51 protein-coding genes and 2 pseudogenes (2 of these 53 cut by a window edge) are annotated in these 57,671 nt (G+C 67.8%); 33 read left to right on the top strand and 20 right to left on the bottom strand.

Annotation, left to right across the window (positions count from 1 at the left end):
* Positions 1-753, bottom strand: the 5' portion of a protein-coding gene (locus tag AC5L35_RS08720) for an N-acyl homoserine lactonase family protein (protein ID WP_495059043.1). 57 nt of this gene lie to the left of the window's left edge; 753 of the gene's 810 nt are visible here — the first part of the coding sequence; the start codon lies at positions 751-753; the stop codon falls past the left edge of the window.
* Between the two features lie 92 nt (positions 754-845).
* On the opposite strand from AC5L35_RS08720, the gene AC5L35_RS08715 reads away from it, so the two are divergent.
* Together AC5L35_RS08715 and AC5L35_RS08710 are read left to right on the top strand one after the other, a co-directional pair.
* Positions 846-1,544, top strand: coding sequence for a hypothetical protein (locus AC5L35_RS08715; protein ID WP_495059042.1), 699 nt, complete (start codon positions 846-848; stop codon positions 1,542-1,544).
* Positions 1,545-1,594: 50 nt separating this feature from the next.
* Positions 1,595-2,188, top strand: coding sequence for an NUDIX hydrolase (locus AC5L35_RS08710; RefSeq protein ID WP_495059041.1), 594 nt, complete (start codon positions 1,595-1,597; stop codon positions 2,186-2,188).
* A gap of 16 nt (positions 2,189-2,204) precedes the next feature.
* On the opposite strand, the gene AC5L35_RS08705 is transcribed toward AC5L35_RS08710, so the two are convergent.
* Together AC5L35_RS08705 and AC5L35_RS08700 are read right to left on the bottom strand one after the other, a co-directional pair.
* On the bottom strand, positions 2,205-3,590 hold the full coding sequence (locus tag AC5L35_RS08705) for a glycosyltransferase family 87 protein (RefSeq protein WP_495059040.1): 1,386 nt from the start codon (positions 3,588-3,590) through the stop codon (positions 2,205-2,207).
* 40 nt (positions 3,591-3,630) lie between these two features.
* Positions 3,631-4,401, bottom strand: a complete 771-nt coding sequence (locus AC5L35_RS08700) for a deoxyribonuclease IV (protein WP_495059039.1) — start codon at positions 4,399-4,401, stop codon at positions 3,631-3,633.
* 306 nt (positions 4,402-4,707) lie between these two features.
* Between AC5L35_RS08700 and rpsF the strand changes: the two genes are divergently transcribed.
* From rpsF to AC5L35_RS08590, 22 genes and pseudogenes are all read left to right on the top strand, one after another.
* The gene (gene rpsF, locus AC5L35_RS08695; protein WP_495059038.1) at positions 4,708-5,028 is read left to right on the top strand and encodes a 30S ribosomal protein S6; all 321 of its coding nucleotides are present in this window, start codon (positions 4,708-4,710) and stop codon (positions 5,026-5,028) included.
* Positions 5,029-5,038: 10 nt separating this feature from the next.
* The gene (locus AC5L35_RS08690; RefSeq protein WP_495059037.1) at positions 5,039-5,539 is read left to right on the top strand and encodes a single-stranded DNA-binding protein; all 501 of its coding nucleotides are present in this window, start codon (positions 5,039-5,041) and stop codon (positions 5,537-5,539) included.
* A 57-nt stretch (positions 5,540-5,596) separates the two neighbouring features.
* Positions 5,597-5,833: a 30S ribosomal protein S18 gene (gene rpsR / locus AC5L35_RS08685; protein WP_094923024.1), complete on the top strand. Its 237-nt coding sequence runs from the start codon at positions 5,597-5,599 to the stop codon at positions 5,831-5,833.
* A gap of 43 nt (positions 5,834-5,876) precedes the next feature.
* The gene (gene rplI / locus AC5L35_RS08680; protein ID WP_495059036.1) at positions 5,877-6,326 is read left to right on the top strand and encodes a 50S ribosomal protein L9; all 450 of its coding nucleotides are present in this window, start codon (positions 5,877-5,879) and stop codon (positions 6,324-6,326) included.
* Positions 6,327-6,861: 535 nt separating this feature from the next.
* Positions 6,862-8,265 carry a replicative DNA helicase gene (gene dnaB, locus AC5L35_RS08675; RefSeq protein WP_495059035.1) on the top strand — a complete coding sequence of 468 codons (1,404 nt, stop codon included), beginning with the start codon at positions 6,862-6,864 and terminating at the stop codon, positions 8,263-8,265.
* 309 nt (positions 8,266-8,574) lie between these two features.
* Positions 8,575-8,961: a hypothetical protein gene (locus tag AC5L35_RS08670; protein WP_495059034.1), complete on the top strand. Its 387-nt coding sequence runs from the start codon at positions 8,575-8,577 to the stop codon at positions 8,959-8,961.
* 7 nt (positions 8,962-8,968) lie between these two features.
* Positions 8,969-9,094, top strand: coding sequence for a helix-turn-helix domain-containing protein (locus AC5L35_RS08665; RefSeq protein WP_495059033.1), 126 nt, complete (start codon positions 8,969-8,971; stop codon positions 9,092-9,094).
* 997 nt (positions 9,095-10,091) lie between these two features.
* Entirely contained in the window at positions 10,092-10,361 is a 270-nt protein-coding gene (locus AC5L35_RS08660; protein ID WP_495059032.1) for a hypothetical protein, read from the top strand.
* 549 nt (positions 10,362-10,910) lie between these two features.
* Entirely contained in the window at positions 10,911-11,225 is a 315-nt protein-coding gene (locus tag AC5L35_RS08655) for a YaaC family protein (protein WP_495059262.1), read from the top strand.
* A 364-nt stretch (positions 11,226-11,589) separates the two neighbouring features.
* Complete coding sequence (locus tag AC5L35_RS08650; protein WP_495059031.1) at positions 11,590-11,916, top strand: trypco2 family protein; 327 nt, start codon at positions 11,590-11,592, stop codon at positions 11,914-11,916.
* A 30-nt stretch (positions 11,917-11,946) separates the two neighbouring features.
* Entirely contained in the window at positions 11,947-15,186 is a 3,240-nt protein-coding gene (locus AC5L35_RS08645) for a tetratricopeptide repeat protein (protein ID WP_495059030.1), read from the top strand.
* 888 nt (positions 15,187-16,074) lie between these two features.
* On the top strand, positions 16,075-18,261 hold the full coding sequence (locus tag AC5L35_RS08640; RefSeq protein WP_495059029.1) for a hypothetical protein: 2,187 nt from the start codon (positions 16,075-16,077) through the stop codon (positions 18,259-18,261).
* Between the two features lie 693 nt (positions 18,262-18,954).
* Positions 18,955-19,623 carry a TnsA-like heteromeric transposase endonuclease subunit gene (locus AC5L35_RS08635; RefSeq protein WP_495059028.1) on the top strand — a complete coding sequence of 223 codons (669 nt, stop codon included), beginning with the start codon at positions 18,955-18,957 and terminating at the stop codon, positions 19,621-19,623.
* Between the two features lie 59 nt (positions 19,624-19,682).
* A complete protein-coding gene (locus tag AC5L35_RS08630) occupies positions 19,683-21,836 on the top strand; it encodes a TnsB C-terminal domain-containing protein (RefSeq protein WP_495059027.1) in 2,154 nt (717 codons plus the stop codon).
* On the top strand, positions 21,833-22,993 hold the full coding sequence (locus AC5L35_RS08625; RefSeq protein ID WP_495059026.1) for an AAA family ATPase: 1,161 nt from the start codon (positions 21,833-21,835) through the stop codon (positions 22,991-22,993). The genes AC5L35_RS08630 and AC5L35_RS08625 overlap by 4 nt, the downstream gene beginning before the upstream one ends.
* Positions 22,896-26,114 (top strand): TniQ family protein, encoded by a 3,219-nt coding sequence (locus tag AC5L35_RS08620; RefSeq protein WP_495059025.1) that lies wholly within the window; start codon positions 22,896-22,898, stop codon positions 26,112-26,114. Before AC5L35_RS08625 ends, AC5L35_RS08620 begins: the two co-directional genes overlap by 98 nt.
* Before the next feature lie 261 nt (positions 26,115-26,375).
* Positions 26,376-26,852: a hypothetical protein gene (locus AC5L35_RS08615; protein WP_495059024.1), complete on the top strand. Its 477-nt coding sequence runs from the start codon at positions 26,376-26,378 to the stop codon at positions 26,850-26,852.
* Between the two features lie 635 nt (positions 26,853-27,487).
* A pseudogene (locus AC5L35_RS08610) lies at positions 27,488-27,988 on the top strand (TniQ family protein); the annotation flags it as partial.
* A 144-nt stretch (positions 27,989-28,132) separates the two neighbouring features.
* Entirely contained in the window at positions 28,133-30,199 is a 2,067-nt protein-coding gene (locus AC5L35_RS08605) for a LysR family transcriptional regulator (protein ID WP_495059261.1), read from the top strand.
* Positions 30,200-30,703: 504 nt separating this feature from the next.
* Positions 30,704-31,186: a DUF3293 domain-containing protein gene (locus AC5L35_RS08600; RefSeq protein WP_495059023.1), complete on the top strand. Its 483-nt coding sequence runs from the start codon at positions 30,704-30,706 to the stop codon at positions 31,184-31,186.
* 382 nt (positions 31,187-31,568) lie between these two features.
* Positions 31,569-31,916, top strand: coding sequence for a DoxX family protein (locus AC5L35_RS08595; protein WP_495059022.1), 348 nt, complete (start codon positions 31,569-31,571; stop codon positions 31,914-31,916).
* 231 nt (positions 31,917-32,147) lie between these two features.
* The gene (locus tag AC5L35_RS08590) at positions 32,148-33,212 is read left to right on the top strand and encodes a hypothetical protein (protein ID WP_495059021.1); all 1,065 of its coding nucleotides are present in this window, start codon (positions 32,148-32,150) and stop codon (positions 33,210-33,212) included.
* Positions 33,213-33,369: 157 nt separating this feature from the next.
* On the opposite strand, the gene AC5L35_RS08585 is transcribed toward AC5L35_RS08590, so the two are convergent.
* From AC5L35_RS08585 to AC5L35_RS08565, 5 genes are all read right to left on the bottom strand, one after another.
* Entirely contained in the window at positions 33,370-35,097 is a 1,728-nt protein-coding gene (locus AC5L35_RS08585) for an ABC-three component system protein (RefSeq protein WP_495059020.1), read from the bottom strand.
* On the bottom strand, positions 35,081-35,329 hold the full coding sequence (locus AC5L35_RS08580; RefSeq protein ID WP_495059019.1) for a hypothetical protein: 249 nt from the start codon (positions 35,327-35,329) through the stop codon (positions 35,081-35,083). Before AC5L35_RS08580 ends, AC5L35_RS08585 begins: the two co-directional genes overlap by 17 nt.
* Positions 35,310-35,903, bottom strand: a complete 594-nt coding sequence (locus tag AC5L35_RS08575; protein WP_495059018.1) for an ABC-three component system protein — start codon at positions 35,901-35,903, stop codon at positions 35,310-35,312. The genes AC5L35_RS08580 and AC5L35_RS08575 overlap by 20 nt, the downstream gene beginning before the upstream one ends.
* Before the next feature lie 598 nt (positions 35,904-36,501).
* Entirely contained in the window at positions 36,502-37,125 is a 624-nt protein-coding gene (locus AC5L35_RS08570) for an NADPH-dependent F420 reductase (RefSeq protein WP_495059017.1), read from the bottom strand.
* Between the two features lie 33 nt (positions 37,126-37,158).
* Positions 37,159-37,893 (bottom strand): SDR family NAD(P)-dependent oxidoreductase, encoded by a 735-nt coding sequence (locus AC5L35_RS08565; RefSeq protein WP_495059016.1) that lies wholly within the window; start codon positions 37,891-37,893, stop codon positions 37,159-37,161.
* Positions 37,894-38,036: 143 nt separating this feature from the next.
* Here AC5L35_RS08565 and AC5L35_RS08560 point away from each other — a divergent pair, with 143 nt between their 5' ends.
* Positions 38,037-38,648, top strand: a complete 612-nt coding sequence (locus AC5L35_RS08560) for a TetR/AcrR family transcriptional regulator (protein WP_495059015.1) — start codon at positions 38,037-38,039, stop codon at positions 38,646-38,648.
* Positions 38,649-39,090: 442 nt separating this feature from the next.
* On the opposite strand, the gene AC5L35_RS08555 is transcribed toward AC5L35_RS08560, so the two are convergent.
* Complete coding sequence (locus tag AC5L35_RS08555) at positions 39,091-40,002, bottom strand: LysR family transcriptional regulator (RefSeq protein ID WP_495059014.1); 912 nt, start codon at positions 40,000-40,002, stop codon at positions 39,091-39,093.
* A gap of 273 nt (positions 40,003-40,275) precedes the next feature.
* Between AC5L35_RS08555 and AC5L35_RS08550 the strand changes: the two genes are divergently transcribed.
* Complete coding sequence (locus AC5L35_RS08550; RefSeq protein ID WP_495059013.1) at positions 40,276-40,908, top strand: NADPH-dependent F420 reductase; 633 nt, start codon at positions 40,276-40,278, stop codon at positions 40,906-40,908.
* An 89-nt stretch (positions 40,909-40,997) separates the two neighbouring features.
* Positions 40,998-41,936, top strand: a complete 939-nt coding sequence (locus AC5L35_RS08545) for an SDR family oxidoreductase (RefSeq protein WP_495059012.1) — start codon at positions 40,998-41,000, stop codon at positions 41,934-41,936.
* A 212-nt stretch (positions 41,937-42,148) separates the two neighbouring features.
* Here AC5L35_RS08545 and AC5L35_RS08540 read toward each other — a convergent pair whose 3' ends face one another.
* Positions 42,149-43,000, bottom strand: coding sequence for an enoyl-CoA hydratase/isomerase family protein (locus AC5L35_RS08540; protein WP_495059011.1), 852 nt, complete (start codon positions 42,998-43,000; stop codon positions 42,149-42,151).
* A gap of 176 nt (positions 43,001-43,176) precedes the next feature.
* Positions 43,177-43,680 carry a serine hydrolase gene (locus tag AC5L35_RS08535; protein WP_495059010.1) on the bottom strand — a complete coding sequence of 168 codons (504 nt, stop codon included), beginning with the start codon at positions 43,678-43,680 and terminating at the stop codon, positions 43,177-43,179.
* Between the two features lie 217 nt (positions 43,681-43,897).
* Here AC5L35_RS08535 and AC5L35_RS08530 point away from each other — a divergent pair, with 217 nt between their 5' ends.
* The gene (locus AC5L35_RS08530) at positions 43,898-44,173 is read left to right on the top strand and encodes a hypothetical protein (RefSeq protein ID WP_495059009.1); all 276 of its coding nucleotides are present in this window, start codon (positions 43,898-43,900) and stop codon (positions 44,171-44,173) included.
* Positions 44,174-44,263: 90 nt separating this feature from the next.
* Here the strand turns inward: AC5L35_RS08530 and AC5L35_RS08525 are convergent, their stop codons facing one another.
* Entirely contained in the window at positions 44,264-44,830 is a 567-nt protein-coding gene (locus AC5L35_RS08525) for a TetR/AcrR family transcriptional regulator (protein ID WP_495059008.1), read from the bottom strand.
* A gap of 149 nt (positions 44,831-44,979) precedes the next feature.
* Between AC5L35_RS08525 and AC5L35_RS08520 the strand changes: the two genes are divergently transcribed.
* On the top strand, positions 44,980-46,449 hold the full coding sequence (locus AC5L35_RS08520; RefSeq protein ID WP_495059007.1) for an MFS transporter: 1,470 nt from the start codon (positions 44,980-44,982) through the stop codon (positions 46,447-46,449).
* A gap of 70 nt (positions 46,450-46,519) precedes the next feature.
* On the opposite strand, the gene AC5L35_RS08515 is transcribed toward AC5L35_RS08520, so the two are convergent.
* The 4 genes and pseudogenes from AC5L35_RS08515 to kdgD form a co-directional block, all read right to left on the bottom strand.
* Positions 46,520-47,848: an enolase C-terminal domain-like protein gene (locus AC5L35_RS08515; protein ID WP_495059006.1), complete on the bottom strand. Its 1,329-nt coding sequence runs from the start codon at positions 47,846-47,848 to the stop codon at positions 46,520-46,522.
* A 107-nt stretch (positions 47,849-47,955) separates the two neighbouring features.
* On the bottom strand, positions 47,956-48,318 hold the full coding sequence (locus AC5L35_RS08510; RefSeq protein ID WP_495059005.1) for an enolase C-terminal domain-like protein: 363 nt from the start codon (positions 48,316-48,318) through the stop codon (positions 47,956-47,958).
* An 85-nt stretch (positions 48,319-48,403) separates the two neighbouring features.
* Positions 48,404-48,817: pseudogene (locus AC5L35_RS08505) on the bottom strand (enolase C-terminal domain-like protein); the annotation flags it as partial.
* A 147-nt stretch (positions 48,818-48,964) separates the two neighbouring features.
* The gene (gene kdgD / locus AC5L35_RS08500; RefSeq protein ID WP_495059260.1) at positions 48,965-49,879 is read right to left on the bottom strand and encodes a 5-dehydro-4-deoxyglucarate dehydratase; all 915 of its coding nucleotides are present in this window, start codon (positions 49,877-49,879) and stop codon (positions 48,965-48,967) included.
* Between the two features lie 279 nt (positions 49,880-50,158).
* Between kdgD and AC5L35_RS08495 the strand changes: the two genes are divergently transcribed.
* The 3 genes from AC5L35_RS08495 to AC5L35_RS08485 all read left to right on the top strand — a co-directional run bounded on the left by AC5L35_RS08495 (position 50,159) and on the right by AC5L35_RS08485 (position 52,859).
* Positions 50,159-50,680 carry a YlcI/YnfO family protein gene (locus AC5L35_RS08495; RefSeq protein WP_495059004.1) on the top strand — a complete coding sequence of 174 codons (522 nt, stop codon included), beginning with the start codon at positions 50,159-50,161 and terminating at the stop codon, positions 50,678-50,680.
* Positions 50,681-50,752: 72 nt separating this feature from the next.
* Positions 50,753-51,598: a DUF4097 family beta strand repeat-containing protein gene (locus AC5L35_RS08490; RefSeq protein ID WP_495059003.1), complete on the top strand. Its 846-nt coding sequence runs from the start codon at positions 50,753-50,755 to the stop codon at positions 51,596-51,598.
* Between the two features lie 34 nt (positions 51,599-51,632).
* Complete coding sequence (locus tag AC5L35_RS08485; protein ID WP_495059002.1) at positions 51,633-52,859, top strand: cytochrome P450; 1,227 nt, start codon at positions 51,633-51,635, stop codon at positions 52,857-52,859.
* Positions 52,860-52,897: 38 nt separating this feature from the next.
* Here the strand turns inward: AC5L35_RS08485 and AC5L35_RS08480 are convergent, their stop codons facing one another.
* Complete coding sequence (locus tag AC5L35_RS08480) at positions 52,898-53,566, bottom strand: FadR/GntR family transcriptional regulator (RefSeq protein ID WP_495059001.1); 669 nt, start codon at positions 53,564-53,566, stop codon at positions 52,898-52,900.
* A 165-nt stretch (positions 53,567-53,731) separates the two neighbouring features.
* On the opposite strand from AC5L35_RS08480, the gene AC5L35_RS08475 reads away from it, so the two are divergent.
* A complete protein-coding gene (locus AC5L35_RS08475; protein ID WP_495059000.1) occupies positions 53,732-55,555 on the top strand; it encodes a 2-isopropylmalate synthase in 1,824 nt (607 codons plus the stop codon).
* A 7-nt stretch (positions 55,556-55,562) separates the two neighbouring features.
* Here the strand turns inward: AC5L35_RS08475 and pcaD are convergent, their stop codons facing one another.
* The 3 genes in view from pcaD to AC5L35_RS08460 are tightly spaced (each overlapping or abutting the next) and all read right to left on the bottom strand, a layout consistent with a single transcriptional unit that may run on beyond the window.
* Positions 55,563-56,339 carry a 3-oxoadipate enol-lactonase gene (gene pcaD / locus AC5L35_RS08470; RefSeq protein ID WP_495058999.1) on the bottom strand — a complete coding sequence of 259 codons (777 nt, stop codon included), beginning with the start codon at positions 56,337-56,339 and terminating at the stop codon, positions 55,563-55,565.
* On the bottom strand, positions 56,336-57,136 hold the full coding sequence (locus tag AC5L35_RS08465; RefSeq protein ID WP_495058998.1) for a CoA-transferase subunit beta: 801 nt from the start codon (positions 57,134-57,136) through the stop codon (positions 56,336-56,338). The genes pcaD and AC5L35_RS08465 overlap by 4 nt, the downstream gene beginning before the upstream one ends.
* Positions 57,133-57,671, bottom strand: partial view of a CoA transferase subunit A gene (locus AC5L35_RS08460; protein WP_495058997.1) — the 3' portion only. 268 nt of this gene lie beyond the right edge of the window; the window shows 539 of its 807 coding nt (coding positions 269-807); its start codon lies beyond the right edge, outside the window; the stop codon is at positions 57,133-57,135. The genes AC5L35_RS08465 and AC5L35_RS08460 overlap by 4 nt, the downstream gene beginning before the upstream one ends.

Below are 57,671 nucleotides of genomic sequence, written 5' to 3'. Positions count from 1 at the left end.
GCGCGTGCGGGCGTCATGGCCCGGAACGACCGTGGCCCCGAACTCGTCGGCCATCCGGTTGATCGTGTCCAGGCCTTCCCGCATCTCGTCGAGGTCGGTGAAGGCGAAGAACGGCCATCCGTGCTGGATCTGCTCGTAGAAATGGGCCGCGTCGGAGGCGAGCACCAGTGGCCCGCGTGCCGTCTGCACGGTGACGACCAACTCACCAGGGCAGTGGCCGCCCACCGGGTGCACCGCCACCGAGGGACCCACCCTGGCGGGTTCCCGCACCAGCCGGAGGCGACCGGCGTCATCGGCCCGTTCCACGACGGCGAGGTCGGCCTCGGTGGTGAACTCGCCGCCGAGTGCGCCGCTGTCCCGCTTGGCGAACCAGTAGTCGTACTCGGCCCCGCCGGAGACCACCTCCGCCGCCGTGAACAGGCCCAGGTGACCGATGTGGTCGTAGTGGAAGTGGCTGGTGATCACCCGGGCGACGGAGGCGGGGTCGATCTCCAGCAGTTCGAGACATTCCGGCGTGGTGGTCACCGGGATCTCGCCGAGCCAGTCGCGGGCGGCCACGTCGTATCCGGTGTCGACGAGGGTGATGCCGTCGTCGTCCCGGATGACCCAGAAGTTGTAGTCCATGTCGAGCCAGCCGTCGGGGTCGCCGTAGGACCCGTAGTCGTGGAAGACGTCGCTGCGGCGGACGCGGCGCTCGGCGTACCTCACCGAGAGCACCTCGCCGGCCGGCGCCAGCACAGCCGGATCGATCATTCAGACCTCCATGTCCGATCATCAGACTGTCGTACAGTCGGTTCAGCCTAACCGACCGCACGCTAGCCTCGGCGTCATGTTTGATGCGCGGCGTGCGGAGGTTCTCCGCGTTCCAGGGGTTCTTCGAGGGCGCGGGCAGCGGTGGGGAGCAGGCCGTTCGGCTGTTCCACGACGTGGTCGGCTCGGTGCCTGCCTACCGTGAGTTCCTCCGCGAGCACGAGGTCGACCCGGCGTCGATCCGGACGCTCGCGGACTTCCGTGGGCTCCCGTTGATGACCAAGGACACCTACCACCGGCGCTACCCGCTGCCTGATCTCTGCCGCGGCGGCCGGATCGAGGACAGCGACATGATCGCGGTGTCCTCCGGCTCGACCGGCCGTCCCAGCATCTGGCCGTGCTCGCTCGTCGACGAACTGCACATCGTCCGCCGCTTCGAGGAGATCTTCCGGGACGGCTTCCAGGCGGACGGCCGCAGCACCCTCGCCGTGATCTGCTTCCCGTTGGGCACCTGGGTCGGCGGGTTGTTCACCGCATCCTGCGTCCGCCACCTGGCGGCCAAGGGATACCCGATCACGGTGGTCGCGCCGGGCAGTACCGTCGACACGGCATCCTCCACGGCCGATGTGGCCGAGTCGATCCGGAAGCAACTGCCGCGGACCAACAGCGAGTACGCGCACTACGTCCCCGTGGACCGGCAGCTGCCCCAGGTCGACCTGCGCGAGCTGGGCGACCCCGAGTACTTCCCGGTGGGCGTGAAGCACCGGTACACCCGCCCCGGCCCGGGCACCTGACGGCGGCTCGGCACAGGACGGCGAGGTGGCCGGTGGGGCACGATCAGGAGATGGACAGCCTGCGATCCCGTGTCGCCGATGCCCTGCGCCGGTTCGAACGGCGCCCGGCCGACCGGCCGGACCTCAAACCGGCCTCGGTCGCGATCGCGCTGATCGAGCCGGGCCCGGCGTTCCTGCTCACGCGCCGCGCCTCGACGTTGCGGGGGCACGCCGGCCAGTGGGCACTGCCGGGCGGGCGCACCGAGCCCGGTGAGACGTACGGCGATGCGGCGCGGCGCGAGCTCGCCGAGGAGCTCGGGCTGGAGCTCGGCGAGGAGGCCGAGCTCGGTCTGCTGGACGACTACCCCACCCGGTCCGGCTACGTCATCACGCCCGTTGTCCTGTGGGCGGGCACCGACCCTGCGCTGCACCCGAGCCCGGCCGAGGTGAGTGAGCTGCACCGGGTGCCACTCGAGCTGATCGACGTCGAACCGCGGTTCCTCACCATTCCCGAGTCGGACGCCCCGGTGATCCAGCTGCCGCTGTTCGGCCGGTTCGTGCACGCGCCCACCGGCGCGGTGCTGCACCAGTTCCGGGAGGTGGTGCTGCACGGGCGGCCCACCCGGGTGGCGCACCTGGAACAGCCGGTCTTCGCCTGGCGGTAGGTGCGCCGAGGCCTCGCTACACCGACTCCGCGAGCGGGGTGCGCCGGTTCGCTCCTCCGTCGGCGAGCCGGTCGGGGAGGCCGAGGAACACCACGAACAGCACGAGGAGGAGCACTGCGCGTCCCCAGACGCCGATCGTCACGGCCTGGGCGGCGAAGCCCTCGTAGATGCCTATCCCGACACCGGTCTTGAGCGCGTAGAACCAGCGGAAGATGCCGATGCCCATCACGAGGTCGACCATCAGGTAGCCCACGACCCACCGCCACGGCACCTGCAGCAGCACGAAGAACGGGACCAGCCACAGCGTGTACTGCGGCGAGTGCACCTTGTGCAGCAGCAGGAAGCCGCACAGCATCGCCCCGCTCACCGCCACCCACGGGTAGACGCCGTCGCGCCGCCACCGCCACCAGCCGACGGCCGCGGCCACCGCGAAGGACAGGAGCACGAGGCCGGGTGAGAGCCAGTCCATCGTGGACTGGAAGGCGACGTTGTCGGGATCGGACTCGGGGCGGAAACCCCAGTACCAGATCGAGTTGGTGGTGAGGTCGACCTTCCGCAGCTCCTGGAACGTGAACGACGCGCGCCAGCCCTGGTAGCCGGCCAGCGCGAACGGCAGGTTCACGAGGACGACGGTGCCCGCCGCTGCCAGCGCGACGCGGATCGCCGCGCCCCAGTGCAGCGTCCCCGGGCGCGAGGCCGTGAGCACGTAGAGAGCGAGGGGCAGCACGAAGGCGCCGGGGTAGAGCTTGAACGCGAAACCGAGCCCCAGCAGGACGGCGGCCACGACCCCGCGCTGGGCCAACGACCGGTCGGTGCGCCACCCGTGCACGGCGAACACGGCGCCCACCGCACAGGCCACCACGGGCAGGTCCCAGTTGTGGAACGCGTAGAGCACCAGCGGCGGGCCGAGCGCCCACACCAGCGCCCGCCAGCGGCCCAACCTGCCCAACATCCAGCCCGTGAGCAGGCCGAACGGAGACATCAGCAGGGCGGAGGCGAGCAGGAACTGGGCGTCGTTGTGGGCGAACAGCGCTCCGGCCCACATGAGCAGGCCGGTGAGCACGGGGTACTCCACCGTGCCACCGACGAGCCGCCCGTCCGGGGTGATCGAGCCGGTGAGGTACGGGAAGATGTGGTGGTCGATGTCGCGGCCCAGCCACAGGTGCTGGATGTCGGAGTAGCAGACGTCCCGGTCGATGCGCACGTCGTAGTCGGGCTGGCTCCGCCCCGCGGCATCGAACTCCGGGCCGGTGCACCGGGCCTTGTTGACGTAGCCCAGCACGAGAACCAGGCCGGTGAGCAGCACGAGCACGACCAGCATGGCCCGCCCGGCCCGGGGACCGGCCGGGAGCGCGGCTCGGAACCGGTCGGTCCGGACGGAGCCGACGGCAGTGCGTGTCACCGGCCGGCCTCCATGCCGCGCGGCACCGCCTGGGCGGGTGTCACGAACCCAGCCGCTCACGGAGGAACGCGATGTCGGCCGCCTGGCCGTCGGCCGGCGTCTCGACGACGACCGGCGCGCCTGCGGCGGAGCAGACGGCGGCCAACTGGTCGGGGTCGATCGTGCCGTCGGCGACGTTGGCGTGCCTGTCGCGCGCGGAGCCGAACTCGTCGCGGGAGTTGTTGAGGTGTACCAGGTCGATACGCCCCGTGATGGCCTTCGCCCTGTCGACGACGTCGACGAGATCCTCACCGGCGGCGAAGGCGTGGCAGGTGTCGAGGCAGAACCCGACGCCGAACTCCCCGACGCTCTCCCAGAGCCGGGCGAGGGCGTCGAACCGGCGGGCCATGGCGTTGTCGCCCCCTGCGGTGTTCTCGATGAACACCGGCACGGCGAAGCCGCCGTCGCCCATCTGCCGCTCGACGAACTTGCGCCAGTTGTCGAAGCCCGTGGCCGCGTCCTCGGCCTGCGTGACGTGGCCGCCGTGCACCACCAGCCCGATGGCGCCGACCTCGGCGGCCGCCTCCGCGTGCTGCACGACGAGCTTGCGCGACGGGATGCGGATGCGGTTGTTCAGGGACGCGAGATTGATGACGTACGGTGCGTGCACCACCACGGTGAGGTCGCCGTCGCGTAGCTGCTCGGCCTGGGGGTGTGCAGGCGGCTTCTTCCAGCCCTGTGGATCGGCCAGGAACATCTGCACGATGTCGGCCCCACGGTCGGCCGCCGTGACCAGCGGGTCGTCCTCGCGCACGTGGGCCCCGATGAGCATGCGGCCAGCGTAGTGACCGCCCCCGACACCCGTTCCCTGGCGTGGTCCGCCGGGTGCGGTCCGCAGTGTCCGCTTCCCGTCGGTGGCCCGGTCCGCGGTGCCGGAACACCGGCTCCGCCGCCGGTGGGGCGGGCACGGTCGGCAGAGTTCTCCCTGGTAGCCTCGGCACGTCGACCTGACCGGCATCCCCCTGGGTGTCGCACGCGCCGCCCGCCCGCGGGTGTCCGTTTCTGTCGGGGCTTCCTGAGAACCTCCTGTCGCGGATGGACCGCGACCGTTCCAGTCCATAGGAGGTGAGTGGTTCTCATGCGTCATTACGAGCTGATGGTCATCCTCGACCCCAGTCTGGACGAGCGCACTGTGACGCCGTCCCTGGAGACATTCCTCAACGTCGTGAAGAACGACAAGGGGACCGTCGAGAAGATCGAGGTCTGGGGCAAGCGTCGCCTCGCCTACGAGATCGCCAAGAACGCAGAGGGCATCTACGCCGTCCTCGAGGTCACCTGCGAGCCGGCCACGGTCTCCGAGCTCGACCGCCAGCTGGGGCTCAACGAGTCCGTGCTGCGCACCAAGGTGCTGCGTCGCGAGCCGAAGCGGGCACCCGCGCCCGCTGCTGCAGCGAGCTGAGGCGATCGCGATGGCCGGCGAGACCGTCATCACCGTGGTCGGCAACCTCACCGCCGACCCGGAGCTGCGCTTCACCCCGTCCGGCGCCGCAGTCGCCAACTTCACCGTTGCGGCCACGCCGCGCACCTTCGACCGCCAGTCCGGCGAGTGGAAGGACGGCGACGCCCTGTTCATGCGCTGCAACGTGTGGCGGCAGGCGGCGGAGAACGTCGCCGAGACGCTCACCCGTGGCATGCGCGTGATGGTGCAGGGCAGGCTGCGGCAGCGGAGCTTCGAGACCCGCGAGGGCGAGAAGCGCACCGTTGTCGAGCTCGAGGTCGACGAGGTCGGCCCGTCCCTCCGCTACGCCACGGCCAAGGTCAACAAGGTCAGCCGGGGTAGCGGCGGCGGTGGCTTCGGCGGCGGTTCCGGTGGTTCCGGCGGCGGCGGTGGCGCCCCCATGGACGACCCGTGGGGTTCGGCCCCGCCCGCCGGGAGCGGCCCGGCCGCCGACGACGAGCCCCCTTTCTGACAGAGACACCACTTCCCGCCCTCGTAGGCGGGTCACGAGCACAAGCAGGAGCACCCCATGGCCAAGCCCGTCCTGCGCAAGCCGAAGAAGAAGGTCTGCGCGTTCTGCAAGGACAAGGCCCAGGACATCGACTACAAGGACACCGGCCTGCTGCGGAAGTTCATCTCCGACCGCGGCAAGATCCGGGCGCGCCGGGTCACCGGCAACTGCCGTCAGCACCAGCGTGACGTCGCGGTCGCGGTCAAGAACTCCCGCGAGGTCGCGCTGCTGCCCTACACCTCGACCGCCCGCTGAGCGAGCTCGCGAGCGAACCTCAGTACAGCGGAGGACTCCCACAATGAAGCTCATCCTCACCGCCGACGTGCCCAACCTGGGCGCACCCGGCGACATCGTCGAGGTCAAGGACGGCTACGGCCGCAACTACCTGCTGCCCCGCTCGCTGGCCGTCGTGGCCACCCGCGGCGCGGAGAAGCAGGTCGCCTCGATCAGGCGGTCCCAGCAGGCCCGTCAGATCCGCGACCTCGGCCACGCCAAGGAGGTCGCCGGTCAGCTCGGCGACCTGTCCGTCACCGTCAAGGCCAAGGCGGCAGGCGACTCCGGCCGCCTGTTCGGCTCGGTCACTGCTGCTGACGTCGTCGAGGCCGTCCGGGCCGCCGGCGGTCCGCCGCTCGACCGGCGCTCCGTCGATGTGTCCGGGCAGATCAAGTCCGTCGGCACCCACGCGGTCACGGTGCGCCTGCACCCTGAGGTCACCGCCGAGCTGGACATCGCCGTCGTCGCAAGCTGACTGGTGCACATCCGTCACGATCAGTAGTCGGGGCGGGGCGCGGGCCATGAGCCCGCGTCCCGCCCCGTTCTTCTTCTGGTCGCCTTCCTGCCACCACGCCGGTTGCCCTCGGCGGCCGGTTCGGGAGAAAGTGACGAGGGCATCGCCGAGTGACCGTCCGGACGCGCCAGGTGCGTGCTGACAGGCCCTCCCCGACACGCCGAAACGGCGCCGTCGGCGTGTCGTGACAAGAAAGTTGTCCACACTTTCGAATCGGGCTCTGAACTGGTCAGACCCATCAAGATGGCCAGTTGTCCACATCTCGTCCACAGGCTGCGACCTGCGCCTTCCTGGGCGGCGTCGGATCCGTCCCCACGCCGTCCCCAGGTCCGTGCACAGGGCGGTTTTGACCAGGCGGTCCTGCCCCATAACCTGCCGTGCGGGGGTGCGAGGACTCTGTGCGACGTCAGCTGTGATTCACCCGGGTGTTACTCGGGTTCCGAGAGGCGCGTCGAACGAATGTTCGATATAGTGGTGACTGGGGGTGACGCTGCGTATGGCATTGGCTGACGATCGTCCGGCTGGCAGACCGCGCCCGGTGCGCGCGGCGGGCGAGCCTTCGGAACCGGGTGGCACCTTCGACCGGCAGCCGCCGCAGGACCTCACGGCCGAGCAGTCGGTCCTCGGCGGCATGTTGCTGAGCAAGGACGCCATCGCCGACGTCGTCGAGGTGCTGCAGCCCGACGACTTCTACCGTCCGGCCCACCAGACCGTCTACGACTGCATCCTCGATCTCTACGGCCGGGGCGAACCGGCCGACGCCGTCACGGTCTCGTCGGAGCTGCAGCGTCGCGGCGAGCTGATCCGCCTCGGCGGCGCGCCCTACCTCCACACGCTGATCGCCACTGTGCCCACCGCGGCCAACGCCGCCTACTACGCCGAGATCGTCGCCGAGAAGGCCATCCTGCGGCGCCTGGTCGAGGCGGGCACCCGCATCGTCCAGCTCGGCTACCACGGCGCTGACGGGGCCGAGGTCAACGAGGTCGTCGACCGCGCCCAGGCCGCCATCTACGACGTCACCGAGCGCAGCACCAGCGAGGACTACGTGGCGCTGGAGGAGCTCCTCCAGCCCACGATGGACGAGATCGACGCCATCGCCTCCCGTGGCGGGGTCGCGCTCGGTGTGCCCACGGGCTTCGCCGACCTCGACGCCGCCACCAACGGCCTCCACCCCGGGCAGATGATCGTGGTGGCCGCACGGCCCGGTCTCGGGAAGTCGACGCTCGGCCTCGACTTCGCCCGCTCCTGCTCGGTCGCCCACGGCCTCACCAGCGCGGTGTTCTCGCTGGAGATGAGCAAGTCCGAGATCGTCATGCGCCTGCTGTCGGCCGAGGCGCGTATCCGCCTCGCTGACATGCGCGCCGGCCGGATGAGCGACGACGACTGGACTCGCATGGCCCGGCGGATGAGCGAGATCAGCGAGGCCCCGATCTTCATCGACGACTCGCCCAACCTCACGCTCATGGAGATCCGGGCCAAGGCCCGCCGGCTGAAGCAGCGCAACGACCTCAAGCTCGTGATCCTCGACTACCTGCAGCTCATGACGTCCGGCCGCAAGGTCGAGTCCCGCCAGCAGGAGGTGTCGGAGTTCTCCCGCCAGATCAAGCTGCTGGCCAAGGAGCTCGAGGTGCCGGTGGTGGCGATCAGCCAGCTGAACCGTGGTCCGGAGCAGCGCACCGACAAGCGGCCCATGCTGTCCGACCTGCGTGAGTCGGGGTCGATCGAGCAGGACGCCGACATGGTGATCCTGCTCCACCGGCCCGACGCCTTCGAGCGCGACGACCCCCGGGCGGGCGAGGCCGACCTGATCCTGGCCAAGCACCGTAACGGCCCCACCAGCACCATCACCGTGGCCCACCAGCTGCACTACAGCCGCTTCGCCGACCTGGCCCACGGCTGACCGGCCGCTGTAGGGTCTCAAATCTGATGTCGTAATCTCGGAGCCGATGTCGTACCGATGTCGTATACGACATCGGGTTGAGATTCCGTCAGCCAGACCCGGCGGTCGTCGTCGGCGGCCAGCCGCGCCCAGGTCGGGGCCTATGCCCACCGGCGAGCACCTATCCACCGCGGATGCCCCGGCAGCGCTGTGACGACGGTGTGCGTGCGATTGCCGCCGCAGGTGAACAGCGAGTTGCCGGTCTCAGGCATACGGGGCACGCCCTCGCGGTCCACCTGCTCGCGCAGCAAGCGCACGGCCCCCGGGCCAGTGCTTGGCTACAACCTGCTGCTCGACGATCTTGACTACGCCGAGTCGCTGGCCCGCGGCTCGTCGCTGTGCGCCACCGAGTGGCCGGGTGGCCCGCTGGCCGGGTGGGCGGCGGCACGCGGCGCGCTGAACCTCGTGACCGGCGAGATCACCCCGCAGCCCGCCAACAACGTCATGGTGCTGCTCGATCGGCTGAACCTCGCGGGGAACAACGGCTGGTTCGACAGGCCCGGCAAGCGCGACGCTGAACGTCTGCTCCGGGAGCTGCGTGACGTCGCGCCGGACCTCGACGCCGAGTACGTCGTGAGCTATCAGTTCGGCCTGGGCGCCTCCCCCGACTCGGCCAAGCACCTGCTCGGGCTCGCGAGCAAGGTCGCCGCGCGGTAACTGGGCCGTGCTCTACGACCGTCCCCACGCCCAGCGGGGTGTCCCGTCCCCGCGCCTCATCGCCGAGCTGGTCGGGTGCAGCCGCGCCACCCTTTACCGAGTGCTCGACGACGCCGCCGAGGTGACGGTGTAAGCCGCTGGCCTGCTAACCGCACAGCGGCACGCGCCGCCCTCTGGGACCGGCTCGACGAACCGCACGTGGCGCCACTCGTCGCCCTCGCCGACGACCTCGCCGCCAGCCGCGGGCTCGACAAGGGTGCCGTGCCCTCAACGAGTTTTCGACGCGCTACTCGAACGGCACTGGCTGTAGTACCCACAGCGTCGCACCTTGGCGAGGCAGCCACCCAGCAGACTCTGGCGTGAGTCCCAGGAAACCCACGACCGACCTACCTAGAGGCGGTTCTCGACGGCTGGGACGACGATGTGTGTTCCCCGCCGTTCTGCTGCGCATCGACTCGGCGCACGTCCGTCCTGTTCTGACGGCTGACGGGCAAGGTCAGGGCCCGAGCCGCGGCAACCTCGGTCGGACGTCGAATAAGGCGCGCAGGGCGTAGTCGACCTGGTCCATCTCAGCTGTGTGGCGTCGCCGAGCTTCTCGGTGAGGCGCTTGCGGATGGGTCGGTCGATCTCGGTGGCGAGAGCCCAACCCAGGTCACCGATTCGCACGGCGAGCAGCGACTGTGGGTCGCTGCCCACCACGTGCATGACGTACACGATCGGCAGACCCTCGTTGAGGTTGACCTAGTCCGCCGAGACGATCAACCGGACTGTGGACTGCCCATCGCGGGCTATGACGGGTTCGTAGCGCCAGACCTCGCCACGCCTCACGCGATTTCGCCCAGCTCATCAGTCGCGGCGACGCGCTTAGCTTCGACGTAGCTGGAGTGCTGCGCATATCAGCGGACCATCGCATCGACGCCCCTCGCGCAGCTCATCCTGGCGCCCCAAGGGCTCGAGGAAGCCGGAGACACCACTGCGATTGTTGGCGCCGCACTGGCGCACGCGGGCGGCGACCTCGGTGTCCAAGCTGGTCGTCATGCTCTCCTTCTGCATACGCCGCAGCTGGCGCGATGCGGCGCAGCCGTATCGTCGTATGCACTTGCTGGGTGGCATGCGGAATGATCAGGATCATGAGCGAACTGGCCATGGTGTACCTGGTCGAAGACCACACCGACTCCGAACCCGCGCCGTACACCAAGTACTTCGCACACGTCTATCTCAGCCAGGAGAAGGCGAAGGCCGGTGTTGAACACTGGGCTGAGCGCGGCGGCCATGGCAGGGTGAGCTGGCAGGAACACGGCCCCGTGTCTTACGCCTACCCCGCCGCCGGCCCCCGTACAACAGAGTTGTACAAGGTCGTGCCTCTGCGGGTGCACCCCGACCATCAGCTGGAACCATGACTGGCCTGAGGCGTCTTCTAGTTGGAGACCGCACGTCTGAGATTCTCCGGATCGCCTCGACCTGCGGATACGCATCGCGGTCTCCCGGGTCGACATCGCCGCCTTTGAGGAGCTGTGTTGCTTTCGCGAGCGCCGCGCCCGCCAGCTCAGGTGATGAAGGAGATGACGGTCCAGCCGGCTGCCACGGCGGCGGTTCCGACGCTCGTGGTCTGAGTTCAGTCGCTGCGACGTGGGCGGTTCGGCCAACTGAGGTTGTCCGTCGACCACGGCTGAACGTCGGCGCCAGCAGCGTCGACGAGGTACTCCCGTTCATCCTTCAGGCACGCGTCGAGCGGCAAGTGATCGAACGCTACCCAGTGCTCCGAAACTTCCACGTCATCGCAACCAGCAACAGTGCCCCGACGTGGCCCACTGATACTCCTGCTCGACCCCCCGGGGCTCTGCGCGTCGCTGTCGTTCGACCGCGGCGCCAGGCCCGCACAGATCACTGAGATGTCCGGGATGGGCGAGATGGGACCGCGTGCCTACGCGAACTGGTAGGAGGGGAGCCTGTGGCTCCCGCCGACGCTGTCAGGCAACACAGGGCCACTCCACCCACTCGTCACCTGGTACGCGGTCCTCTTCGGCCTGTCCGAGCTGGCGCGCTACCGACCGACGACGTGGGCCACCGCGATCAACATCAACGCCTCGTCCAATGCCGCCGCCCTCGAACACCTCATGGACACGGCGCACGTAGCGTGCGTGAACCTCATCGCCGAGCTGTTCGAGGTCCGAACGCCGACAGACCACGAAGAACCGGAGGGCCGTCGGAAATACCACGAGCGAGTTCGGGGGTGGAAGTTGGCACAGCAGGTGGCCGAGTAGCGCCGCACCCACAGGAAGTGGACGGCGTGTGAGGGCTGGCGTCACACCGACCGGTATGGCGTCGGACCGCGCGACGCGCGGCCAGCCGACGCCGAGCAAGCCTGGTAGCTGCTGTAGTAGAGGTACTCGGACACCGTCCCAAGACACGCCCGTTGTATCAGGCGCCCGCTCTTGGCCAGGGCTGACCGCCCGTGCCGTTCCACATCGTCCAGCTCACAAGCAGCAGTCCGGCCCCTGTCTTTACTACCGGTCCTACTACGAGCACCGGCACCCGCGTATAGGACACAGGGGCCTTGTTGCCGGACCGGTGTAACGACGCGGCTGGCGCGGCGAATCTTGATAGGGCACCGGGGAGGGGATTGGCATGGGTGAGGACGGACTTGTCGAGCTGGCGGACGCGATCGGGGTTGTGCGCGAGCAGCTGGTGGAGGCGCAGCTTGCTGGTCGACGGGTTGTAGCCGGTCAGGTGCTGACCTTCGGGGTGGGCAAGGTCGTGCTCGAGTTCAGCGGTGAGGTCAAGACGGTTGCCGGCGGGAGCGGTGGGGTGAAGTTCTGGGTGCTCACGGCGGATGCGAAGTCGGAACGCACCCGGGGGGCGGTGCACAAGGTATGCATCGAGCTGCTCCCGCAGAATCCCGACGGCAGCCAGTATGTCGTCAACGACGACATCAACGCTCCGCCCGCAAAGTAGCGACGAGAGGCTGCGAGTAGGCGGCTCGGGATGCGGCGCGCGGTCGAGGTGTATGGCTATCGACCTGACCAAGCGGACGGTCGGCGGTGGTCGAGTGGGTCGGGCTATCTACTGGGGGGCCGCATGGTCCTGACCGCCGCCCACGTGGTCACTGTTCACGGCCGGCCGATCCCGCGAGTGCAGGTGCGCACCGAGACCGGAATGGTCGAGGCGAAGGTGGCGTGGCACCGGTACGTCGGCGATGTCGACGTCGCGCTGTTAGTTGTCATAGCCCCTGGCTGGTCGGTGCCGTCGTGGCGACATCCGGTGCGGTGGGGTCGGCTGGTCACTACCCGCGTCGGGCAAGACTGCCGAGCGACAGGTTTCCCGAAGGTGGTGGCGACACCGGGACAGCGAGACAGCCACGAAGCAGTCGGCCTGCTCAACCCCGGCAGCATGGTCAAGTCCAATCTGTACGCCGTAGAGGTCACCAACCCGCCCGCCCGATCGGAGCCGGGTGAGTCAGCATGGGCGGGCATGTCCGGTGCCGCGCTGCGATGTCCCGACCTCCTGGAGCGGGAGGTGCTGGTCGGAGTCGTGACGGTTGATCCGGCAGGTTTCGACAGCCGCCGGCTGATCGTCGTGCCGATCACGACGGTCGCCACGGACCCGAGTTTCGCCGCACTCGTCGCCGAGCACACCGGCGTCGCACCGATCGTGGAGCCGGTCGAGCTCGCCGGGCTCGGGACAGAGGTTAAGGCGCCAGCATCGCCAGCGGGCCTGTTGCGCGCTGACGTGGCCGATACCCCGTTTCGGCCCCGCCCTGAGCTCGCCCAGCTCGTCGCCTGGTGCCGGGAACCGGCATGGTCGGGACTCCGGCTGGTCACCGGCCCCGGTGGGCAGGGCAAGACCCGCCTGGCTCGCCAGCTCGCCACCACGATGGCCGCCGAGGGTTGGTCGACACTGATGCTGGCCGAGACCACCACCCCGGACGCAATCAGAGTCCTTGGGCAGGTCCGCGAACCTACCCTGGTGGTCGTCGACTACGCCGAAGGTCGCACGCACCAGCTCACCGCGCTCGTCGCGGCGATGGGACGCGCCGAGGCGAAGGTCCGACTATTACTGCTCGCACGCACCGCCGGCGCATGGCGCACCGACCGCATCGATGCCAACCCCCAGCTCGAAGTCCTGAACCAGGACGACATCGTGGTCGAACTTAGCTCGCTCGAAGCCACCCCCGACGGCCGCCGAAAGGCGTGGGAGCAGGCGACCGCCGCGATCGCGCCGCGCCTCGGCAAGCTGGACGGCTACAGCCACATCGACTGGACGGCCCTTCGGACAGGGCTTGAGGCACCACCGCTGGAGGGGACGCGGTTCCGGACGATCCTCGCCGTGCAGACCGACGCCCTCGCCGCGCTGCTGCAGGCCGGTGATCCGGTCGCCCCGAACGCAGGTGGTGGGGCGGGCGAGGTGCTACTCGCGCACGAGAGCCGATATTGGTCACGGGTCGCAAAACGGCACGAGGTCGCCCTCGGCCCGATCACCCGGCACAGCCTGGTCGCCGCCGCCACGCTTTGGGGCGCCGCAACCGCGGACGAGGCCCGACGGGTGATCGCGGCGCTGCTGCCCCGCACCGACCCAGATCTCCTCTCCAACATCGTGGAATGGCTCGCCACGCTCTACAGCGACAGCCAGCAGTACTGGTCGGGCCTACAACCCGACTCGTTGGCCGAGCACCTCATCGGTACCGCCCTTGACAGGCAGGGCCGCTGCCCCACCCTCGTCGGCGACACCCTCGCCGCCGCGTCCGGCGCGCAACTCGAACACAGCCTGACGTTGCTCGGGCGAGCCCATCCCCTACACCCCCACCTCGCCGGGACCATCGCCGAGATCGTGCTTGGCGGCGGGGGCGCCGCCGCGCTCACCGTCGCCCCTCGCCTCGTCGAGCCTGGTCCACTCCTGGACGCCCTCCGCCGACTCGTCGCCACCGCTGACCCGCCCACCCTGATCAACCTCGCCATCGCGCTCCCCCGATCCAGCCTGCTCCTGGCCGACATCAGCGTGAGCATCGCGACAGCCCTGGTCACCACGCTGCGGGAAGCGGCCACTGCTGATCGCGACAAGTATCTGCCTGATCTGGCCATGTTGGTGAACAACCTCGCCGTTGCCCTGGCAAAGACGGGTCGACGAGCCGAAGGACTGATCGCCGCCCAGGAAGCTGTCGATCTCCGCCGGGAGCTGGTCGCATTCAATCGTGACGCCTACCTCCCCGACCTCGCCATGTCGGTGAACAACCTCGCCGTTGACCTGGCAGAGGCGGGCCGGCGGCCCGAAGGACTGGCCGCCGCCCAGGAAGCTGTCGATCTCTACCGGGAGCTGGTCGCCCTCAATCGTGACGCCTACCTCCCCGACCTCGCCATGTCGGTGAACAACCTCGCCGTTGCCCTGGCAGAGACGGGTCGACGGGCCGAAGGACTGGCCGCCGCCCAGCAGGCTGTCGATCTCCGCCGGGAGCTGGTCGCATTGAATCGTGACGCCTACCTCCCCGACCTCGCCATGTCGGTGAACAACCTCGCCGTTGCCCTGGCAGAGACGGGTCGACGGGCCGAAGGACTGGCCGCCGCCCAGGAAGCTGTCGATCTCCGCCGGGAGCTGGTCGCATTCAATCGTGACGCCTACCTCCCCGACCTCGCCATGTCGGTGTACAACCTCGCCGTCCGGCTCGGCGAGGCGGGCCGGCGGGCCGAAGGACTGGCCGCCGCCCAGGAAGCTGTCGATCTCCGCCGGGAGCTGGTCGCATTCAATCGTGACGCCTACCTCCCCGACCTCGCCATGTCGGTGTACAACCTCGCCATCCAGTTCGGCGAGGCGGGCCGACACGCCGAAGGACTGCCCGCCGCCCAGGAAGCTGTCGATCTCCGCCGGGAGCTGGTCGCATTGAATCGTGACGCCTACCTCCCCGACCTCGCCATGTCGGTGAACAACCTCGCCGTTGACCTAGCAGAGACGGGTCGACGGGCCGAAGGACTGGCCGCCGCCCAGGAAGCTGTCGATCTCCGCCGGGAGCTGGTCGCATTCAATCGTGACGCCTACCTCCCCGACCTCGCCATGTCGGTGAACAACCTCGCCGTCCGGCTCGGCGAGGCGGGCCGGCGGGCCGAAGGACTGACCGCCGCCCAGGAAGCCGTTAACCTCTATAAGGAGCTTGCCCGGACTGAGCCTGAGGTGTTCCGTGCGGCAGGAGAGCATGCGATCCGTCTGGCCAGCGCTCTCGAGACTGAGGAGTTGTAGCAGGGCCAGCTCCGTTACTACCGATACCGGTGGGAGCGGGGATAGAAAAGTGAGCAGGCGCAACGGGAGCGCCGCTACATGGTGTGGGGAAGCCCAGACCAGCCAATCTGGGACGAGAACGGGCTGGTCATCCCGTCAGTGCAGATGGCAGCGAACAGCGTTACTCGCGAATGGACGACTCTACTGCGGCCCTGGTTGAGTCCGGCTGACTTCGACGCGCGAGGGCAACTATCGATCGCAAAGCGCTCGAAGGACTACTGGCGAACGGTTCTTGAGGTCATGCCGTCCTTAGACCGCGACTGTCAAATCCAAGTAATCACACATTGGATTCGCCGCCGTTCTTATTTGTGTATGAAGTGCGGCGAGCGCCCGAAGGACTCGATCGGGGCCGCACTGCATCAACTTGGCAGTGAGGCGGTTGCCCTTTTTGTGCGCATTCATGATCGGTCGGTTCCAGAGGTAGTGCCAGAACTGGCGAAGGCTGCGCGAACCCGAGACAGTTCGCGATGGGAATGGTTTCAGTAGGCTGATCTCGGCTGGTAGGTGCGGTGTCCGTGTATTGCGAGGCTCGAACCGCGCGACAGACCGCGCGCCGCTCTCGCCTCTCGCGAAAAACGCCCTCGGCCCTGGTCGCTGGAGCCTCCACCTGTTTGACAGGCATCTGGACCCGTTGTTCGACACACCGATCCTGCAGGTCGGGCTCGCTCGCTCGACTGCGAGCGACTGAGGCCGATGCGTTCTCCGGCCGTCTTCTAGATGCTCGGTCTGACGTTCCTGGTGATGACTGCCGAACACCACGTACACCTGCGTGGCCCTTCTGCTACTGGTGGCGCTGGTCTGCCAAGATCAGCGCCCGACGTTGAACACAGGCGGGGGGTTGGCGAGGGCGTGACCACGGCCAGTGGCTCGGCGTCGATCGATGCCCGATTGTCTGCCGCGCTGCGTAGCGGCACCGAGGTGAACCTGATCCCGCGAACCCCCGTCGAGGACATGCTCGAAGAGGAGGTGATGCGCGGTTGGGGGTCTGACCACGACGTGGACGCCAAGTTCCTACGCGAGCTGCTGCTGTGCCGCGGGCTCGGGGCCGACGCGGTCGATCCGCGCGGGCTACGCCTGCGCGGCGCCCGGATCCGAGGTCGGCTCGATCTCGACCTTGTCGACACCCCGGTGGCGCTATGGCTAGATGGCTGCCTTCTCGAGGAAGGCGTCTCCGCAGAACAGGCCCATCTGCCACGGCTGGGCCTGGTGCGGTGTCGGCTGCACCAGACTGATCAGCCGGCCCTTGGCGCCGAGTCCCTCGTTCTTGACGGGCCGCTGCGGCTTGACGGTTCGGTGATCGTCGCCGAGGGCGCTGGCGACGATGGCGCGATCCGCCTGACCCGGGCGCGGATCGGCGGCCCACTGAACATCTCGGGCGCTACAGTACGCAGCACAAGTGGCCCGGCCCTGCACGCCGAGATGCTGGACAACAGTATCGGGGCGTTCGACGGCGAAGGCTTGACTGCCGAGGGCGCCGGTGAGCTTGGCGCGGTCCGACTGCTCGGTGCACGGATCGGCGACCACCTGCAGTTGTCGGGTGCGACGATCCGCAACGTTGACGGTCCGGCGCTGTACGCCGACCGGTTGCAGGCTCACGGCACTGTGTTCCTGACCGAGGGCTTCACCGCCGAGGGCGCTGGCGAGCATGGTGCGGTCCGACTGCTTGGCGCGCGGATCGGCAACCAGCTACACCTACGGAACGCAACGATCCGCAACCTCACAGGTCCGGCGCTGCACGCCGACGGGCTGCAGACCGGCGCGGATGTGTTCCTGACCGAGGGCTTCACCGCCGAGGGCGCTGGCGAAGATGGTGCAGTCCGACTCCTCGGTGCGCGGATCGGCAGCCAGCTCCACCTGCAGGGCGCGACCCTACTGAACGCCAATGGCCCGGCCCTGTTCACCGACGGGCTGCAGACCGGCGGCCATACGTATCTGACTGAGGGCTTCACCGCAGAGGGCGCCGGCGAACGTGGTGCGGTCCGTATGGTCGGTGCGCGGATCGGCGACGGACTTCACCTCTGGGATGCCACCTTACGGAACGCCGCCGGCCCGGCCCTGTTCGCCGACGGTCTGCAGACCGGCGGGGATGTGTATCTGATCGAGGGCTTCACCGCCGAGGGCACCGGCGAGGATGGCGCGGTCCGTATGGTCGGTGCGCGGATCGGCGACGGGCTCCACCTCTCGGGTGCCACCCTACGGAACCCGGCCGGCCCGGCCCTGCAGGTCAGCAGTCTTCAGACCGGCGGGGATGTATCTCTTGACGAGGGCTTCCTCGCCGAGGGCGCCGGCGAACGTGGCGTGGTGCGCCTGAGTGGGCGGATCAGCGGCAAGCTCACCCTGGTCGGCGGCAATGTGCGCAGCTCGTCTGATGCGCTGCACCGATGGCTGGTCGACGGGCTTACCTACAGCGGGGTCCCGCAGCTGGCGCGGGAAAGAACGCGAAACCGGGAGGCCTGGCTGGAGCTGCTGCACACCGCCACCCCCGCCTATGCCGCGCAGCCTTATCAGCAGCTCGCAGCCGCCTATCGATCGGAGGGGCACGACAGTGACGTGCGGGCCATCTTGATCGCGCAACGGCAGGACCAGATCGCCCGTGGTGGCCTGAGCCGGGGCGACCGATGGTGGGCGCGGATCACCGGCTTGTTATTGGGATACGGCTATCAACCCTGGCGGGCCCTGCTGTACCTGGGCGCAGTGCTCGCCGCGTCCGTGACGCTCGCCGTCACGCTCGGCGCCTACGGCGCACTCGCCCGCTCCGCGGGCCCCACCCCGGCCGCCCCCGCCATGACGGCGGCAGTCGCTGGGCAGGCTCCCGCGCCGGTGCTCGCGGAGACGTGCACGTTGCTCGAGCGCATCGGCAAAGGCCTCGACCTGGGCACCCCATTCCTGCCCCGCGCCGCGGCTACCCGCTGCGAAGCCACCAGCACCGCCACCGGTGCTGCCCTCACCGTCAGCACCTGGCTGCTGCAGGTCGCCGCCTGGGCCTTGGCAGCGCTGTTTGTGGCCGGGTTTACCGGCATCGTCCGCAAGACCTGATCACCACCATCCCCGATGGAACAGGGGCCGGTCACCGCTCGGCCTCGGTGGTTCGTCGAGGGCAACAAGGCCGATCTCGAGCAGTCACGGTCGCCCGGCGCCGGCGCTGTGTCTGGACGACCCGAGAGCCGTCTTTCGCCGCTTAGCATCGCGAGGCGTTCGCGGCAGAGACCATCAGCAGGAATGGCCGACACTCGACGCGGTGCACACCATCCTCGCCGGGACGCCGTCCGAGCAGGTCGCTGCGGGGTGGTGTGAGGAACGACGTCGCGTCCCCGCCAACCCCTGGCCTCGCGCTCCAAGGTGCTGACGGGGTCGGGTCCGGACTCGAAGCGGTGCAGCTGCGGACATCGGGGGGCGGGCAAGGCGTGTTTGGCATCAGCACGGTGTCGAGCATGGCTGGGAGGGGCGTCGGCACCGATTCGAATATAGGTGCTCCGGTTTGAGGTTCGCCGCTTCGCGCCGAATAGCGATCAGTCTCGTCGATCACTACCGCGTACGAATCAAGATCCACCAAGAATACACGCACCACACGGGTATATTCGACCCGACGGCACCCAGGTCTGATTGATATTAGGCCGTTAGGGTGACTTTCATCAGACGCGCCGACTCGGATTCTGTCTGGGGAGGAATCGAAGGTAGAGCGTAACTCCTGCTGACGTGGCTAGCTGACGATGTGGGGGAGGAGCGGCCGTGACGGAAGACGTTGACCTACGGTCAGCATCTGTGTCTTTCCGAAGCCCAGGCGAGGCCGAAGAGCATGTCCGATCATGGCATACAGTCGGCGCTGAAGCTTTGTCTTCGGCGTTGCCGTGGCGCACTTTCCGCTGGTACAAGGGTCAGAAGCACTACTCGGGGTTGCTGTGGACGGCGACCGAGCGGGACTTCGTGATCTACGAGTCCCGTCTGGAACTGGCCCGGCTGTTGTACGCGGACTTCGACGTCTCGGTGCAGCACATCGTGGCCCAGCCGTTCTTGTTGTCGGTCCCGGTTGCGGGGGTTGTGCGGAGGCGCATTCCGGACTATCTGCTGTTCACCGACGACGTGCCGATCGTGGTGGACGTCAAGCCAGCCCGTCGCGCCCGCAAGCCAGAAAGTGCCTTCATCATCGGCTGGACGAGGCGACTGGTCGAGTCACGCGGGTGGCGGTACGAGATCTGGAGCGAGCCGCCGCCTGCGGAGTTGGCGAACGTGAAGCTCCTGGCGGGCTACCGTCGCGACTGGTTGTTCGACTCGGCCCTGGTGGAGGAGCTACGCGCGACCGACCTGGACGGTGCGACAGTGGGACAGGCGTTCGGGAGCCTGCCCGGGCGACCACGGCCGCTGGTGCGGTCGGCGATGTTGCATCTGCTGTGGCGGTGATGCTTCTTGGTTGATCTCACCCAGCCGTTGAGCACCGCGCATGTGCTGAGGAGGGCGGGATGAGTGGCGCGGCGATACGAGTTGGTGTCGGCACTCGCTTCCTCTTTGACGGAGAGGTTGTCCAGGTAGCGGAGATGCTGAGCACGACGGCCGGCATCGAGGTGGTGCTGAGAAACGCCAGCAGCTGCCAGATCATCCGAGTGTCGGTCCGGGAGCTATTGACTTCCGAGAGGGCGCGGGTGATCCCGGATGGACCAGGACCATCTGCTGATGATCCTGGTGACATCGCCAGCGTGAGGTTGGCGGAGCTGGCTGCCACCGAACGAGCGCACGTGCTGGAACGAGCAGCCCACGTCCGTGAAGTGTTGACCGGTTATCGGTCTGGCAGCTCCGAGTTAGCTACGGAGAACGAGCCGCGTCCTGAGTATTCACCGGATCTGCCTCTCTATCAGCGTTACGAAGCGAAAGCTGCCGAGCTGGGCATCGTCGTTCGAACGGTGCAGCGCTGGGTTCAGGCCTTCCAGAACGACGGCGAGGCCGGTCTGGTCCCCAAGAAAGACTTGACGTCAAGCGGACCGATCGGACACGCGGACCGGCGCTGGGTGGAGACGGCGTTGGAAGTGATGATCGAGCACACCGGCGAGTCGAAGCCCTCCCGGACGATGGTCATCAACCGGGCCAATGCCCGGGTCATTGCTCGCTGCGGGCCGGATGTGGTGAAGCTTCCCAGTCGGGCAGCGGCGTTTCGGGTGTTGGCGGAGTTGGAGCGGCGGCATCCCACATTCCGGCTGAGCAGCAAGCGCAATCGGGACATCGCGGACCGGCCACGAGAGGCTTACGGAAAGCTGCGGCCGACCCGGCCGGGCGAGTACGTGCTGATGGATACCACACGGCTGGATGCGTTCGCGTTGGACCCGGTCACGCTGCGATGGATCAACACCGAGCTCACCGTGGCGATGGATTGGTACGACCGTTGTGTCGTCGGACTGCGGCTCACACCGGTGTCGACCAAGTCGGTCGACGCGGCTTCGGTGCTTTATCAGCTGTTTCGGCCGCGACCAGCGGGCCGGGATTGGCCTGCGTATGCGGTCTGGCCTGAGCACGGTATCCCTCGGTCGGTGCTGCTGGACACGGCCGTGATCGAGCGACCGGGCGCGGCGTCGCCGGCGGTGGTGCCGGAGACGATCGTGGTCGACCACGGCAAGATCTACTTGTCCGAGCATCTGACCAGTGTCTGTCGTCGGATGGGGATCTCGATCCAGCCAGCTCGGCTGCGGACGGGCCGGGACAAGGCGCCGGTGGAGCGGTTCTTCCGGACATTGCGGGAGGATCTGTTGCAGGCCCTGCCGGGCTACAAGGGGCCGGATCTCCATTCCCGTGGACTGAATCCTGAAGGGGACGCGTTCTTCTTCCTCGACGAGCTCGAGACCATCATCCGTGAGTGGGTTGCGACCGTTTATCACCACAGACCCCATAGGAGCCTACTCGATCCGCATCTGCCGAAGATGCGGATGTCCCCGGCGATGATGTTCGAACACGGCATCGCGCGGGCGGGCTACATCGAGGCTCCCCGTGACCCGGATTTGGGCTACGAGTTCCTCAAGACCGACTGGCGCACGATCCAGCACTACGGGGTGGAGATCGACGGCCGCCTCTATCGCGACAAGAGCGGGGTACTCAAGGAGTACGAGAATGAAGCGAGCCCTCACGCTGGCAGCGCCAAGGGGCGCTGGCCGTTCCAGGTGGATCCCGATGACATCACCCGCGTCTACTTCCGAGCTCCGAAGACCAGGAAGTGGCACACGTTGACGTGGGAGCACGCCCCGTCGCTGGAGATGCCATTAAGTGAGGACGCACTGCAGTTCGCGCGCAAGCTAGCCGCGACCAAGTACACCTACCCCGATGACAAGATCGCCGTTGCGGACCTGCTGGAGCGATGGCACATCGGATTGGGCCAGACGCTGCCGGAGCGACGGATCGCGCTGCGGCTCTCCCGCGAACAGGCCGCCATCGATCTGCCCCATGAATCACCCCAGGGGCATCCGGCGTTGGCGTTGCCATCAGTGGCGCGCGTCCTGGCAGCTACCGCGGCTCGCGACGAAGCACTGGCCGAACCACCCGGCGAACCGGTGGCGTGCGATGACGACGCCGATGACCTCGAAGCTGTCGACGCCGGGGACGACTTCTACGCCGACGCCCTGGGGGACGCGTGACCATCACACGCCGCAAGCAACCCGCAGCAGGCGAACTACGGCCGGCCAATGGCCGTGCACAGTTGGACAACCTGACCCTGGCGCGGAAGGAAGGCTGGCGCGCCTTCGTCGAAGCGGCCACCCGCACCCAGCCAGAACTGCTGACCAGCAAGGACCTGCGGCGCCTTGGGGAGGCTGCCCGCATCGACTACAACAAGCGGCGGCGGGTCTGGCACGCCAACCTCGGGCCGATCAAGACCCCGCAGTTGGCCGAGCTACACGAGGACTTGTGGGACATCCTCGACAGCAACGCTCAGGACGGAGACAAGGCCAAGGGCGCGATCGCAATCGATGCGTTCCCCGGATTGGGCAAGACCACCTCGGTGCTGGCGTTCGCCAAGCAGTTCCACCGCCGCGAGATCGCTGAGGCCGGCGAGTTCACCGAGGAAGGCCATGAGCGGTGGCCGGTCTGCCGGGTCGGGCTGAACGGCAACACCGGGATGAAGGACTTTAACCGCGCCATGCTCGAATACTTCGCCCACCCGGGACGAACCACCGGGACGACTGCCCAGTTCGCCCACCGGGCTCTGGATTGCGTGTTGTCGTGCGAGGTCAAGCTCTTGATCGTGGATGAGCTGCACTTTCTCCGGTGGCGCGCGACGTCCGGAGTGGAGATCAGCAACCACTTCAAGTATGTCGCCAACGAGTTCCCGGTGACGCTGGTGCTCATCGGCGTCGGCCTGGCTGAGCGCGGCCTGTTCTCCGAAGGTGACTCCTACGCCAACGCGGTTCTGGCCCAGACCGGACGACGCACAACCCGGCTGGACATGCGCCCGTTCGCCGTGGACACCGAGAAGGGCCGGCATGAGTGGCGCCAGTTGCTCTTGGCTCTCGAACAACGACTCGTGCTGGCCGAGAAACACCCCGGCATGCTCGCCGACGACCTCTGCGACTACCTGTTCGCCCGCAGCACCGGCCATATCGGCTCGCTGATGACGCTGATCGTCCGCGGCTGTCAACGCGCCGTCCGAACCCGGACCGAACACCTCAACCAAGACCTGCTCGACGCAGTGAAGAACGATGACGGCGCTGAAATCGCCCGGCGTGAACTGGAAGCAGCCATTGCTGCCCGCCGAATCACCACGCGCACCAGGTCGGCCCGGCGCCATGCGGGATGAACCGCGTGCGGTCGCGGTGGGGCCGAACAGCAAGGATGGCCCGACGTGCACGACTCGGCAGCGGACAGTCATGATCAACGGCCCAGCGATCAGGACGCTGCCGCTGCGCGCTGGTATTGGCGAGGGGGAGAGCGCGGATTCGTGGATCGAGGAGTTGGCGCGCCGCCACCGAGTTGCTCCGCGAGCGCTGTTGGTGATGGTCGGCCTAGCCCAGCCCCCAGTATTCATTAGCGGATTGCTCTACGGCGTCGCCCCGCAGCTGTGGCGGCACGTCGAGCGCGCCACTGGGCTGGCGGCCGGGCGCCTGGACAGTGCGGTCGGCGATTCATCCAGAACCGTGCTCCGACTCCGGCCGGGCGGCTCCCGGTACTGTCCGCGCTGTCTGGCCGACACCCACGGCCGCTGGCAGTTGTCCTGGCGGCTGAACTGGACCGTCGCCTGCCGGCAGCACCGAGTGCTGCTGCACGACACCTGCCCGGTTTGCCGTGCCCCACCCCGGCGCAAAGTGCCTGGGGGGGTCAACGCGATCCCGCCGGCCACCTGCACGCACAGTCGCGGCCCGTCTCGTCGGACCCGGTGCGGCGCGGACTTGACCACCGCGGCCGTCATCCCGGTCACCAACGACGTCCTCAACGTCCAGGTGTGGATCGAGGAACTAGTCACCGCTCTCGGACAACCCGACCGGCAGCACGCCACGACGGTGCTCACCGACCTTCCGCTCGTGGTCTCCTGGCTGCTCCTGGACAATCGGGACAGGCTGTACGCCGCCGCCAGCGGGCTGAACCCGGATCGCCCCACAAACCAGGGCGGGCAGCGCCGCAGTTATGCCACCATCGATGCCGCGCTCACCGCGGCCGCCCTGATCCACGTGAAGGCCATTTTGGACGGCAGCGACCAGGCGGCCATCATCGCGGTGCGCCCGGTCCTGTCCGGACTGCCGACCAGAACAAGGATCCCGCCACCGGGCATGTCCGCCTCGCACTGGCAGGCCCTGTCGACCCGATTCCGCAACCGGTATCTCCGTGCCGCCGACCCCGACCTGCTGGCGACCGAACGGTTGCGGATGAGAACCGTGACACCTGCAGCTCGTGACCCGGGCATCGAGGTCGGCAGGCGGGTCCAGACGATCCCGCCCACCGAGGTCGGCGGGCGGGTCCAGACAATCCCGCAGATGTTGTGGCCGGACTGGTCAGCACGCCTGTTGCCGGTCGCCGGTTTCCGCCCCGAGCTGTTTCGGGCCGCGTTCAGTATCTGCCTGCTCATACCAGGCAACCCCGACCGCGACCTATCCGCCCTGACCACACGGCTCAACCCCAGGGTCCGGCGAATCAAGATCACGCAGATGCTCACCGACCTCATGGATGAGTTTGGCCACCCCAGTCTCTGCCGTGTCCTCACCATGCTCTGCCGCATCACCGACTACCTCGACCAGGTCGGCTCACCCATCGATTACCAGCACCGCCGTGAGCACGTCCCGGCCGAAACGATCAGCTGGCCGCGGTGGAGAGACCTCGCCTGCTCGGTCGGAGCCCATCCCGGCGACAGCGGTCCCGCCGGGCGGCTCCTACTGGCCCAACGCCATCTCCATCAACTGATCACCGGGGCCGACCTCGCCGACCCTCGGCACTCCCTGGCTTTTCGCGGCGTCAGCGACCGCAGCCGTTACGTCGTCTTCACCGCGTCGTTGACCAAACCACTGCGGCAGGCACTCAAAGACCGTGCCACCGAGCTGCTGACCGATCTCGGGATCGACGAACCTTTGAACTGGTCACCTCCCGCCAGTCTCGCCGACGGGTTGGACCTGCCTGGGATAGACACGGACACGCTCGACATGGCTACGATCGCTCGTCTGATCGTGGATGAACACCGCCCGGTGAGCGAGGCGGCGCGAGCGCTGGGCGTTCACAGCGAACACGTTCGGCTCGCGCTGGAACGCCTGGACCGCCCGCATCGACAATGGACTCAGGGAGCAACACCCGTTGCCTGGCTCGTTGAACAACGGGCCGCTCGATTGTTCACCCGAGACTTCTTCGACCGCGAATACATCCACAAGAGACGGAACCTTCGTGAGCTCGCCGAGGACACCGGAATCCGTAGACACATCATAGCCCGTTTCGCCAAACGGGCGGGGGTCACCCTGAATAGTAAAAATCGGCTCCTTGTCGATCCGGACTGGCTCCGCGAGCAATACTGCGAACGGCTGCGTTCGACCATCGATATCGCCGTCGGGCTCGGTGTCGATCAACAGACCGTCAGCAATGCCCTGCACCGACTGGGCATCCCGGTACGCCCGCAGGGCGTCACCAGTGTCCAGCAAATGATCAGGGTTCTCGACGAGGAAGTCCCGCCGGACATCCGGGCAGCGGTCGAAGGCACACTGCACGGCTGGCTGCGCCTCCACCGCTTCCAGATCGCCATGGCGTTCCCCAGTGTCCTAACCGCCGCCAGCTACCTCGGCGCTGCACGTAGTGTTCTCAGTGCCGAGTTTCAACGACTCGAGCATGACATCGGCGAACCGCTGTTTCACCGGTCCACGTTTCGCAAGCCCCACCGCCCCAACCAACGCGGCCAGTCATTGCTGCTCGACCTCGAACACGACCACATCCAAGCCCTCATGCGCGCTGCGCTGCCAGACCACCAGTTCCGCCCCATGCCTGAGGCCATTGCCCTCGCTGAAGCGGAGTCCCAGGCCATCACAAAGCTCCGTAAAAGCGCTCCACGCGAGCTTGTTCCACACGACACCGCTCCACCTGCAGGCTCCGTCGACATTGTCGCCTACCGACTCCGCATCAGCCACCCAGTCCTCACCCTCCTGCGTGACCTCATCGACCATCCGGGCGAGCTCTATGGCCTGGAAATCTTCGATCGCACCGGGATCGACCAAGGCACCCTTTATCCGATGCTGCACCGCTTGCATCGAGCAGGTTGGCTCACCAGTCGCCCCGAAGACGAAGAATCCTGGCTCGCCGGTGCACCGCCCGGACGTGGGCCTGGACGACGCCGCAGCTACTACAACCTCACCGACAGCGGCCGTCGCGCCGCCCTCTACGAACTCGACCGTCACAACTTTCGAACTGGAAGAATGTCGAAACCGGTGACTACTCCCGAGCGCAGTGGCTAACCTAATTCTCCTGCAGGTTCCACGATGATCCAAACCGTAGATCTCCGGTGCAACACTCGATACACATTTCGGAATGGTTCTGATCTGCTGGGTCTCGAAGTGGCTCTGCGTGACGACTCGCTCGAGTTCTCGATGAGAGGGGGGTTGGCCGGCACGCGCTGGGGCCGAAGAGTGTGGCCTGTCAGGGTGGACCGTCGCCCAGGCGGGTGTCTGCGGCGCGTCGAGCGGCAACAGCCGCCGAGCGTGGGCCACGATGACGCGGTGGGCAAAGGAAGCAGGCTGAGAAAGCAGCGTTGCGCCGAACGCGTGCTGACCGAACGCCGGGACCCGCACCTCCCCCAACCCGACGAGGCGCCGGCCAGCTCGAACCCGGTGCCGTCGCTGCGGAAGCTGCTGCTGAGCCGCGGATGGGTCGAGCAGCCAGCGGACGGCGTGCTAGCGCAGATGCGGTTCGAGTTCCCCGACTCGTTGAGGCACTTCGCTTCGTCGAGCTCACCGGACCCCGATGATGACGTCCATCCGACCACGCTGCTCGTGTGCAGCGAGTCCGTAGACACTGACGGATTTCTGGACAACTTCCAGATCTACGTCGACCTTGTCAGCTGCGACAGTCCGAATGGGATGTGTGCTCAACACGCGGGTTCGGAGGTCCTCCATTTCAGGTTTGATGATGCAGGTCTGAGTGAACTGGCTGCACGGATCGACAAGATCGAGCAACATGCAGTCCGCTGGTCGTGATGATCGCCTGCGTTGATTGTGCCTAGGGTGGGGGCGCTAACGCCAGTCGTGGTTGCTATGGCCCCGCTCTGACAAGATCAGCCCATCGTGTTGACACGTGCAGGAGGTCGCGAGGCCGCAACCAGGACCATTGGTCTGGCGTCGACGGCAGGCCGGCTAGGCCTGATCGGTCAGAATCCCACATCCTATCAGTTATATGATTATCGCCACGGGTGGTAACCCTTTACGGACCCCTCCCTAGTCGCCGGTCACGTCATCGGTAGGCCTCCAACCTGATGGGTCAAATACGTCCGGACCACACTTTCGGAGATAGTACGCTCCTGAAAACACCCTGAAAGGGTGATATTTCGGGAAACTCCCCGGCGTCGCGAGAGTGGCGTGTGCGCGGCTCGTACGATGCGCCTCCGAGGACTTAGGTTCACAGCCGAACTTGGCAAGGATGCGGAGGTGTGTTGGCGTTTGACGATCAACCTTTCGTCGTCGAATCGGCAAGTGCCGATGGCCCCCTATGACAATGCTCTCGAGTTGAGCAGGAGTGCTATGAGTAGCGGTTCTCGGCGCTCCGCCTCTTATCACGTGAGCTGATTGACTTGACCAGGATCTCGCGAACTGCTGAAAAATCCGAAGCAGCTGAGATGGCCCGCACAAGCGCGTTCCGCGATGGCTTCGCCCCCGCATCGCTACTCGATATCGACGCAATGCCTGAAAGCAAGCAGCGTGCGCTACCTATCCGCCTGGATCCGATCTCGGGCGAAGCTCTCGACTCTTGGTTGGCGGCCCTCGCTTACCGACTGCACACCCCGCTCGGTGAGCTGTTGCCCGAACTTGGATCGCCGCGCCGCAGTGTTGATCACGCCGGCGGTATCCCGACCGAGTGGACGGTGCTGCTTCGGCCATCCGAGATCAACGCTCTGGCCGGGGTCACCGGAGTTGGGCGCAGCACCATTGAGGCAATGACATTGTGCCGCTACGACGGTCAAGCCCTGTTCATCGACCACGCCACACGCCAGGTACGGCGAGGGCGGCTCTGGGGACGTAACACCGGGTCCCGCTACTGTCCCGACTGCCTTGCCGAGACTGGGGGTCGCTGGCAGTTGAGCTGGCGGCTGGGATGGTCATTCGCCTGCACTATCCACCGGCGGCTACTCGCTGATAGCTGTCCTGGCTGTGGACGTGTTCCTCGCCGCCGGCTGCTGACTGACCTGTCCCGGCCAGGGACGTGTGTCCAACCCGCTGGCCCAGAAGCGCTCGGCAAGGCCGCACCCCGTTGCGGGACCGACTTGACCAGTGCGACGACGACGCAGTTCCCGGAAGGCCATCCGGTACTTCACTCCCAGCAGCTTCTTCTCAATATCATCAACGAGGGCAAGGCTCGGTTCGGGGTCTACTCCGTCGAACCTGAGCCCACGCCGACGGCACTGTCGGACCTGCGTGCCCTCGCAGCTCAAATCCTCCGCTATGCGGACCGGAGCGACTTGAACGCTCTCCCGGATGACCTGTTGGCCGACTACGACCACGCCCTAGCTCAACCCGCCGGTCATCACCGACTTACCCATGCTGCAGCACGCCCCGGCTTCATGGCCCCGGCCCACGGCGTTATCGCCGCGCTTGGCGTCACCGCAGCGGTTTCCATCCTGGACGCGGACACGATCCGAATCGCCGGAGCATCTCTTCGCTGGCTGCTGGAAACCGCCCGACGAAACGGCGCTGCGGTTACCCCAACCACCATTGGGCGCTGGGGAAAAGGTACCAGCGCAACACTGAAAGCGGTCCAAATCTCCGCGCTCGGCCCCATGCTGAAACCCACTGATCAAGTGCGTTACCGGACGACCGCCGAGACGCCCCACCACCGGCTTCCCGCTGAGAAAGCATCATCGCGACACCATCGCCTCCCAACGATGCTCTGGACCAACTGGGCACTGCGGCTACGACCGGGCAAGGGCGTATACCTGCCCACACTGAGACCCGCGCTATCAGTCGCGCTGCTACTCGTCGGAACCCGTCGGACCCTGCGCGATGCGACTCATGCCTTGAATGCGGTCGCCGATCCTCGCGACACCTCACGCGTCCTCCAAGGGTTGGCAGCAAATCTTCGCTGGCCCCACATCTTGGCTGCACTGATCCGGCTCGCGGATCATCTGGACTCTGTCCTGGTTCCGATCGACTATCACCGCCGCCGTCAGCTCGATTACAGCCGCTTGCTCCCTGACGAGCAATGGCGTCACCTCTGCCGGCAGACCGGATTCCTCGCCGGTCAACAACGCCGTCTTCGACTCGCACGAGGTCTACTATTCGAAAAGATCAGCGGAATGCCGGCCGACCGAGCACCTGGGTCGTTCGCTGTGGATGGCCCTTATATGCGGGATCGGCTTCTGCATTTTGCCGCCCTTCTCACTCCCGAGGTAGCGACGCATCTGCGAGAGGCTGCTCAGGACTTCCTGGCACACCAAGGGGTCCGCGACGAACCTGTGGATTGGCAGCCATCCACTAGTCTGCTCGACGGCCTCGATCTCCCCGGAGACAACCCGGGCCTCATTGACATCCCGACGTTGCACCGCCTCGTCCGCGAAGGCCGCGGTCCCCTCACCGACGCCGCGCGAAGGCTCGGAATCACACTCGACATGGTCCGGTACGTACTCGAACATCATCCCGCGCCCCCGCGTCCGCTGACCGGCACTCAAGCCCAAGCCACGGGACACCATCGATTTACAGCCCGCCGCACCTTATCGAAAGACCTCCTTACCCACCTCTACGGCGAGCAACAACTCACCCTCCGAGCAATCGGCCAACATGCTGGCGTCAGTCGCGGCACTATCGCCCGCCTGTTCGACGAATACGGCATCGCCCGTCATGAACGCCGCCGCCCCTCCGGCATCGTGATCAGCCGTGACTGGCTCCACGATCAGTACGTCAACCGTCGACGCACCCTTGCTGACCTCGCTGATGAAACCGGAATGAGCACCGCGAACATGGCCCGCTGGGCAAATACTCACCGCATTCCTCTCCGGTCGCGCGGTGGAGGAAGTCACAACCAGGTCCGACTCACACTCGATCAAGCAACCACAGCGCCCCGCGTCCTCCGACCAGCATTCACCGGTCACGGAGCATGGAGCCGGTTGCACCGATTCGCGGCGGCAGCCGAGTACTGCACCATCGGCACCGCAGCCACGGCCCTCGGACTCAGCCCGTCTGTGCTTGTCACGCAGATCAACCGCCTCGAACGCGACCTCGGTGGACAGCTCTTGACACGCGCCGAGCGAGGACAACCTATGGTGCTGACGCTCCTCGGCCGGGAAGTCATCACGGCCATCCGACAGCATTGCCCTGAAGATACGACACGGAGCTGAGACTGATCTTGGATGACATCTCGTGAGACGGCGTGCCGTTCCCGTCGTCGTCGCCGTAGACCTTGGGCTTTCCGCACGGTTCGGCGAACATTCCTTCGGGGCTGTACTCTGTGATCCCGAACGCGCGGTTGATGCCCAACATATACTTCGGGTTGGTCGCACGGGCCGGGGCACGCGCGACCGCTAATCGTCCGGGACCTGATGAGCGGCGCTGTTCGTCCAGCAGCGTCTGGACGGCGTGCCCAGCCTGGACCGCAGGCGCGTTCACAGCTCGGGCAGGCGTCGGAACCGAACGGCATGACCTTCTCCGTTTGTCGGCGACAGGCCCTCGCCGACGCTCAGGCGCAGATCCTGCGGGACCGGACGCACTCCTGTAGGGGGTGTGCGTGGTCAGCCGGGCATGTATTCGTCCACGGTGTACGGCTGGGCGGTGCTTGACGGGGGCAGCACCAAGATTGATCCCTACGGGCTGACCTCGCTGCCGTTGGGGATCCGGGTGGTCGGGTGGCAGACCCTGCGTATGCTCGTCGACCAGCTCGGTCTGGTCGGGCCTACGCGGGTTCTGCCCGGCGAGCTGTTCATCGCCGAGCTTCCCGATTCGGTCCTCCACGTGGAGCCGGCGCCGCCAGAACACGCGGGCCGTACTTCCCGGCCGGCCCGGTGGCGCGAATCCACGTCATCACCGCCTGGAACCCGCGGGGCACCGACAGCGACGACCAGACGAACAGGGCCGCGCAGCAGGCGCTGGAGGCCGACCTCACCGAGCGTGGACTCCGCTGGTATCCGCCGGAGGGCGGCAGCGAGGACCGATGTCACCTCGAGGCGAGTGCGGGCGTCATCGGATTGTCCAGGACCGACGCCGTGGCACTGGGCCGGATCTACAGGCAGGACGCGATCTTCGAGTGGGCCAGCCAAGACTGGTCAATGGGCGGATGCGATATCGCGTCGCCGCCGAGCATGGGATGGCGGTGTGCTCCTCTCCCATGACATCTCGGGCGATCATGCCCCCAACCCCCGGCTCGCAGCAGTCGTTACCGCCACCTCGAAGTGCCTGACGGGCGCGCTCCACACCGCGGAGGACCCCGCCCTCCGGGTATCTACAGGAGTGACGGAGTTCTCTCGTATCAAACTGCACGAACGGAGAGCTCGCCCGATCCATGGAGACCCGATGAGCGAGACCACCACGCCCTCCGTCAATCTCGAGACCCCCAACACGGCGGGCTAGCGCGACCGAGGCCTCATCTGCGCAGACCTGCCGCCCCCGTCCTGTCACATCCGCGCGCGTCGAGGGGTCAGGTCTACAGCAACCGAGTCCCTGGCCGGAGCGGGCCCGCACCGCCCTCCGGAGACCTGGTGAGGAGAGTTTCTGATGTCCACCCCCTACGCCGTCGTCACATTCGTGGGAGCCGCCATGGCGGCCTTCTCCGCCGGCTCCGTCTTCTTCCACGCCAAGTGGATCGTGCAGCCCTTGGCCGACTACCGCGTGCCCCGCCCGTGGTGGCCCTGGCTCGGTACGGCCAAGGCCGCGGGGGCGGCAGGTCTGGTGGTCGGCCTGTTCGTGCCGGTCATCGGTGTCCTGGCCGGCGTCGGGCTGGTGCTGTACTTCGCCGGGGCCGTCGTCACCGTGTTCCGCGCGCGGTGGTACTCGCACCTCCCGTTCCCACTGGTGTACGCGGCGCCGGTGGTCGGTTCCCTGGCGCTGGCGCTCGCCGCCTGAGCACGTGGCCAGCGTGCGCCGTGACGCACAGCCGCACAGCGCCCTTCCCGCCCGCCAGGCCTTGCCCTTACGGGCGCAAGCCGAGGGAATCTGTCCCAGGGCCACTGCGGGTCGACGGAGACGAAACGTCGGCAGGAGACCATAGGTGGGTGGCCCCCACGGCGGAGGATGCTCCATCACTTGGAAGGATCATGCGCGCGAGGCACCGTATCGGGGGTAGCGATGGTTGCGATGGCCCTGTTCGCCGGTGAGGTATGGGTCCACTACCGGTTCGTCAACGTCCACGACGCTGAGGGATGGGAGTGGGAGATCGGCGACGAGTGCCGGGGCCAGGCGAATGGGCTGTGCGGCGCCGCTGTTCCCGGCCTGCTCCACCTCGTCACAGGGCTGCACACGGGTAAGGTCGGCTTCACCGTGGAACTGCACCCGGCGGAGCCTCCACTCGACGAGGTCTGGGAGGAAGCTGTCGAAGTCTCGTTCACCTCGACGGCGGAAGACATCGGACTCCACCCGTTCCAAGACCAGTATCTGTTCAACCTGCCACCCGGCGACTACCGAGTCCGGTACTGCGCCCGCGGCATGGACCAAGGCAAGGCCGAGGACACTCTGGCCGGCGATCAGCCGGTCGACTTCTACCTGCTGCAGTTCTGGCCAGGAACAGCCGCGCCCGATCGCATCATCCGACAGACCAGCAAGACCGCCGCGTACTGGCACCGCGCGAACAGCAAGCGACCGCTCACCGCTGAGGAACAAGCTCAAGAGACACGAGACGAACGCGAGCGGCGGGAGCGGTACGACCGGGACCGTTGGGGAGATCGAGTCCCCAACGAGCGACTCCGCGCGGTGAACGGAATTTCTGCGGGGTTCCTTGAGCCGCTGGACATGGACCTGGTCTTCACACTCTCGGAGGCCGACGACAGCGTGCATCGCGCTGTCGCCTGCTGGGCGGCCCTACGCGCGGCCGAGGTGGCCGGGATGGTTGACTTGCCGGCGCTGGCACCTGCGATTGCGGCATTGCGCCGGGGGCGACCGGTGCCGCCTCCGTTTGACGACTCTGGCTACATGTGGTCAAGGTTCGCAGACGCCGTGCCGCGGACCACCGTCATGCTTCCTCCCGACGGCGAGATCGAACAGACGCGGCAGGACTGGGCCATCGTCGCGCTGTTCCACAGTGCAGTCCCCGACTCGATGACCGCTGCGTACCAAGCATTGTCCGGCGCGGCCGGCGCGTACGGGATGGGGTACCGGCAGCTGTTCAGTCAGTTGCGCGACGCGTTCCCCCAGCTAGGAACCTGACGTACTGAAGGCAGCTGTTCGCTGAGGGCGACCGAAACCCTGCAGCGACCGGCTCCGCGCCTCGGGCGGAGATCCCTGATCCTCCGCGATCCGCAAGCCTGGCATGTAACCTCACTCGCGGACATGAAATGACCGGTTGAAAGGGTCTAGCATTGACCTAGAAGGCGACGCCGAGTATGCCGCCCTCATCAGTGTCGAGCACGGTCCTGCGTACGCCGTCTCTGAACCAGTCCTGGGTGCCGACATCGTCCGGAATGTCGCTGCTATTCATCGTGCAGATGTACTGCGCCCCGAGCTCGTTCGCAGTCCGCCGTGCGAGACCAAGAGCTGTAGCGATCTGACGGGGGTCTACGCCATCGAACACAACAGAGTCATGGACCAAGAAATTAGGGTGACGAACCCAGTCTGAGTTCTCGGCAAGCAACGCCAGATCAAAGCACAGCAGTTGCATCCGCGTGATCCCGCTACTGGCCACACCTGACACCTTGAGCGAGAACTTGTAGCCGAAGTCGTCGACCGAGGCCGTCAGCACGCCCGTGCGGTTGTACAGCTCCAGCATCATCTGGCCGAACCGAGCGGACAGACTCTCGACCTTGCCGCGCTCCAGGCGAAGCTCGGCGCTGGCGATCTGGCGTACCTGGGCACGCCGCACCTCTGCATCGTCCTTCGCAGCGGCAATCTCTCGACGGGTGTTCAAAGCCGCGTCGATCTCTGTCAGTTGGCTTGAGGCCTCGTTGAGCTGCGCGTACAGGGCATTCAGCTCTTCCAGTGCGCCGCCGGCCTGCAGAACAGCCATCGCCCGGCCACGCTCTTCTGTCACCTGCAGGATGGCCGCCTGCCGTTCTCGTTCGGCCGTCTCGAGCGTGGTGATTTCTGATTGTAGGAAGGTCCGACGGTTTGAAACTAGCTTTACGTGGAAGGCCTGAACATCTTCGAGCCGCTGTAGCGCGGTCTCGTTGAACACCGCGCCCATCTCGTTGTATAGGTCTCGCAGGTCGCCTGCGTCGCTGTCACCGTCGGTCTCTTGGACAGAGGTGCGGTACAGGTCCAACAGCCGGCGGTCGATCAACGACTCGTTCCGCAGCTCCCGTAGTTGCTCAGTCAGAGAGTCGGCAAGCTGTAGCAGCCGGTCAGGATCGTCGATGATTTGGAAGCCGCTGATGCGGGCCCGCAGCTCTTCGACCTCGCGCGCCACCTGGGCACGAGCGAGAAGAAGCTCAGATTCATTGCCGAGAGTGCCCGGTAGAAGGTTCTCTGAGGCGGCATACTCCAGCGCCTTGAATGCCTCAGTCTCCTTGGCGATCTTGGTCAGGCTTCGTACGTGCCGCCACTCCAGCCCCAGCAGGTAGGACACGTGCTCACGCGAGCTCCACGCAGCCTGTGCGGGCACGATCTTGAGGGGGTCGCGCAGCGCTTCAAGCCGGACGATGTAGGAGATCAGAGTACGTGGCGACAGCCGGAAGGTCTTCTCTTCGGCCTCAGCGTCCAGACTGAATAGCCCCAGTCCGAGCAAGAATTTCCAGTTGTCCAAGCTCGTACGCCGCTCTTCATCGACGTAGCTGTCCAGGACCGCAGCCGGATCACCGCTGTAATCGAGAGTGACGCGCGTGCCGCCCCGCAGTGCACGGGTGACGGACACGACCCCGCCGAACAGGTCGAGGTCCAGCGTGAAGACCCACTCGTGTTCGACCAACGGCTTCAGCGCCGCGGGCAGGTTGCCGCCCAGGCAGTAGTTGATGATCTGAAGCACGGTCGTCTTGCCACGGGCGTTGCGGCTGTGTTGGTCCGTCGCGTCTGGGGACCGGTGCGCCAAGATGACGTTGAAGCCGTCGGTGAAGGTTAAAGGGGTGAAGGAGTTGTGGTTTGAGCTAAGACGTCGCAGCACTGCGACCCAACCTGACCAACAGTTCCCCCCGAAGCTCGATGAGCCGCAAAGCTACGAGTACATCCAAAATCAGCACAAAGCGGCCGAATGGCTGCTGCGGAAAGAGATCACGGGCAAGCGCCCAGGCACGCGGGACGGACACCGCCTCGGGGAGCGCGGCCATCAGCTGTGCCGACTGGCCGACGAGGCTATCCCGGGTCGCCACATGCTTGTCAGGCAGCAGTCGGCTCATGCTCAAAAATCTCGCATAGGCTGAAGAGATACGCAACCACTGCCAGAACCGCTGCTTGCACCTCAGCACTCTCCACAGGACCGGCATGCTCAAGCGCCGAACTATACACGTAGCTATAGAGTTCGTCGCCTCCTAGTCCAGCTGCAACCCCGCCGTAATATTCGTGTTTGAAGCGGGCGGTCAGGCGGTTGCCAAAGTCGTTGGTGAAGTTGTTCATCGTCGTGATGAACCGGCGCACCTCGCTAACCTGAGCCAGCCCGAGCAATATTAGAATGCGAGTGTCATCACCCAGCTCGTTCAGGCGGATTTTGTCGTCAATCTCAAGAGGAAGTTCAACTTCGCCCTCGACGGCCATATCCTGCAAGGCGAGGCTTTTGCAAACTATTTCCAGGTGCTCGAACCGCACCTCGCCCATGGAGTATTGGATTGCCCGCGCGACCTTGCGCTCGTGGACGCGCTTGGCCTCCAGCAAGAACGCTGTCGTGTGGAAGTGCAGTTGTGAGTCGATCCCGTCGTGGTGGGGACCGCACAGGTAGATGAGGTTGTCGGCCGAGCCACGCTGCGCGGTCGTCATCGACGGGTCGTAGCGAGGGCCGCCCTCACTGGCCGCTGCGATGTGGGCGACCTTGCCAACAGCTTTGTCCTGGTCTTGGGGGTGAAGCGCTCCGAGCACGAGCTTCTCGCCGCACCTCGGGTAGGCACACGCGTTGCCACTTCTGATCGCCAGGACCTTCTCCTGTGCGACCGGGATCCGATCCCGCGCCACGTGTGTTCCCCTCAGTAGTCCTGCCAGCACAGAAGGTATCGGTCCAGCTGCTCCATGTGTGACATCCGTCGGAGCAGTATCCGGGTTCCGGGTTCCCGGACGGGGTCCAGCGGCGCCAGCTGGTCGCGGCCGGCGGCGGTGGTGCAGGCTTCCGGCGTGCCGCGCCCCGGCGCTGGCATCGACTGCAATGGTGCTGACGTGCCTCTCGGCCGGAAGGTCATCGCGGCCATCCGAAGGCACTGGCTGAAGAAATGACACGGAGCTGAGACTGATCTCGAGTGACATCACGTGAGACTGGCCGAGCAACCCCAGGTCAGACATGATCAACATGTCGGGCGAGCTGAGACCCTACAGCCGCCCCGCCGCTGCTTGGCGAATCCGTTCGGTGATCCGTACAACCGTTAACTCAGACGGGAAGTTCGGTGATGCTGAGGGCGAAGTCCGAGTTCCCCACCCCGTGGTTGGCGAGGCCCACCGTGACCACGCCCGCTCCTTCCAGCCAGTGCGCCATTTTCAGGCCGCCGACGTCCAGCGGGCGCAGCCCGAGGCTCTCGATGAACGCCTCCACACTTGCCTTGGCCTGCGCATCATCACCAGCGACGAAGACGTCGGGCCGACCCTTCTCCAGGACATGACGGAAGACGGTGTTGAACGCCTTCACCACGCTGGCGCTGGCCGGGGCCGCCTTGGCGACTTCCTGCGCGATCGAGGTCTCCTCGCGGTGGGCTAGCCCGTCGAACGTGGAATTGAAGGGATTGCTGATGTCGACGACGACCTTGCCCGCGAGAGCGTCTCCGTAGTGGGCGACGGCCGGCACGACACCGTCGTACAACAGGGCCACGATGACGATGTCCCCGGCCGGGGCGGTGCCCCATTCTCCCGTCGTGGTGCCGCCGCCGAGAGCCTTGGCTAGGTCAGCGGCCTTGGGCTGATCGCGGCCCATGACCTCGACGGTGTTGCCGCCCGCTATCGCCCGCGCGCCGATGGTGCGGGCCATGTTCCCGGTGCCGATGATGCTGATATTGCTCATGAGATGTCCTGCCCTGGTTGTGGGTCGTTCGGTTCAGATGGCGGTGGTGCCGCCGTCGGCGACGAGTTCCATGCCGTTGACGTAGCTGGAGTCGTCGGAGGCGAGGAAGAGGGCAGCGGTGGCGATCTCCTCGGGACGGCCCATCTGGCCGCGGGGGATGAGGGACTCGAACTGGCGCTTGGTGGCCTCGTCGAAGAGTTCTTCCTGCTTGGCGGTGGCGACCTGGCCGGGAGTCAGGACGTTGACGCGGATGCGGCGGTCCTTGAGTTCGTTGAGCCAGATACGGGCCCAGGCCTGCTGGACGGCCTTGCTGCCGGCGTAGACGCTCCAGCCGGGGAAGGCGCCGAGGGAGGCGTTGGAGCCGGTCATGAGGATGGAGCCGCCGTCGTTGAAGAGCGGGAGGGCCTTCTGGACGGTGAACAGGGTGCCGCGCGCGTTGAGCCCGAACCAGGCGTCGAACTGGGCCTCGGTGATCGCGCCGAGCGGGGCGGGCTCGCCCCCGCCGGCGCTGGCCCACAGCACATCGAGGCTTCCCTTCTCCCGCTTGACGGTGTCGTACAGGCGGTCCAGGTCGTCCAGGTCGGCGGCGTCACCCTGGACGCCGGTGACGTTGCGGCCGATCTGCTTCACGGCCTCGTCCAGGGCGTCCTTGCGGCGGCCGGTGATGAAGACGTGTGCTCCCTCGTCGACGAACAGCTTCGCTCCGGCCAGCGCCATGCCGGTGGTGCCGCCGGTGATGACCGCTACCTTGCCGTCCAGCTTTCCCATAGTCGCTTCCTTGGGTCGGTGGTGCCGTGTGCACCTGGGGTGACGGCGTTATGTACACCGCTCTGTGTGCTTACGGTACTGGACGGGTGGTCGGGGTGCAACTATGTACACCGGTCGTTACCTAGCGGCGGTACTGTGGATCCATGACGGAGTTGGAGAAGGGCCCCACGGGCCGCCGCCGCGGCCGGGGCGCCCGCGAGCGCATCCTCAGCGCGTCTCAGCAGCTGTTCCGCGAGCAGGGCATCAACCGCACCGGCATGGACCAGCTTTGCGCGGCGGCCGAGGTGTCCAAGCGCACGGCCTACCAGCACTTCACCGGCAAGGACGAGCTCGTCGCCGAGTACCTGCGCCGGTTCGACCCCTCCGTTCTGTCCGGCGTGTTCGACCGCACCGACCTCACGCCCCGCGAACGGCTCCTCGCCGCCTTCGACGTCCCCCCCACCACCCCCCTGTGCCCCTACATCGCCGCCGCCGTCGAACTCCACGACCCCCAGCACCCCGCATCCCAGTACGCGCGCGACTACAAGAAGGCCGTCGCCGCGCGACTCGCCGACACCGCCCGCGAAGCCGGCGCCGCCGACCCTGAACAGCTCGGCGAGCAGCTCGCGCTGCTCATCGACGGCGCCGCGGCCCGCACCCGGGTCCTCAACGCCGACGCCTTCCCCACCGCCGCCGCCATCGCCGCCGTCCTCATCGACAACGCCATCCCCGCCACGGCCAGCGATGACCGGCGACGGGAGGAAGTGTCGAGTTGACTTGGCACTCCGCGGCCGGGCTGGACGTGCTGCCGATCGGGCGGCTGCACCCGCTGGTTCGCGACACCAGCCGCCGGGCACCTCGCCCGGATCTGCTGGCTTTTACGCTGCCCGCCCGCCTGCTGCAGGCCGCAACAGAAGCGGGCGGGGAGACGGCGACCCCGAAGGCCTCAGGAGCTCGAGGCCGTCATCCCGGCCCAGGGCGCTGACGGGCCGCCGGTTCGAACGGACGGCTGATCGCATACGTCCGTTTATCCACTCCACCGCGGCGCTCTCCTCGCGGGGCAGCACGGCCTTGACTTCTGGACCGAGTGAGCTGAACCATCCACGCTGAGCATCAGTGGAGTGGCCCATCTGGGCCACGCCAGCCCGAAACGAAGGCCAATAGGCGGGCAGCCAACACGTCCGGCTGTAACCGGTGAGCGGGGGTCAGCCGAACTACTCAGGCGTGCCTTGAGACGACATCGCCTCCAAGCTGCCACATCTCATAGTTCCCGCATTCTGCCGTGACCTCGGCCGTCGACTGGGCCGCAGTGACGAAGTCCTCTACTACCGGCGAGGTGTGAGATGCCGCCACTGCGAGGCACACCTGGTCGGGAGCCAGATCCGGGATGGGCACATAGACGACCTGCGGATGCGAGTAGAACACGGACGCCGAACGGGCCAGGAAGGAGACGCCCCGTCCGGCCGCGACGTGCTCGAGCGTCTCGTCCACCCCGCGCACCGGGTACCCGGCGTTGGGGAGCGGGCGCTTGGTGGGCTGCGTGCTCGGGTCACCGTGCCAGACCAGTGGTTCGCCGACCAGGTCGGCCTCGGTGACCTGCTCCTTACCGGCAAACCGGTGTCCGGCGGGCAGTACTGCTACCCGCGGCTCGGTGTACAGCGGGGTGACGCGCAGGCCGGCCTCGTCGATGGGCAGCCGCACATAGCCGACGTCGATGCGGCCGTCGAGCAGCATCGCAGCCTGGTCGTCCCCTTCGATCCGCTGCACGTCCACGACCACGTCTGGGTGCCGGTCCTCGAACGCACGGGCCGCCGGGGTGACTGCAACGCCGGCCCGGAAACCGACCATCAGCCGCCGCTTGCCGCTGGCGGCCGCGGACACCCGGCGGCGGACCGCGTGGGTTGAGGCGAGCAGCGGACCGGCGTCGGCCAGCAGTTGCCGGCCTGCCTCTGTCAGCTCTACGCCGTGGCGATCCCTGGTGAACAGCGAGGCGCCGAGATCCTGCTCGAGCGCACGGATCTGCCGGCTGAGCACCGGCTGTGCGATGTGAAGCTCATCGGCGGCGCGGCCGAAGTGCAACTGGTCGGCCACGGCGACGAAGTAACGCAGTTTGCGCAGGTCCAGATCCATGGCGTCTCCCAGCTGGTGATGCCTCCAGGGTATCACCACGGCTGAAAGAAGTCTTGGACGCCCCCTCAGGCCAGTGGCAACCTGAATAGGTGCCTGATGGTCCGAGCGAATTCGGCACAAGAATTCGACAGCGGAGGGTGCATGCTCAGAATGAGCACATCGGGAATTGGGCACCCCTCCCTTCGCGCGTCATTCGACGGCGCCGACGACACAACCGTTAACAACGACGGGATGGGCATAGCGTCCTATCCAGCTCCAGAAAGCAGGAACTCCATGAGCAACATCAGCATTATCGGCCTGGGGAACGTGGCCCGCGCCCTGGCCGCCCGGGCGCTCGCCGGCGGCAACGCAGTCGAAATCATCGGCCGCGACTCGGCCAAGGCCAAGGAATTGGCCGCTGCGCTCGGTGGCGCCACTGTCGGGACGGCCGGCACCGCTCCCGCCGGGGACGTCGTTGTCCTCGCCGTGCCGTACGCCAGCGCCGCGGCGGTGGTGAGGGAGTACGGGGACGCACTACGCGGCAAGATCATCGTTGACATCACCAACCCCGTAGCCCCCGACCTGCAGGGCTTCGTCGTCCCCGACGACAGTTCCGGCGCACAGGAGATCGCCAAGGCGGCTCCCGACGACGCACATGTCGTCAAGGCGTTCAACACGGTGTTCTCCCACGTTCTGGCGGCCGGCCCGGCCGAGGACCGCCCTCTGGACGTGTTCATCGCCGGCGACGACGCGCAGGCGAAGGTACGCGTGTCGGCGTTCGTCGAGAACCTGGGGCTGCGCCCCTGGGACACCGGGGCACTGTTCATGGCGCGGGCGCTGGAAAACGTCGGTCTGCTGGAGCTGGGCCTCATGAACCACTCCGTCAAGCACACCAATTTCTCCCTCGGTATCACCCTTCTTGGCTGAGCAAACCCCTACCACTATCTCTCGTGCCGCATCACGCCAGTACTTACGGCACGGGAAGACCCTGCACCTACCCTCACAAGGACAGTTAGATGCGTGTATTCGTCGCCGGGGGGACCGGCCATTCCGGTTCGTACATCATCCCCGAGCTCATCGCCGCCGGGCACGAGGTCACCGGCCTGGCCCGGTCGGACGCTTCCGCGGCGGCCTTGTCCGCGCTCGGCGCGAAGGTGCGTCGCGGCGACCTTCAGGATCTCGACGGGCTCAAGGAGGCAGCCTCGGGCTCCGATGGCGTCATCCACGTTGCTCACAGGCAGGATCTGCTGCCCTCCGGCGGGATGGACGCCGTGGCCGCTGCGGAGCTCCCGATCATGCTCGCGTACGGCGAGGCACTGGCGGGAAGCGGAAAGCCACTGGTCACGGCGGGGAGCATTGGCTCACCCGGGCAGCAGCTGGGCCGGCCGGCCACCGAGGAGGACCCGGCCCTCCCCGCCGGCGAGGAGCACAAAGGCACCCTGCGGATCCGCAACGTCGTGGAAAGGGCCGTAGTCGACCTCGCCGAGCAGGGGGTGCGGTCTTCGGTCGTGCGGATCGCCAACATCGCGCACAGCACGACCGATCGTGCCGGCTTCCTCCCCACGCTGACCGCGCTTGCGAAGGAAAAGGGGTTCGTCGGCTACCACGGCGACGGCGCGAACCTGTGGAACGCCGTGCACATCCGCGATGCCGCCACCTTGTTCCGCCTGGCGCTGGAGAAGGGGCCGGCTGGCAAATACTGGCACGCGGTCGGGGACGGGGCCATCCCGTTCCGCGAGATCGCCGAGGCCATCGCCAGCCGCCTGGGCCTGCCCGCCGTGAGCGTTCCCCACGATGCCTTGATGACGCCGGGATACTTCGGGTTCCTCACGAATATCGTCACGCAGAGCTACCCGGCGTCGAACCTCATCACCCGCCGGACCCTCGGCTGGGAACCCGCCCGGCCCGGCCTGCTCGCCGATCTGGACAACGGCCATTACTTCCCCGCCAGCTGACGGCAGGAACCCGAATCGTAACGAGCCCGGCAACCGGCAAGTTCGGCTCTTCTGAAGGACGTTGAGTGAGCCGAACACCCAACGATCCCGCCCCATTCAAGCTCCCGCGCGTCCGAGGAGCGTCGGGTCGGAGCTGCCGGAGGCGAGCGGGCCCCTCGCTCCTCGGGCCGTCACGCAGGGTCTGCCCGAGGGGTGCTGAGGAAGGACCGACGTCACTTCCCGGAGCTTGCCGCGTCGAGGCCGGCGAGGTAGTGGCCCGTGTCGAGCTCCACCTCGTTGCGGCTCTGGAGGCCGTCCTTGATCGCCTGGCCGAGGCGCCGCTGGGCACCCTCGCGGGCCACCGAGCGCCAGAACTCGTCCAGCGCGGCGGGCATCAGTGAGTAGTCGGCGAGCGTGACCTCGTCCACGTGGTGCTTGGTCTCGGCGAGCGCGGACTTGTCGAACGAGGCGATGCGGTCGGCGAGGGTGTCGACGAACTCGTCGATCTCCGCCTCCGGAACGGCGCGGTTGACGTACCCGTAGCGCTCGGCGAGCTCACCGTTGAAGTCCTGGCTGGCCAGCAGGATCTCGAGGGCCCGGCCGCGGCCGACGAGGTAGGGCAGGCGGTGCATCGGGCCGCCGCCCGGCACGAGACCCAGACCCACCTCGAGCTGGGCGAGCACCGCGCGCTCGCGGCTGGCGAACCGCATGTCGCAGGCGAGGACGAACTCACTGCCCGCGCCGCGGGCCCGGCCCTGGACCTTCGCGATGCTGACGACCGGCGCGCTGCTCAGCCGCGCCAGCACGTCCAGCCAGGGGTGCATGCCGGTCGGTCCATCGGCTGGCATCGAGATGGTGTCCGCCGGGTCCCAGGTGATGTCGTAGTGCGCCAGGAAGAAGTCGGGGTCGGCGCTGTCGAACACGACGACCCGGACCTCGGGGTCGGTCTCCAGCTCGCCGACGAGCGCGAGGAGCTCACGGATCGTGTCGGGGTCGATGAGGTTCAGCGGCGGGTGGTCGAACGTGACGTTCCAGCGGTGGGCGGAGCGCTTGTCGATACGCAGCTGCGGGGTGTGGGTGGACATGGTTCCTCTTCTCGAGGTCGAGACGCTAGGTATGCTTTTTAAACTTAGCATCTGAGTATGACCTGGCAATGCAGGTGGCTTGTCGAGCTCGACGGCGCCGCAGCCTTGCGGCCCGAGGTGGGTTTGCCCCGTGAGTCCCTACACCGCCGCGGTGCTCGGCAGCCCGCGCGCTGGGGTCAGTGCGCGGCGTGCTCGCCGCAGAACACCTCTTTGACCAGGGTGTCCAACGCCTTCGGGAGCACCTCCGCTGGGTTGACCGCGGCGTCCCCGGTGGTCAGCCCGGCGGTGAGGGTCCTACTGCCGCCGGGTGTGCTGTACATCAGTGCCCCGTAGCCGCCGGGGGCGCCGCCGTTGTGGTGGTAGATGCTGCCGCCGCAGTCCAGGTCCTGCACGAACAGTCCGAGGCCGTAGCCGAGCGGCCCACGGGGCTTGCGCATCTCGGCCAGTAGCGGGGCCGGCATGAGCTTGCCGCCGTTGAGCGCGGAGAAGAACAGGTGGAGGTCCTGCGTGGTCGTGATCGTGCCACCGGCCGCGAGCAGCATGGAGAGGTTCTGGCCGGAGACGTCGACCACCTCCCACTGGCCGGCGTCCTGGTAGCGGTAGTAGCCGTGGGCGTGCGGCTCGGGCAGGTCCGTGGTGTTGCCCGCCAGCACGGTGTCCCGTAGCCCGAGCGGCCGCACAGGCCCACGGACGCGATGCCGAAGCCGTGCGCGAGAACGAGGACACATTCGCCACCGTCTTCATGCAATCGGGCCTGCCCAGGATGACGGCCCGGACGCTGGCCGGCCTCTACACCACCGATGCCGGCAGCCTTAACGCCTCTGAACTCGCCGGGCGCCTGCAGGTCAGCCCGGCATCCGTCTCCAAAGCGATCGCGTTCCTCGAAAGCAGGGCCTCGTGCGCCACGAACGCGACGAACGACGCCGCGAGCGCTACGTCGTCGACGACGTCATGTACCAATCCACGATGGCCGGCGCCCGATCCACCGCCCAGCTCGGCGAGATCGCCCGGCAGGGCGTGAGCATCCTCGGCCCCGGCTCCCCCGCCGCCGCACGCCTGCAGAACATCGCTCGCTTCGTCGGCTTCGTCTCCGAGAGCATTGCCCGCGCCGCGGACCAGGCCCGGGACATCCTCCACGTAAAACCCGAGACCACCTCGGACAGCGCTACCTAGCCATCTCCGAGAACAGGGCGGCACGTCCCGGCCGGATGCCTGAGCTGGCCAGGCGTATGTCGGCGAGCACCTCGCGGGAACCGGTTGAGGTCACAGCAATCGGTCGACCAGCCCGTCGATGTAGTCCGGGGTGAGCGGGACCATGCCGAACAAGACGCGGATATACATCGGGGCCAGGATGTGGTCCAGCACGTCGAACGCGTCGGGTGCGGGCTCGCCACGGTCGCGGGCGCGATCGAGCATGGACTGCAGTTGCCGGGTGCGTTCGGTGCGGAGGTCGGCACCAGCCTGCAGGCCCTCCTGACCGCTGCTCGAGAGGGCGACGGCCAGGTGTAGCACCGCCGGACCGTCGGGCCCGGTGATCTCGCGGGCGACTTGGGCCGCGTAGGTGCGCAGGTCGCCGGCAAGGCTCCCGGTGTCGGGCATCGGCGACTGCGCGTTGAGGCGGGTGAGCGCCACGTCGGTGAGCAGGGTTTCCAGGCTGCCCCACCGGCGGTAGATGCTGCTGTCGGCTACGCCCGCGCGGGCTGCAACGTCGCCGACGGTGAAGTTGCCGTAGCCGCGCTCGCTGATCATGTCGGTGACGGCCTGGTGCACTTGCGCGCCGACGCGGGCGCTGCGCCCGCCGGGCCGCCGAGCCGGCTGCCGCTCGTTCATGCCCCCACGTTAACGCAGTTGCGGCTTGCGTTTGCGAGGCGACCCTCCCTATGGTCACCTAACGCAGTCGAGGGCTGCTTTAGTGCGCTCCGGTGTCTCGTCACCCGCGACGACCGTGACTGGGCGCACCAACGATTGAGGGGGATCCCATGGCTGCATCGGTTGCGACCGTAGGCAGGCGATCACATCGGGCCGTGCTACTCACGGTGACCTGCCTGGGCCAGTTCATGGTCCTGCTCGACAACACGATCGTTGGAGCGGCACTGCCCGACATGCAGAACCGGCTGCACATTCAGCTGACCGGTCTGCAATGGATCGTCGACGCGTACGTACTGCTGGTCGCCATGCTGCTGCTGTCCGGCGGGGTCTTCGCCGACCGGTTCGGCCGCAAGCGGGTGTACCTGACCGGCGTGGCGGTGTTCACCGCCGCGTCGCTGCTGTGCAGCCTCGCGCCCTCGCTAGGCTGGCTGGTCGCCGGCCGGGTACTGCAGGGCGTCGGGGCCGCGGCGCTGAGCCCTGCCTCACTCGCCCTGCTCACCGCCGCCTATCCCGTGCCGCAAGAACGAATCAAGGCGATCGGGCTGTGGGCCGGATTCAGCGGAATCGGTCTGGCCGCAGGCCCCGTGGCCGGCGGCGTGCTGACCCAAGCCTTCGGCTGGCCCGCCATCTTCCTGGTCAATCTGCCCGTCGGCGTTCTCCTGCTGCTGGTCGGCCTGCGCCACCTCGGCGAGTCCCGCAATCCGAGCGCCGCCGCGATCGACATCCCGGGCACGGTGCTGTCCGTTCTGGCGGTGGGGATGGTGACCTACGGGCTGATCGAGGGCGGTGCCCGCGGCTGGACCTCACCGGTCATCCTGGGCAGCTTCACCGCCGCGGCGATCCTCCTCGCCGCCTTCGTCGCCGTCGAAGCACGGTGTTCCGCTCCCATGCTGCCGCTGCGGCTGTTCCGGCAGCGCCTGTTCACCGTGTCCAACACCGCCATGGTCGTGGTGGGGTTCGCGCTCATGGGCTCGTCGTTCTTCTTCTCCCAGTTCTTCGTCCACGTCCAGGGCAGCTCAATCCTGGGCGCGGGCCTGCAGACCCTGCCGCTATCCCTCGCCATGGTGATCGTCAGCCCGTACGCGGGCCGGCTCGCCGCCCGGCACGGCTTCCGCATCGTGGTTACCACCGGCCTGGCCCTGGCCGGCCTGGGACTGCTGGCGCTCGGCATGGTGCACGCCGACACCGACTACGGGAACGTGTGGTGGCGGCTGGGACTCGCAGGCATCGGCTTCGCCCTTACCCTGTCCCCACTGACAGGCGCCGCCATCCAGGCAGTCAGCCCGCAGGAAGGCGGCCTCGCCTCAGGCATCAGCAGCACCACCCGCCAGATCGGCGCGGTGCTCGGCGTGGCGGTACTCGGAGCCATCGTCCGCGCCCGGCAATCCGGCGGCGCCTCCTTCGAGACCGGCCTCAACAGCGCTTTCCTCGCTGCCGGCACCGTCGCTGTGGCCACCGCCGTGTTGACCGGCCTGTGGCTGGCGAGGTCCAGGCCCGCGGACGGCTCCGCGGCGCCGCATCGATCCACCGAGCCGGATGCGGTCACCACCTCGAACGAGGCATCCGTGAGCAGCCGATGACAACAACCGCCTTGGCCGGGAGAAGCGGCTGCGCGCCGAAGCGTCGACATCACCCGAGGCCGCTCACCGGTCAGCGCACCAGGCAGGGCCGCTTCGGGTCGAAGGTCCAGCCCGGCATCAGGTGCTGCATCCCCGCGGTGTCGTCCCGGCCGCCGAGCGCCTTCTCCTGGTAGAGCGCGTGAGCGGCGCGGATGCGGTCGAGGTCGGGGTCGATCCCGAGACCGGGCCGGTCGGGGACGCGGACCGCGCCGCGCTCGATCCGGGGAGGGGCGACGGTGAGCCGCTCCCGGCCCTCCTGCCAGATCCAGTGCGTGTCCAGCGCCGTGTACTCGCCGGGAGCGGCCGCGCCGACGTGGGTGAACATGGCCAGTGAGATGTCGAAGTGGTTGTTGGAGTGCGAGCCCCAGGTGAGCCCGAACTCCTGGCACAGCCGGGCGACGCCGACCGAGCCCTCCATCGTCCAGAAGTGCGGGTCGGCCAGCGGGATGTCGACGCTCTGAAGCTGCACGGCGTGGCGCAGCTGGCGCCAGTCGGTGGCCACCATGTTCGTGGCCGTGCGCAGGCCGGTGGCTGCGCGGAACTCGGCCAGCACCTCCCGGCCGGAGAAGACGTCCTCGGCGCCGCACGGGTCCTCGGCGTAGGCCAGCACGTCGTGCAGATCGCGGCACAGCGACACCGCCTCGGCCAGCGACCACGCGCCGTTCGGGTCGAGGGTGATGCGGGCGTCGGGGAAGCGGCTCTTGAGGGCGGTGACCGCGGCGACCTCCGCCTCGCCGGTCATCACCCCGCCCTTGAGCTTGAAGTCGACGAAGCCGTAACGCTCGTGGGCGGCCTCGGCCAGCCGCACCACGGCCTCCGGGGTCACCGCAGGCTCGTGGCGCAGCCGGTACCAGTCGACCGGGGAGTCCTCCTCCCCGACGTGGTCGAGATCGGTGCGGTGGCGGTCGCCGATGTAGAATAGATAGCCCAGCATCCGCACCGACTCCCGCTGCTGGCCGGCGCCGAGCAGGGCAGCCACCGGCAGCTCCAGGTGCCGGCCCAGCAGGTCGAGCATCGCCGACTCGATCGCGGTGGCCGCGTGCACGGTGGTGCGCAGGTCGAAGGTCTGCAGGCCGCGGCCTCCCGCGTCCCGGTGGTCGAACGTGGCGCGGATGCGACTGAGGATCGCGCGGTGGTCGCCGACGCGGGCGCCCGTCACGAGCGGCTCGCACTCGCGCAGCGTCGTGGTGATCTTCTCGCCGCCGGGCACCTCGCCGAGGCCGATGTTGCCGTCCGAATCCTCCAGCAGCAGGACGTTGCGGGTGAAGTAGGGCGCGTGGGCACCGCTGAGGTTGAGCAGCATGCTGTCGCGACCGGCGACCGGGTAGACGGTGAACCCGGTGATCCGCGGCGGGCTCATCTCCGGCCCCTGGCAGCACCAGGACGCCGTCGACGCGGCGGGCCTCCACGGGCCGACCGGTCCGCGGGTCGACGCTGACGACGTCGGTCATGGGTTCGTCTCCTCGCTCATCGGGCACCGGGGATCTCGGCGCGGTCCACGGTCCACGCTCGGGTCTGCTCGCTCAGCGTCACACCCAGGCCGGGGCGTCCGGACAGGTGCATCCGGCCGTCGCGGATCTCCAGCCGCTCCTCGAACAGCGGGTGCAGCCAGTCGAAGTGCTCCAGCCACGGCTCGTGCGGGTAGGCCGCCGCGAGGTGCACGTGGATCTCCATCGCGAAGTGCGGGGCGAGCTGCAGGTTGGCGTGCTCGGCCAGCGCGGCCAACCGCAGGAACTGGGTGATCCCGCCGATGCGCGGGGCGTCGGGCTGGATGCCGTCGACCGCGCCGTGCCGGATCAGTTCGTGGCGCTCGGCGACGCTGGTGAGCATCTCCCCGCCGGCGATCGGGGTGTCCGGCGCGGGCGAGCTGGGCCTGGCCCTCGGCGTCGTAGGCGTCCAGGGGTTCCTCGATCCACACCAGGCTGAGTTCCTCCAGCGCCCGGCCGACGCGGACTGCGGTCGGCCGGTCCCACTGCTGGTTGGCGTCGACCATGAGCGGGACGCCGTCGCCCAGGTGCTCGCGCACGGCCCGGACGCGGCGCAGGTCCTCGGCGGTGTCGGGCAGCCCGACCTTCATCTTGATGCCGCCGATGCCCTCGGCCAGCGCGCGGGTGGCGTTCGCCGTGACCTGCTCGAGCGGCTCGTGCAGGAATCCACCGGAGGTGTTGTAGCAACGCACCGAGTCGCGGTGCGCACCGAGCAGTTTGGCCAGCGGCAGTCCGGCGCGCTTGGCCTTGAGGTCCCACAGCGCCACGTCGAACGCGGCCAGGGCCTGGGTGGCCGCGCCGCTGCGCCCGACCGAGGCTCCGGCCCAGGCCACCTCGGTCATCGGGCGCTGCCGACCCGTGAACACCTTGGCGTCGGAGATCGGCGCGGGCAGCGGCAGCCGCACCGACGACAGCGCGACGGAGGCGACGCGGTCCTGCACGGCAGGGGCGGTGGGCGGGGCCGGCGCAGCGGCGGTCGAGGCCACGGTTCAGGCCACCGTCCCGACGAGCGCGGTCAGCTCGGCGCGCTCGCCCTCGGTCAGGTCGGTGAGCGGCGGCCGCACCCGGCCGCCGTCGCGCCCGACCGCGGTGAGCCCGGCCTTGACGATCGACACGGCGTAGCCGCGGGTCCGGTCGCGGATGTCGAGGTAGGGCAGCACGAACGCGTTGAGCAGCCGGTACACGGTGGCCCGGTCGCGAGCGCGCACGGCGGCGAAGAACTCGAGCGCGAACTCCGGCAGGAAGTTGTACAGCGCGGAGGAGTAGGTGGACACGCCCAGCTCCAGCAACGGCAGCGCGAACGTCTCGGCGGTGGGCAGGCCGCCGATGTAGATCAACCGGTCGCCCACCCGGGCGTAGGTACGCACCATCCGCTCGACGTCGCCCACGCCGTCCTTGAGGCCGATCAGGTTCGGGTTGCGGTCGGCGGCGGCCGCGACGGTGGTGGCGTCGAGCACCGCGTTGGCCCGGCTGTAGACGATCACGCCGAGGTCGGTGGCCCGGCACACCGCGCTGATGTGCTCCAGCAGGCCCTGCTGGGGGGCCTCGGTGAGGTAGGGCGGCAGCAGCAGGATCCCGGCGGCCCCGGCGTCCTGCGCGGCCCGGGCCTGGGCAACTGCGCCCGCGGTGCCGCCGGTGGCCGGGGCGACCACGGGCAGCCGGTCGCCGACCTCGGCGACGGCCGCCCGCACGACGCGATCGGCCTCGACCGCGGTGAGCGAGAAGCCCTCGCCGGTGCCGCCCGCGGCGAACAGGCCGGCCACGTCGAAGCTCCCTTGCCATGCGAGGTGCTCGCGGTACCGAGGCTCGTCGAACTGCAGATCGTCGTCGAAGTGGGTGACGGGGAACGACAGCAGGCCCGAGCTCAGGCGAGCGGCGAGATCGTCGGGAGCGAACGTCGGCAGCGACGGCACGGGCGGCTTCCTCCACGGTCCGGTGGCGTCGCGCGACGGCGGCGCCAGACATCGCGGCCACGGTAGGGACGTGCGTGGATGCGTGTCCAACAGCCTTTCGGCATCGAGTGCTGCCGGGGAAGTACCAGAAGGTGCGCTTGATCGACGCGTCGCCGGCGGACAGTGTCGAGGGGCGGCGAGAACTGACTCTGACCGCCATGGGTGCCACGTGGCACCAGCTCTGAGCCATGATGACTTGCTTTGGCACCACTATGGTGCCATGATGGCACCATGGATTTGACCACGTATGTGAGCAACCTCGGACGCGAGTTCGCCACGCTCGCCGAAGCCGGCGGTGCCGAGTCGCGTGCGTTGGTCGAGCGCCTGAGCGGATCGCTCGAGTCGGCGATCCGGATGACCCTGCTGGACGCGCTGTCCGCCGCCGCGGACGAGATCACCCGGGACCTGGCCCCCGGTTCGGTGGAGCTGCGGCTGCGCGGACGCGATCCGCACTTCGTCGTGACCGCACCGCCCGCCGAACAGGTCGAGGACGCGGCCGAGGTCGATCCGGCACCGGCGGACGGCGCCACCCTGATCGCCGAGGACGGCCCGAGCTCGCGGATCAACGTGCGCCTCCCGGAGCAGCTCAAGGCCGCGGTCGAGGAGGCCGCCGCCAAGGAGGGGCGCTCGGTCAACGCCTGGCTGGTCCGTGCGGCCTCGACCGCCGTGGCGCGCTCCGACGGCGACCAGCGTCCCGAGCAGCGCGGCAGCGGCACACGGACCCAGAAGCGCCTCACCGGCTGGGTGCGCTAGCCGCACCGCTTTCCACCACTCACGTCCCCGACCTGCGGGGACGCATCACCGACCCACGATGAGGGGACAGCCATGCCCAATTTCGAGACACCCGACCCGATTTCCGTCACGCTCGAGCTGGGCGTCGGGAATGTGCGGATCACGGCGAGCGACCGGACCGACACCACCGTCGAGGTCCGCCCGAGCGACGGATCCGATGAGTCGGACGTGGAGGCCGCCCAGCGGATCCGCGTCGACTACGCGAACGGCCTGCTCCAGGTCACGGGGCCGAAGGCGCGCGCCTTCGACTTCTCCCGCAAGTCCAGGTCGGTGGAGGTGGCCATCGACCTGCCCAGCGGTTCCCAGGTGTCCGGCGAGGTGCAGGTGGGGGACCTCAGCGGCACGGGCCGGTTCGGGGAGTTCAGCTTCAAGACCTCCGCAGGCAACGCCCGGCTCGAGCGGACCGGTCCGTTGCGTGTGGACACCGCCGCCGGTCACGTCACCGCGGACGGCGTCGCGGGCGACGCCGAGATCCACACCGGTTCCGGGAAGATCCGCATCGGCGAGATCGAGGGCTCCGTGGCCGTCAAGAGCTCGAACGGCGACACCATGATCGCCGCCGCCACCGGTGCCGTGCGGGTGCGCTCGGCGAACGGCGACATCTCCGTCGAGCGGGCCGGCGCGGGTGTCGACGCGAAGACGTCCAACGGCAGCATCCGCCTCGGCGAGGTGGCCCGTGGCTCGGTCGAGCTCGCAACCGCGATGGGCGACCTGGAGATCGGCATCGCCGAGGGCACCGCCGCACTGCTGGACGTGAACACCAAGTTCGGGCACGTCCACAACCTGCTGGAGAGCGCCACCGGGCCCGAGGCGTCCGACGAGACCGTCGAGGTGCACGCGCGCACGTCGTTCGGCGGTATCACGATCCGACGTTCCTGATCACTTCCGTAACGACGCCACGAATGGAGACGCGATGAGTGACACGGTTCCGATCCCGCAGGGCCTCCCGATGGAGCGCGATGCCGGCCCCTTCGACCCGCCCCGCCAGATCACCCGGCTGCGCGAGGCCCGCCCCGTCAGCCCCATGGTCTTCCCCGACGGTCACGAGGGCTGGCTCGTCACCGGCTACGACGCGGTCCGCCGGCTCATGGCCGACACCCGGTTCAGCTCCCGCCAGGACATCGGCATTCTCCACATTCCGTACGGGACCCCGGGCATGCCTGCCGCTACCGAACCGTCCCCGCAGCCGCCGGGCATGTTCATCGCCATGGACCCGCCGGACCACACCCGGCTGCGGCGCAAGCTCACCGGCGCCTTCACGGTGCGACGGATGAAGCAGCTCGAAGAGAGCATCATCGACATCGCCGAGCGGCAGCTGGACGAGCTGGCGCGCCTCACCCCGCCGGTCGACCTGGTCACGGAGTTCGCGCTCCCGGTGCCATCGCTGGTGATCTGCGAACTGCTCGGCGTCCCCTACGCGGACCGGGAGAACTTCCAGGTCAACTCGGCAAAGTTCCTGGTCAGGGACCAGAAGCTCGAGGAGAAGATCGCCGCGTACACCGAACTGAGCACGTATCTCTCCGAACTGGTCACGCGCAAACGCGCCGTCCCCGGCGAGGACATCCTGTCCGACCTGGCCCGCCATGACGACCTCACCATCGACGAGCTGACCGGCATCGCCTTCCTGCTGCTGCTCGCGGGCCACGAGACCACCGCCAACATGCTGGCCTTGGGCACCTTCGCGCTCCTGGAGCACCCCGAGCAGCTGGCCGAACTGCGCGCCGACCCGGATCTGCTGCCCGATGCCGTCGAGGAGCTCCTGCGCTACCTGTCCATCGCCGACATCTTCTTCCGCTACGCCACCGAGGACATCGAACTCGGCGGCGAAACCATCCCCCAGGGATCGACCGTCATCGTCTCGCTGCTGGCGGCCAACCGTGATCCGGAGCGATTCGACAACCCCGACGACCTGGACGTCCACCGCAAGGCCCGCGGTCACCTGTCCTTCGGCCACGGCATCCACCAATGCCTCGGCCAGCAACTGGCCCGCATCGAGATGCGCGCCGGTTTCGAGGGACTGCTGCGTCGCTTCCCGACCCTCGAGCTCGCCATCCCCGCAGGCGAGGTGAAACTCAAGACCGACATGAACATCTACGGAGTCCACGAACTGCCGGTCACCTGGACGGAAACGGCCCCGTAAAACCGTCGGCCGACCGCGTCACCGGTGTAGTACGCCCCTCATGCGAGTCCTTCCTTCAGGGACAGGAGGTGGATTCGGCTCCGCTGTGCGGCGGTGGCTCCATCGTGGTCGGCGATGGCATCGGCGAGACGGACGTGGGCGTCGTGGTCGGTATCGCTGCCGAACTTCTTGCGGATGCGGAGCATCTCGACCATGGCCTCACGCACGCGCGGGGTGAAGCTGTCGAACAGCTCGGTGAGGATGGGGTTGTGGGCGGCCGTCACGACGGCGCGGTGGAACGCGGTGTCGGCGTCGACGTGCTCCTCGATGCCGGAGCGGCGCTCGGCGCGCTCGCCGAGCGCTCGGCGGATCGCGCGCAGGTCTGCAGGGGTGCGCCGTTCGGCAGCGAGCGCTGCGGCCTCGGTCTCGATGGCGATGCGCGCCTCGATCACCGACACGATGCCCGCGCGCAGCAGCACCGCATCCCAGTCCTCGTGGATGTCGAGCGCGGTGACGAAGACGCCCGCTCCTTGGCGGGAGGCGAGGATGCCGCGGCCGGCGAGCTGGCGGATCGCCTCGCGGACGGTTGAGCGTCCGACGCCGAGCTGCGGGGCCAGGGTGGTCTCACCGGGCAGCTTCTCGCCCAGGTTCCACTCGCCCGACCTGATCCGTTCCAGCAGCAGCTCGGCGGCCTGATCCGCCAGCGGCGTTCGTCTGACCTGCTCCATGCGATCCCTAGTTCTCTACTTGTCTGAGGACTTATGGTAGAGTCTTGCCGTGATCTTGGTCGACTGTCTTCTCCTCCGCCGCCACGGCGGGGCCTAGCCGGACCGGCTCCCCGTCGTGGGTGCCTCCCTCGCGCCGGTCTACGAATCGACGAAGGAATCCGCGTCATGACCACCGCATCATTCCCCGGTATCTCCACGCCTGTCGGCCCGGTGCCGGAGCGGGCGCCCGCCTGGAACCGGCAGCGGCACTCGCAGATGCCGTCCCACCGCTACGCCGACGTCTACTCACGCGTCGGCGTTCCCCTCACCGAGCGGGACTGGCCGAACCGTCGCCTCACCGCCGCCCCGTTGTGGGTACCGGTGGATCTGCGCGACGGCAACCAGGCGCTGGCCGAGCCGATGGACCCGTCCCGAAAGCGGCGGTTCTTCGAGCTCATGGTCGTGATGGGCTACAAGGAGATCGAGGTCGGCTATCCCTCGTCGTCGCAGACCGACTACGACTTCGTGCGGCTGATCGCGGAGACCGGCATCGCCCCCGGCGATGTGACGATCGTGGTCTTCACCCCTGCCCGCCGTGACCTGATCGAGCGCACCGTCACCTCGATCCGCGGGATCGCCAACCCGGTGGTGATCCACATGTACACGGCCACCGCACCGGTCTGGCGAGACGTGGTGCTCGGTCACGGCCGCGCCGAGCTGAAAGAGCGGATCCTCGCCGGCGGGCGCGACGTGCTGGAGCTCGCCGGTGACCTGCCGAATGTGCGCTTCGAGTTCTCGCCCGAGGTGTTCAACCTCACCGAGCCGGACTACGCGCTCGACGTGTGCGACGCGATGACCGAACTGTGGGAGGCGAGTCCGGACCGGCCGGTCATCCTCAACCTGCCTGCCACCGTCGAGGTCGCCACCCCGAACGTGTACGCCGACCAGATCGAGCACATGCACAAGAACCTGCGCCGCCGCGAATCCGTGATCCTTTCGGTGCATCCGCACAACGACCGCGGTACCGGAATCGCCTGTGCCGAACTGGCGGTGCTGGCCGGTGCGCAGCGGGTCGAGGGGTGCGTCTTCGGCAACGGGGAGCGTACCGGGAACGTGGACATCGCCACGCTCGCGCTGAACCTGCACGCCCAGGGCGTCGACCCGATGATCGACTTCTCCGACATCGACGAGATCCGCCGCACCGTCGAGTACTGCAACCGCATCGAGGTGCACCCGCGACACCCTTACGTGGGCGACCTCGTGCACACCGCGTTCAGCGGCACCCACCAGGACGCGATCAAGAAGGGCTTCGCCGAGCACCGCGGCCGCGCGGCGGCCGAGGGTCGTCCTGAGCGAGAGCTGGACTGGCGGGTGCCGTACCTGCCGATCGACCCGGCAGACATCGGTCGCACCTACGACGCCGTGATCCGGGTCAACTCCCAGTCCGGCAAGGGTGGCATCGCCTACCTGTTGGAGACCGAGTACGGCATCGACCTGCCGCGGCGTGTGCAGATCGACTTCGCCCGCCGCGTCCAGGAGCACACCGACACCACCGGCGACGAGGTCATCGCGGCCGAGCTGTGGAACATCTTCCAGCACGCCTACCTCACGCCACCGGACACGGAAGCTCCCGTCGTGCTCACCGGGTACGAGACCTCCGAGCGCGAAGGGCGCGCGTGTACCCGGATCAGCATCTGCATCGGGGACGAGAATCACACGACCATCCACGATGGTGTCGGGCCGATCGAGGCACTCACCTCAGCGCTGTCCGACTGCGGTATCCACGTCGAGGTGCTCGACCTGCACCAGACCAGCATCGGCGCGGGAAACGACAGCGAAGCACTCACCATCATCGAGCACCGTCACCCCGGCGGTATCGCCTGGGCAGCGGGTAGGGCCGGATCGGTGCTGGCGGCGAGCATGGCAGCCGTCATCGTCGCAGCCAACGACGTGGGCTCCGGCAAGATCGCTGTGGACTCTGCCGGGGGGACGGCTGCGCCGTTCATGTGAGTGCCCGTCAGCGTCCGGCGTGCTCGGCGATCAGTGCGGTGGCCTCGTCGGCCCGCTCGACGGTGGCGAGGTGGGCGCCCTCGAGCACGTCCAGCCGGGCGCCCGGGATGCCGTCGACGATCGTGCGCGCATGCGGTTCGACGGGGGTGGACAGGTCGGCGGATCCGGCGATCACCAGTGTGGGCGCGGAGATCGCGGGCAGCCGGTCGCGGTGGTCCCAGACCTCGAGCGCCTGGCAGCTGGCCAGGTAGCCCTCGTCGGACGTGCCGGCGACCATCGCCTCCGCCTCCGCGACGACGTCGGGGTGCTCCGCCGCCCAGCCGGGCGTGAACCACCGCGAGACCACCGTGGCGGCGATCGGGGCCGTGCCGCCGTCGGCGACCGCCTTGATCCGCTCCGCCCACACCGACGAGTCCGGGAAGTGCGACGACGTGCAGCAGAGGGTGAGGCTGGTGATGCGTTCCGGGGCCTCGGAGCCGAGGTACATGCCCACCATCCCGCCGAGCGACAGCCCGCACCAGGCCACCTGCTCCAGGCCCAGGTCGTCGAGGAGCGCGATGACGTCGCCTGCGAGGTCAGCGACGCGGTAGGGCCCCGGTGGCACCGGGGACCCGCCGTGGCCGCGGTGGTCGACGCGGATCACCCGGAACCGCTCGGTGAGGGGCGCCACCTGGGGTCGCCACATCTCCAGCGTCGAGCCGAGCGATCCCGACATCATGATGACCGGCGCGTCGCGCGGGCCCTCGTCGATGTGGTGCAGCCGCGCCCTGCCGTCGTTCGTCATGACTCTCCCGATCCCACCGTGCGCATCGAGCGCAGCGTCTCCAGTTCGGCGGTGCTCGGCGCAGCGGTGATCATGAGGTCCGCCGACACCTCGAGCGGCCAGCCCGTCTCCGCCCGCACCTGCTCGACCGTGACGCCGTGGTGCAGTGCGGTGAGCACGAGCTCAGAGGTGTCCGGATCGGGCTCCAGGACGCCGAGATCCGTGATCACCCGGACCGGACCCGCTCCGCGCAGCCCGAGGATCTGCCGGTCCAGGGGGCCGCTCCCGTGCCCGACGGACGTCACGAAGTCCACCTGCTCTACGAAGGCTCGCATCCGGTGGCGCATCACCACGATCACTTCTCGGCAGGATGACGCGATCTCGGGCGCACCCCCCGAGCCGGGCAGCCGCACGTCCGGCTCGTCGTACTCACCGATCACGGTGGTGTTGATGTTGGCGAACCGGTCGATCTGGGCTCCGGACAGGAACCCGATGTCGATCCGGCCGGGCTGCAGCCAGTAGTTGAAGATCTCCGGCACGCTGACGACGGAGAGGGCCGACTCGGCGAGGATGCCGTCTCCGATCGAGAGCGGCAGCTCGTCGGGCCGGGTGTCCAGGGTGCCCGACTCGTAGATCAGCACGAGGTGGGGCGCGTGCAGGCGGCGCGCCAGGTTGGCCGCCGTGGACGGCAGCCCGATCCCCACGAAGCAGGCCTGCCCGTCGCGCAGCGAACGAGAAGCCGCGATGCTCATCATCTCGTCGGCGGACCAGCTGGTGGTGGGCCCCGACTCCGTCACCGGATCGGTCGTGCCGGTCATGCCGCCTCCTCGAGGGCGCTCAGCCAGCGGGTGAACGCCTCCCGGTCGCGGCTGATCGTGTCCCAGCTGCGGTAGGCGGCGTTGTCGCGGTCGTAGTACCCGTGTGCGTACGACGGGGCCGCACCGCGCGGCGCCACGGCCACCGCGTCGAGCACCCAGCCCGGGAGGACGACCGCCCCCGGCACCGGCGTCAGCTCGTCGACGATCTCCTCGACGGTGACGAGCGAGCGCCGGGCCGCGAGCACCGCCTCCTTCTGCACGCCGGTGATCCCCCACAGCTGGACGTTTCCGGCCCGGTCGGCCCGCTGGGCGTGCACGACCGTGACGTCGGGGTTGAGCGCGGCGACGGCGGCGAGCCGCTCCCCGGTGAACGGGCATTCCACGGTGGAGATGGTGGAGGTGTGGAGGGGCAGGTCGGTGCCGGCGTAGCCACGGAGCACCGCGAACGGCAGCCCCGATGCGCCCGCGACGTAACGGTTGGCCATGCCGGCGTGGCTGTGTTCCTCGATCTCCAGCGGGGCGGGCCACCCGGTGG

The sequence above is a fragment of the Pseudonocardia sp. OZ21 genome (genome assembly GCF_059359135.1).
Note: the sequence above shows the minus strand (reverse complement) of the source record. Positions and strands in the feature narration are given on the sequence as shown.

What these genes read in the sequence shown, in the direction of transcription:
- AC5L35_RS08710 (WP_495059041.1), top strand. Translation starts at nt 1,595, where the DNA reads ATGGACAGCCTGCGATCCCGTGTCGCCGATGCCCTGCGCCGGTTCGAA.
- AC5L35_RS08700 (WP_495059039.1), bottom strand. Translation starts at nt 4,401, where the DNA reads ATGCTCATCGGGGCCCACGTGCGCGAGGACGACCCGCTGGTCACGGCG.
- rpsF (WP_495059038.1), top strand. Translation starts at nt 4,708, where the DNA reads ATGCGTCATTACGAGCTGATGGTCATCCTCGACCCCAGTCTGGACGAG.
- AC5L35_RS08690 (WP_495059037.1), top strand. Translation starts at nt 5,039, where the DNA reads ATGGCCGGCGAGACCGTCATCACCGTGGTCGGCAACCTCACCGCCGAC.
- rpsR (WP_094923024.1), top strand. Translation starts at nt 5,597, where the DNA reads ATGGCCAAGCCCGTCCTGCGCAAGCCGAAGAAGAAGGTCTGCGCGTTC.
- rplI (WP_495059036.1), top strand. Translation starts at nt 5,877, where the DNA reads ATGAAGCTCATCCTCACCGCCGACGTGCCCAACCTGGGCGCACCCGGC.
- dnaB (WP_495059035.1), top strand. Translation starts at nt 6,862, where the DNA reads ATGGCATTGGCTGACGATCGTCCGGCTGGCAGACCGCGCCCGGTGCGC.
- AC5L35_RS08660 (WP_495059032.1), top strand. Translation starts at nt 10,092, where the DNA reads ATGAGCGAACTGGCCATGGTGTACCTGGTCGAAGACCACACCGACTCC.
- AC5L35_RS08650 (WP_495059031.1), top strand. Translation starts at nt 11,590, where the DNA reads ATGGGTGAGGACGGACTTGTCGAGCTGGCGGACGCGATCGGGGTTGTG.
- AC5L35_RS08645 (WP_495059030.1), top strand. Translation starts at nt 11,947, where the DNA reads ATGCGGCGCGCGGTCGAGGTGTATGGCTATCGACCTGACCAAGCGGAC.
- AC5L35_RS08630 (WP_495059027.1), top strand. Translation starts at nt 19,683, where the DNA reads ATGAGTGGCGCGGCGATACGAGTTGGTGTCGGCACTCGCTTCCTCTTT.
- AC5L35_RS08620 (WP_495059025.1), top strand. Translation starts at nt 22,896, where the DNA reads ATGACGGCGCTGAAATCGCCCGGCGTGAACTGGAAGCAGCCATTGCTG.
- AC5L35_RS08595 (WP_495059022.1), top strand. Translation starts at nt 31,569, where the DNA reads ATGTCCACCCCCTACGCCGTCGTCACATTCGTGGGAGCCGCCATGGCG.
- AC5L35_RS08590 (WP_495059021.1), top strand. Translation starts at nt 32,148, where the DNA reads ATGGCCCTGTTCGCCGGTGAGGTATGGGTCCACTACCGGTTCGTCAAC.
- AC5L35_RS08580 (WP_495059019.1), bottom strand. Translation starts at nt 35,329, where the DNA reads ATGAGCCGACTGCTGCCTGACAAGCATGTGGCGACCCGGGATAGCCTC.
- AC5L35_RS08575 (WP_495059018.1), bottom strand. Translation starts at nt 35,903, where the DNA reads ATGACGACCGCGCAGCGTGGCTCGGCCGACAACCTCATCTACCTGTGC.
- AC5L35_RS08570 (WP_495059017.1), bottom strand. Translation starts at nt 37,125, where the DNA reads ATGAGCAATATCAGCATCATCGGCACCGGGAACATGGCCCGCACCATC.
- AC5L35_RS08565 (WP_495059016.1), bottom strand. Translation starts at nt 37,893, where the DNA reads ATGGGAAAGCTGGACGGCAAGGTAGCGGTCATCACCGGCGGCACCACC.
- AC5L35_RS08560 (WP_495059015.1), top strand. Translation starts at nt 38,037, where the DNA reads ATGACGGAGTTGGAGAAGGGCCCCACGGGCCGCCGCCGCGGCCGGGGC.
- AC5L35_RS08555 (WP_495059014.1), bottom strand. Translation starts at nt 40,002, where the DNA reads ATGGATCTGGACCTGCGCAAACTGCGTTACTTCGTCGCCGTGGCCGAC.
- AC5L35_RS08550 (WP_495059013.1), top strand. Translation starts at nt 40,276, where the DNA reads ATGAGCAACATCAGCATTATCGGCCTGGGGAACGTGGCCCGCGCCCTG.
- AC5L35_RS08545 (WP_495059012.1), top strand. Translation starts at nt 40,998, where the DNA reads ATGCGTGTATTCGTCGCCGGGGGGACCGGCCATTCCGGTTCGTACATC.
- AC5L35_RS08540 (WP_495059011.1), bottom strand. Translation starts at nt 43,000, where the DNA reads ATGTCCACCCACACCCCGCAGCTGCGTATCGACAAGCGCTCCGCCCAC.
- AC5L35_RS08525 (WP_495059008.1), bottom strand. Translation starts at nt 44,830, where the DNA reads ATGAACGAGCGGCAGCCGGCTCGGCGGCCCGGCGGGCGCAGCGCCCGC.
- AC5L35_RS08520 (WP_495059007.1), top strand. Translation starts at nt 44,980, where the DNA reads ATGGCTGCATCGGTTGCGACCGTAGGCAGGCGATCACATCGGGCCGTG.
- AC5L35_RS08515 (WP_495059006.1), bottom strand. Translation starts at nt 47,848, where the DNA reads ATGAGCCCGCCGCGGATCACCGGGTTCACCGTCTACCCGGTCGCCGGT.
- AC5L35_RS08510 (WP_495059005.1), bottom strand. Translation starts at nt 48,318, where the DNA reads ATGCTCACCAGCGTCGCCGAGCGCCACGAACTGATCCGGCACGGCGCG.
- AC5L35_RS08495 (WP_495059004.1), top strand. Translation starts at nt 50,159, where the DNA reads ATGGATTTGACCACGTATGTGAGCAACCTCGGACGCGAGTTCGCCACG.
- AC5L35_RS08490 (WP_495059003.1), top strand. Translation starts at nt 50,753, where the DNA reads ATGCCCAATTTCGAGACACCCGACCCGATTTCCGTCACGCTCGAGCTG.
- AC5L35_RS08485 (WP_495059002.1), top strand. Translation starts at nt 51,633, where the DNA reads ATGAGTGACACGGTTCCGATCCCGCAGGGCCTCCCGATGGAGCGCGAT.
- AC5L35_RS08480 (WP_495059001.1), bottom strand. Translation starts at nt 53,566, where the DNA reads ATGGAGCAGGTCAGACGAACGCCGCTGGCGGATCAGGCCGCCGAGCTG.
- AC5L35_RS08475 (WP_495059000.1), top strand. Translation starts at nt 53,732, where the DNA reads ATGACCACCGCATCATTCCCCGGTATCTCCACGCCTGTCGGCCCGGTG.
- pcaD (WP_495058999.1), bottom strand. Translation starts at nt 56,339, where the DNA reads ATGACGAACGACGGCAGGGCGCGGCTGCACCACATCGACGAGGGCCCG.
- AC5L35_RS08465 (WP_495058998.1), bottom strand. Translation starts at nt 57,136, where the DNA reads ATGACCGGCACGACCGATCCGGTGACGGAGTCGGGGCCCACCACCAGC.